The sequence below is a fragment of the Nitrincola sp. genome (genome assembly GCF_048264025.1).
Classification (GTDB): Bacteria; Pseudomonadota; Gammaproteobacteria; order Pseudomonadales; family Balneatricaceae; genus Nitrincola.
On sequence record NZ_JBLXDN010000014.1, the window covers coordinates 1 to 57,671 of the forward strand.

At 50.9% G+C, this 57,671-nt stretch carries 52 protein-coding genes (1 of these 52 running past the window's edge); 37 read left to right on the top strand and 15 right to left on the bottom strand.

All coding sequences use genetic code 11. The annotated features are described in order from the left end of the window. Positions 1–173: 173 nt before the first annotated feature. On the bottom strand, positions 174–2,354 hold the full coding sequence (locus ACN0R1_RS11610) for a penicillin-binding protein 1A (protein WP_417582993.1): 2,181 nt from the start codon (positions 2,352–2,354) through the stop codon (positions 174–176). 332 nt (positions 2,355–2,686) lie between these two features. Between ACN0R1_RS11610 and pilM the strand changes: the two genes are divergently transcribed. The 16 genes from pilM (at position 2,687) to ACN0R1_RS11690 (ending at position 22,838) form a co-directional block, all read left to right on the top strand. After that, positions 2,687–3,742, top strand: coding sequence for a type IV pilus assembly protein PilM (pilM, locus tag ACN0R1_RS11615; RefSeq protein WP_417582995.1), 1,056 nt, complete (start codon positions 2,687–2,689; stop codon positions 3,740–3,742). Positions 3,743–3,753: 11 nt separating this feature from the next. Beyond that, on the top strand, positions 3,754–4,305 hold the full coding sequence (locus tag ACN0R1_RS11620) for a PilN domain-containing protein (protein WP_417582997.1): 552 nt from the start codon (positions 3,754–3,756) through the stop codon (positions 4,303–4,305). Then, positions 4,302–4,904 (top strand): type 4a pilus biogenesis protein PilO, encoded by a 603-nt coding sequence (locus ACN0R1_RS11625; protein ID WP_417582999.1) that lies wholly within the window; start codon positions 4,302–4,304, stop codon positions 4,902–4,904. Before ACN0R1_RS11620 ends, ACN0R1_RS11625 begins: the two co-directional genes overlap by 4 nt. Continuing rightward, positions 4,891–5,460 carry a pilus assembly protein PilP gene (locus ACN0R1_RS11630; RefSeq protein ID WP_417583001.1) on the top strand — a complete coding sequence of 190 codons (570 nt, stop codon included), beginning with the start codon at positions 4,891–4,893 and terminating at the stop codon, positions 5,458–5,460. The genes ACN0R1_RS11625 and ACN0R1_RS11630 overlap by 14 nt, the downstream gene beginning before the upstream one ends. 12 nt (positions 5,461–5,472) lie before the next feature. After that, a complete protein-coding gene (gene pilQ / locus ACN0R1_RS11635; protein ID WP_417583003.1) occupies positions 5,473–7,575 on the top strand; it encodes a type IV pilus secretin PilQ in 2,103 nt (700 codons plus the stop codon). A gap of 9 nt (positions 7,576–7,584) precedes the next feature. Then, positions 7,585–8,106 (top strand): shikimate kinase AroK, encoded by a 522-nt coding sequence (gene aroK, locus ACN0R1_RS11640; protein WP_417583005.1) that lies wholly within the window; start codon positions 7,585–7,587, stop codon positions 8,104–8,106. A 47-nt stretch (positions 8,107–8,153) separates the two neighbouring features. Then, a complete protein-coding gene (gene aroB / locus ACN0R1_RS11645) occupies positions 8,154–9,227 on the top strand; it encodes a 3-dehydroquinate synthase (RefSeq protein WP_417583193.1) in 1,074 nt (357 codons plus the stop codon). 34 nt (positions 9,228–9,261) lie between these two features. Next, the gene (locus ACN0R1_RS11650; protein ID WP_417583007.1) at positions 9,262–10,881 is read left to right on the top strand and encodes an AAA family ATPase; all 1,620 of its coding nucleotides are present in this window, start codon (positions 9,262–9,264) and stop codon (positions 10,879–10,881) included. A 195-nt stretch (positions 10,882–11,076) separates the two neighbouring features. After that, a complete protein-coding gene (gene gltB / locus ACN0R1_RS11655; RefSeq protein ID WP_417583009.1) occupies positions 11,077–15,531 on the top strand; it encodes a glutamate synthase large subunit in 4,455 nt (1,484 codons plus the stop codon). Positions 15,532–15,612: 81 nt separating this feature from the next. Beyond that, complete coding sequence (locus tag ACN0R1_RS11660) at positions 15,613–17,046, top strand: FAD-dependent oxidoreductase (protein ID WP_417583011.1); 1,434 nt, start codon at positions 15,613–15,615, stop codon at positions 17,044–17,046. A 185-nt stretch (positions 17,047–17,231) separates the two neighbouring features. Next, entirely contained in the window at positions 17,232–17,699 is a 468-nt protein-coding gene (locus tag ACN0R1_RS11665) for a GspH/FimT family pseudopilin (RefSeq protein ID WP_417583013.1), read from the top strand. Beyond that, positions 17,696–18,229: a type IV pilus modification protein PilV gene (gene pilV / locus ACN0R1_RS11670; RefSeq protein WP_417583015.1), complete on the top strand. Its 534-nt coding sequence runs from the start codon at positions 17,696–17,698 to the stop codon at positions 18,227–18,229. The genes ACN0R1_RS11665 and pilV overlap by 4 nt, the downstream gene beginning before the upstream one ends. Next, entirely contained in the window at positions 18,229–18,969 is a 741-nt protein-coding gene (locus tag ACN0R1_RS11675; RefSeq protein ID WP_417583017.1) for a PilW family protein, read from the top strand. The genes pilV and ACN0R1_RS11675 overlap by 1 nt, the downstream gene beginning before the upstream one ends. 1 nt (position 18,970) lies before the next feature. Beyond that, positions 18,971–19,504, top strand: a complete 534-nt coding sequence (locus ACN0R1_RS11680; RefSeq protein WP_417583019.1) for a pilus assembly PilX family protein — start codon at positions 18,971–18,973, stop codon at positions 19,502–19,504. Positions 19,505–19,516: 12 nt separating this feature from the next. Beyond that, on the top strand, positions 19,517–22,462 hold the full coding sequence (locus tag ACN0R1_RS11685) for a PilC/PilY family type IV pilus protein (RefSeq protein WP_417583021.1): 2,946 nt from the start codon (positions 19,517–19,519) through the stop codon (positions 22,460–22,462). Continuing rightward, positions 22,455–22,838: a type IV pilin protein gene (locus tag ACN0R1_RS11690; RefSeq protein WP_417583023.1), complete on the top strand. Its 384-nt coding sequence runs from the start codon at positions 22,455–22,457 to the stop codon at positions 22,836–22,838. The genes ACN0R1_RS11685 and ACN0R1_RS11690 overlap by 8 nt, the downstream gene beginning before the upstream one ends. 32 nt (positions 22,839–22,870) lie before the next feature. Here the strand turns inward: ACN0R1_RS11690 and ACN0R1_RS11695 are convergent, their stop codons facing one another. The 5 genes from ACN0R1_RS11695 to putA all read right to left on the bottom strand — a co-directional run bounded on the left by ACN0R1_RS11695 (position 22,871) and on the right by putA (position 28,959). Then, complete coding sequence (locus ACN0R1_RS11695; RefSeq protein ID WP_417583025.1) at positions 22,871–23,578, bottom strand: LytR/AlgR family response regulator transcription factor; 708 nt, start codon at positions 23,576–23,578, stop codon at positions 22,871–22,873. After that, positions 23,559–24,587 carry a sensor histidine kinase gene (locus ACN0R1_RS11700; RefSeq protein WP_417583027.1) on the bottom strand — a complete coding sequence of 343 codons (1,029 nt, stop codon included), beginning with the start codon at positions 24,585–24,587 and terminating at the stop codon, positions 23,559–23,561. Before ACN0R1_RS11700 ends, ACN0R1_RS11695 begins: the two co-directional genes overlap by 20 nt. A 73-nt stretch (positions 24,588–24,660) precedes the next feature. Beyond that, a complete protein-coding gene (locus tag ACN0R1_RS11705) occupies positions 24,661–24,960 on the bottom strand; it encodes a nucleotidyltransferase domain-containing protein (RefSeq protein WP_417583029.1) in 300 nt (99 codons plus the stop codon). A gap of 181 nt (positions 24,961–25,141) precedes the next feature. Then, entirely contained in the window at positions 25,142–25,840 is a 699-nt protein-coding gene (locus tag ACN0R1_RS11710; RefSeq protein WP_417583031.1) for a hypothetical protein, read from the bottom strand. Then, positions 25,840–28,959 carry a bifunctional proline dehydrogenase/L-glutamate gamma-semialdehyde dehydrogenase PutA gene (gene putA / locus ACN0R1_RS11715; protein WP_417583033.1) on the bottom strand — a complete coding sequence of 1,040 codons (3,120 nt, stop codon included), beginning with the start codon at positions 28,957–28,959 and terminating at the stop codon, positions 25,840–25,842. The genes ACN0R1_RS11710 and putA overlap by 1 nt, the downstream gene beginning before the upstream one ends. A 197-nt stretch (positions 28,960–29,156) precedes the next feature. Here putA and proC point away from each other — a divergent pair, with 197 nt between their 5' ends. After that, positions 29,157–29,987 carry a pyrroline-5-carboxylate reductase gene (gene proC / locus ACN0R1_RS11720; RefSeq protein WP_417583035.1) on the top strand — a complete coding sequence of 277 codons (831 nt, stop codon included), beginning with the start codon at positions 29,157–29,159 and terminating at the stop codon, positions 29,985–29,987. 17 nt (positions 29,988–30,004) lie between these two features. Here proC and ACN0R1_RS11725 read toward each other — a convergent pair whose 3' ends face one another. Continuing rightward, positions 30,005–30,934, bottom strand: a complete 930-nt coding sequence (locus tag ACN0R1_RS11725) for an ornithine cyclodeaminase family protein (protein WP_417583037.1) — start codon at positions 30,932–30,934, stop codon at positions 30,005–30,007. Between the two features lie 57 nt (positions 30,935–30,991). Beyond that, positions 30,992–31,777: a helix-turn-helix domain-containing protein gene (locus tag ACN0R1_RS11730; protein WP_417583039.1), complete on the bottom strand. Its 786-nt coding sequence runs from the start codon at positions 31,775–31,777 to the stop codon at positions 30,992–30,994. A gap of 170 nt (positions 31,778–31,947) precedes the next feature. On the opposite strand from ACN0R1_RS11730, the gene hemE reads away from it, so the two are divergent. After that, positions 31,948–33,012, top strand: a complete 1,065-nt coding sequence (hemE, locus tag ACN0R1_RS11735; protein WP_417583041.1) for a uroporphyrinogen decarboxylase — start codon at positions 31,948–31,950, stop codon at positions 33,010–33,012. 10 nt (positions 33,013–33,022) lie between these two features. Next, positions 33,023–33,679, top strand: coding sequence for a carbonate dehydratase (gene can, locus ACN0R1_RS11740; RefSeq protein WP_417583043.1), 657 nt, complete (start codon positions 33,023–33,025; stop codon positions 33,677–33,679). Positions 33,680–33,822: 143 nt separating this feature from the next. On the opposite strand, the gene ACN0R1_RS11745 is transcribed toward can, so the two are convergent. Beyond that, positions 33,823–35,094, bottom strand: a complete 1,272-nt coding sequence (locus ACN0R1_RS11745) for an O-acetylhomoserine aminocarboxypropyltransferase/cysteine synthase family protein (RefSeq protein ID WP_417583045.1) — start codon at positions 35,092–35,094, stop codon at positions 33,823–33,825. A 132-nt stretch (positions 35,095–35,226) separates the two neighbouring features. Between ACN0R1_RS11745 and radA the strand changes: the two genes are divergently transcribed. Beyond that, complete coding sequence (radA, locus tag ACN0R1_RS11750) at positions 35,227–36,612, top strand: DNA repair protein RadA (RefSeq protein ID WP_417583047.1); 1,386 nt, start codon at positions 35,227–35,229, stop codon at positions 36,610–36,612. Between the two features lie 4 nt (positions 36,613–36,616). Here radA and ACN0R1_RS11755 read toward each other — a convergent pair whose 3' ends face one another. Then, positions 36,617–36,985, bottom strand: a complete 369-nt coding sequence (locus ACN0R1_RS11755; protein ID WP_417583049.1) for a PilZ domain-containing protein — start codon at positions 36,983–36,985, stop codon at positions 36,617–36,619. Between the two features lie 200 nt (positions 36,986–37,185). Here ACN0R1_RS11755 and ACN0R1_RS11760 point away from each other — a divergent pair, with 200 nt between their 5' ends. Then, complete coding sequence (locus ACN0R1_RS11760) at positions 37,186–38,274, top strand: GGDEF domain-containing protein (protein ID WP_417583050.1); 1,089 nt, start codon at positions 37,186–37,188, stop codon at positions 38,272–38,274. Here ACN0R1_RS11760 and ettA read toward each other — a convergent pair. Continuing rightward, entirely contained in the window at positions 38,271–39,929 is a 1,659-nt protein-coding gene (ettA, locus tag ACN0R1_RS11765; protein WP_417583052.1) for an energy-dependent translational throttle protein EttA, read from the bottom strand. The two genes, ACN0R1_RS11760 and ettA, sit on opposite strands and share 4 nt — an antisense overlap. Positions 39,930–40,161: 232 nt before the next feature. On the opposite strand from ettA, the gene glyA reads away from it, so the two are divergent. From glyA to ribA, 10 genes are all read left to right on the top strand, one after another. Beyond that, entirely contained in the window at positions 40,162–41,418 is a 1,257-nt protein-coding gene (gene glyA, locus ACN0R1_RS11770) for a serine hydroxymethyltransferase (RefSeq protein ID WP_417583054.1), read from the top strand. Positions 41,419–41,479: 61 nt separating this feature from the next. Next, on the top strand, positions 41,480–41,953 hold the full coding sequence (gene nrdR, locus ACN0R1_RS11775; RefSeq protein WP_417583056.1) for a transcriptional regulator NrdR: 474 nt from the start codon (positions 41,480–41,482) through the stop codon (positions 41,951–41,953). After that, the gene (gene ribD, locus ACN0R1_RS11780) at positions 41,953–43,071 is read left to right on the top strand and encodes a bifunctional diaminohydroxyphosphoribosylaminopyrimidine deaminase/5-amino-6-(5-phosphoribosylamino)uracil reductase RibD (RefSeq protein WP_417583058.1); all 1,119 of its coding nucleotides are present in this window, start codon (positions 41,953–41,955) and stop codon (positions 43,069–43,071) included. Before nrdR ends, ribD begins: the two co-directional genes overlap by 1 nt. Before the next feature lies 1 nt (position 43,072). After that, positions 43,073–43,753, top strand: a complete 681-nt coding sequence (locus ACN0R1_RS11785; protein ID WP_417583060.1) for a riboflavin synthase — start codon at positions 43,073–43,075, stop codon at positions 43,751–43,753. 18 nt (positions 43,754–43,771) lie between these two features. Beyond that, positions 43,772–44,893: a bifunctional 3,4-dihydroxy-2-butanone-4-phosphate synthase/GTP cyclohydrolase II gene (gene ribBA / locus ACN0R1_RS11790; protein ID WP_417583062.1), complete on the top strand. Its 1,122-nt coding sequence runs from the start codon at positions 43,772–43,774 to the stop codon at positions 44,891–44,893. A gap of 13 nt (positions 44,894–44,906) precedes the next feature. Further along, positions 44,907–45,380: a 6,7-dimethyl-8-ribityllumazine synthase gene (gene ribE, locus ACN0R1_RS11795; protein WP_151053333.1), complete on the top strand. Its 474-nt coding sequence runs from the start codon at positions 44,907–44,909 to the stop codon at positions 45,378–45,380. A 5-nt stretch (positions 45,381–45,385) separates the two neighbouring features. Next, positions 45,386–45,862: a transcription antitermination factor NusB gene (gene nusB, locus ACN0R1_RS11800; RefSeq protein ID WP_417583063.1), complete on the top strand. Its 477-nt coding sequence runs from the start codon at positions 45,386–45,388 to the stop codon at positions 45,860–45,862. Further along, positions 45,862–46,845, top strand: a complete 984-nt coding sequence (gene thiL, locus ACN0R1_RS11805) for a thiamine-phosphate kinase (protein WP_417583064.1) — start codon at positions 45,862–45,864, stop codon at positions 46,843–46,845. The genes nusB and thiL overlap by 1 nt, the downstream gene beginning before the upstream one ends. Next, entirely contained in the window at positions 46,838–47,317 is a 480-nt protein-coding gene (locus ACN0R1_RS11810; protein ID WP_417583065.1) for a phosphatidylglycerophosphatase A, read from the top strand. Before thiL ends, ACN0R1_RS11810 begins: the two co-directional genes overlap by 8 nt. Positions 47,318–47,329: 12 nt before the next feature. Next, the gene (gene ribA, locus ACN0R1_RS11815; RefSeq protein WP_417583067.1) at positions 47,330–47,941 is read left to right on the top strand and encodes a GTP cyclohydrolase II; all 612 of its coding nucleotides are present in this window, start codon (positions 47,330–47,332) and stop codon (positions 47,939–47,941) included. Here ribA and ACN0R1_RS11820 read toward each other — a convergent pair. The 3 genes from ACN0R1_RS11820 to ACN0R1_RS11830 are packed head-to-tail and all read right to left on the bottom strand — an operon-like array spanning position 47,932 to position 50,845. Further along, the gene (locus tag ACN0R1_RS11820) at positions 47,932–49,713 is read right to left on the bottom strand and encodes a 1-deoxy-D-xylulose-5-phosphate synthase (protein ID WP_417583069.1); all 1,782 of its coding nucleotides are present in this window, start codon (positions 49,711–49,713) and stop codon (positions 47,932–47,934) included. The genes ribA and ACN0R1_RS11820 overlap by 10 nt on opposite strands. Beyond that, positions 49,713–50,603, bottom strand: coding sequence for a polyprenyl synthetase family protein (locus ACN0R1_RS11825; protein WP_417583071.1), 891 nt, complete (start codon positions 50,601–50,603; stop codon positions 49,713–49,715). The genes ACN0R1_RS11820 and ACN0R1_RS11825 overlap by 1 nt, the downstream gene beginning before the upstream one ends. Then, entirely contained in the window at positions 50,600–50,845 is a 246-nt protein-coding gene (locus tag ACN0R1_RS11830; RefSeq protein WP_417583073.1) for an exodeoxyribonuclease VII small subunit, read from the bottom strand. Before ACN0R1_RS11830 ends, ACN0R1_RS11825 begins: the two co-directional genes overlap by 4 nt. Positions 50,846–51,017: 172 nt before the next feature. On the opposite strand from ACN0R1_RS11830, the gene pomA reads away from it, so the two are divergent. The 5 genes from pomA to arsS all read left to right on the top strand — a co-directional run bounded on the left by pomA (position 51,018) and on the right by arsS (position 55,575). Next, complete coding sequence (pomA, locus tag ACN0R1_RS11835; protein WP_417583075.1) at positions 51,018–51,788, top strand: flagellar motor protein PomA; 771 nt, start codon at positions 51,018–51,020, stop codon at positions 51,786–51,788. Positions 51,789–51,794: 6 nt separating this feature from the next. Continuing rightward, positions 51,795–52,724, top strand: coding sequence for a flagellar motor protein MotB (locus tag ACN0R1_RS11840; RefSeq protein ID WP_417583077.1), 930 nt, complete (start codon positions 51,795–51,797; stop codon positions 52,722–52,724). 68 nt (positions 52,725–52,792) lie between these two features. After that, on the top strand, positions 52,793–54,106 hold the full coding sequence (locus ACN0R1_RS11845; RefSeq protein ID WP_417583079.1) for an ABC1 kinase family protein: 1,314 nt from the start codon (positions 52,793–52,795) through the stop codon (positions 54,104–54,106). Between the two features lie 31 nt (positions 54,107–54,137). Continuing rightward, on the top strand, positions 54,138–54,527 hold the full coding sequence (locus ACN0R1_RS11850; RefSeq protein WP_417583081.1) for an acyl-CoA thioesterase: 390 nt from the start codon (positions 54,138–54,140) through the stop codon (positions 54,525–54,527). An 85-nt stretch (positions 54,528–54,612) separates the two neighbouring features. After that, positions 54,613–55,575 (top strand): arsenosugar biosynthesis radical SAM (seleno)protein ArsS, encoded by a 963-nt coding sequence (arsS, locus tag ACN0R1_RS11855; RefSeq protein WP_417583083.1) that lies wholly within the window; start codon positions 54,613–54,615, stop codon positions 55,573–55,575. 14 nt (positions 55,576–55,589) lie between these two features. Here the strand turns inward: arsS and mtnP are convergent, their stop codons facing one another. Next, positions 55,590–56,456, bottom strand: coding sequence for an S-methyl-5'-thioadenosine phosphorylase (mtnP, locus tag ACN0R1_RS11860; RefSeq protein ID WP_417583085.1), 867 nt, complete (start codon positions 56,454–56,456; stop codon positions 55,590–55,592). 174 nt (positions 56,457–56,630) lie between these two features. On the opposite strand from mtnP, the gene ACN0R1_RS11865 reads away from it, so the two are divergent. Then, positions 56,631–57,671, top strand: the 5' portion of a protein-coding gene (locus ACN0R1_RS11865) for an FAD-dependent oxidoreductase (protein ID WP_417583087.1). Its footprint extends 63 nt past the window's final position; only the first 1,041 of its 1,104 coding nucleotides appear in the window; the start codon lies at positions 56,631–56,633; its stop codon lies beyond the right edge, outside the window.

Below are 57,671 nucleotides of genomic sequence, written 5' to 3' on the forward strand. Positions count from 1 at the left end.
AAGCGTGCAACACATCTGCTCGAGTCAAAAATAGCTTGCAACACGGGCGGGTCCATATAAGCCCGCTCTGCGGGCGATTTTTGTACAGGATGTACGAAACAGAAAACGGTTCCTGCGTTTTCTGCATTCACGCCGTCCGCCGTGGCTACCGCCACGGCCACAGCAGCGGCGTATCAGTCAAACAAAGATTCCAGTACCCGACTACCTGATTCACCTGGCGCTTTGGCGCGTCTGTTTGGTGCTGTATCTTCATCAAAATACTCATTGATAGCGTCGGTCTGGCCTTCATAAGCCAGCAGGCCAGATGCAGGGTCAATGCGGATGCGTACAACACTCTCTGGGCGCTGCGGGGCTGATTCTGGTTTGTCGCGCAGTGCCTCGCGCATAAAATCTATCCAGATAGGGAGTGCTGCGGTGCCGCCGTATTCACTCCGGCCAAGCGGCGCTGGTTGGTCAAATCCAACCCAGGCCGTGGCAACCAGGTCACGATTATAGCCAGTAAACCAGGCATCTTTCTGTTGATTGGTGGTGCCAGTTTTACCGGCCAAATCGTTGCGTTGTAATGCCTGAGCTCGGCGACCGGTGCCGCGTCGGATTACGTCGGCAAGGATGTCATTAATAATAAAGGCCGTAGACTCCTTTAATATGCGGAAATCTTCAGGGTCGCTGTGATTGAGGCGAGCATTGGTATGTTTAAAGGCATCACCGGCATCATCTGGGAGCACTACAGGCTGTCCATTCACATCAATTTCATCAATGAACCAGGGGGTGACCAAGTAGCCACCATTGGCAAAGGCTGCATAGCCTGTATTAATCTGAATGGGGGTGACATCCGCGCTTCCCAAAGATAAAGACAGGTTGGCGGGGGTGCGATCTGGATCGAAACCAAACTTGAGAATCTGTTGGTGTGCTGTGTGAACACCAATATCTCTCATTAGTCGAATCGAAACCAGGTTTTTAGAGCGGTAAAGTGCCTCACGTAGACGAATCGGCCCTTCAAAATCACGTGAACTATTTTCAGGACGCCATTCACCGGCAAGACTTATGTCGTGAATAACAATTGGAGAATCATTGATGACACTGGCCGCACTATAACCATTCTCCAGGCCTATTGCATAGATGAAGGGCTTAAATGTAGAGCCTGGTTGACGAAAAGCTTGAGTGATCCGGTTAAAGTTGTTGTGGTAAAAGCTGAAGCCGCCAGATAAGGCACGAATTGCACCCGTATCAGACTCCATAGCTATAACTCCACCCTGTACACGAGGGAGTTGCGTCAGGTGCCAGGTGTGTTCTTCATGCGGCACAACACGAATGATGTCGCCGCTAGCAAGGATGTCGCTGGTGGTACTCGGGGCTGGTCCCATGGCATTAACTGAGCGATAGGCCCGTGCCCATTTCATGGCATCCCAGGATAAAGTGTGCTCGCTACCGTCCCGGAGTAAAACTGTGGCGTCTTGTTCAGTTGTATCTATCACCAGAGCAGGATGCATATTGGCATACAAAGCGTAGTCAGACAGAATTGAAAGTAGTTCTTCCTTGTCTAGCTCGGCAATCTCGAGCTGAGCTTCAGGGCCGTGATATCCATGGCGCTCATGGTAGGCAATCAAGCCGTTACTCAAGGCTGCATCAGCCGCTGTTTGCATATTGCTATCCAGGGTGGTGGTGACATTAAAGCCATCTGTATAGGCGAGTTCGCCGTACAAACGTACCATCTCAGCACGTACCATTTCAGCCACATAATAGGCTGGCAACTCAATGTCGGCTGTATGATAGCGGGCCACTTCTGCCTCCTGCGTAGCCTCATCATAGTCGGTCTGATTAATGTAGCCCAATGAAAGCATGCGCCCCAAAATCCAGTTACGGCGTGCAGTGGAGCGTTGCGGATTTCGGACAGGGTTGTTGGCGGAAGGTGCTTTTGGGAGGCCGGCGATGGTTGCCATCTGGGCTAGAGACAGCTCGCTGATATCCTTGCCGTAGTAAATGTTGGCAGCGGCTTGTACTCCATACGCGCGCTGACCGAGATAAATTTTATTTACATAGAGTTCCAGTATTTCTTGTTTACTAAGTTCCTGTTCAATTTTTAGCGATAGCAGAATCTCATTAAACTTGCGCTCAAATGTACGATCAGGTGAGAGAAAGAAGTTTTTAGCCACCTGCATAGTTATGGTAGATCCACCTGATTGAATTTCGCCACTGGAAACTAATTGAAAGGCCGCTCTACTTAGTCCTTTAATATCGATACCGGAGTGTTCATAAAAGCGACTATCTTCGGCAGCAAGAATTGCATGGCGTAATGTATCGGGAATTTCATCGTAGCGAATAGGAATGCGTCGCTGTTCGCCGTACTCAGCCATCAGCTTGCCGTCCGCGGAAAAAATCCGTAGGGGAATTTGGAATCTTACGTCACGAAGTTCGTTTACATCTGGAAGATTGGGCTTATATTGATGTAAGGCAAAAAAAACGCCAGCAATTACCAGTACTATTACCAGCAATGCAAGGCCCGAAAATATCTTAAGCAGGGTGAAAAGTTTGCGCATGGTCACCTTTTGGTCTAATTTCGGTCTAAAATGACTATTATATCTGTCGCGGGGCTTTACAGTATAGCTGACAGGCGTTTAAATTACTGAAAAGGTTTATAGCTGTTAACCTACAGCATGTTCCGGTACTAACGGAAAAGGATTGAATTGTGGTCAGCTTATTCAGAAAAAAAACATCAGGCTGGATTGGTATCGATATTGGATCATCTTCAGTCAAGTTAGTTTCCATGTCGACCAACGGAAATCAACACCAGATCGATGCCTATGCAATCGTTCCTTTGCCTTCCAGTGCCGTCATCGATGGAAATGTTGAAGAGGTTAAAGAGGTCACAGCCGCTGTTCAGCGCGGCCTTAAAATATGTGGTGGTAAGTATAATGCGGCAGTTGTGGCTGTACCTTCCTCGGCTGTTATCACTAAGCGTATTCAAATAAGTAATTTGTTTGTCGGTATTGAGCTAGAAGACCAGGTTAAAATTGAAGCTGATCAGTTCATTCCTTATCCACTTGAAGAGGTTGCTTTGGATTTCGAAGTAATCGGTCCCGCTACTAAAGATCCAAATCTGAATGAAATTTTACTGGTGGCTTGCCGGAAGGAAAATGCGGACTCCCGAGAGGATTCTGTTAATGCGGCGGGAGTAAAGTGTGAAGTGGTGGATGTCGATACCTATGCCATGGAGCGTGTTCTGTCACTGGTTGATCATGCGGAAGGCGATCAACTGGTTGCCGTTGTCGATATAGGTGCTTCAACACTCTGTCTGAATGTCTTCATGAAAGGCAAGCTGGCTTATAACCGAGAGCAGGCCTTTGGTGGCAACGACTTATCCCAAGCGATTCATCAGCAACATGGGATGTCGATGGAGGAGGTTGATCTCGCTTTTCGTGAGAATACATTGAACCAAGCGATAGTCGATCAAATGGTTGTGCCATTTACCGATACTGTTATTCAGCAGGTGTCACGTGCGCTGCAGTTTTTCTACTCGTCCGGGGTTCACGGTCAATTGGGCAAAGTCTATATCTGCGGTGGTGTTTCAGGCCTGCCAAATCTGGCCAGTCGTTTAGCTGATGAACTGGAAATTGAAACGCAACTGTTGATGCCATTTAATCATACGGCCGTGAACAGAAAGCTGAATTCCGAGCGCCTCAATCGTGATGCAGCCGTGCTGGCTAAAGCCTGCGGTCTGGCTCTTAGAAGCTCCAATCAATAGGACTTGAGACTATGGCCCGAATAAATTTAAGACCCTGGCGCGAAGAACGGAATGCTTTGCATCAGAAACGCTTTGTTTCAAACCTATTGGGAGCCGCCGTACTGGCTGGCTTGGCGGTATTTGCTATCAGTTACTATTACGATATGCAGATGGATCGCCAGCAAGCGCGAAATAATTATTTGCGTGCCGAGAATACACGCCTGGATAGACAGTTAGCTGAAATTAACGAGTTGAATCGGTTGCGTGATCAACTGCTGGCTCGCCTGCAAGCTATTGAGGATCTTCAGGGAACCCGACCACTTATTGTACGCAACTTTGATGAGATGGTGCGGGTGTTGCCTGATGATCTCTACTACACTTCAGTTAGTCGAAATGGCGATATGATCACAATCGATGGTTTTGCTGAACAGAATCGAGATGTGTCGGCATTGATGCGCCAGTTAAACAGCTCCGAATGGTTTAGTGAGCCTAATCTTAGTCGGGTAGGCACGGCTAACAACCTCAGGCAATTTAATCTCTCGGTGCCTATGCGTCGACCTGCTGACGGGGGGAGTGCAGAATGAGCATGAATGCGCTTCAAAATGCATTTCGCGGTTTTGATATCAACAATCTTGATTTTAAAACAGCTGGAAACTGGCCTGTCGGTGTAAAGTTCATCTGTTATCTACTCGCATTTGCCGTTGTAGTGGGGGCTGGCATCCATTTTCTGATAACCGATAAGCATCAGGCTGTAGAACGAGAAATTACCCGTGAAAATGACCTGAAATCTCAGTTTGAAGACAAGGCATTTCGTGTTGCTAACCTGGATGCCCTGCGTCGTCAGATGGCTGATGTAGAGGTGCGGTTTTCGGAGATACTCAAACAACTGCCAACAGATAAAGAAGTGCCAGGATTGCTTGAAGATATTTCGGATATCGGGCGGCAGGCAGGCCTGACCATTGACACAATTGCACTGCAGCCTGAAACCCGTACTCAATTTTATATTGAGTTACCCATCAATATTCAGGTGAATGGTACTTATCATCAGATGGGGGAGTTTGTGAGTGGTGTCGCGGCTATCGAAAGGATTGTCACCTTGCATGACTATTCAATCCGGACAGTTTCTGATGATCAGCTTTCCATGACCATTAACGCAAAGACCTATCGCTATGAACAGAATTAAACGACATAACGGATCGCGGGCGCTGTCTGGCAGATTCTGTGCTGTAACGCTGCTGGTTTTGTTGATGCAAGGTTGTATTTGGGTGGAGGATACGGCTGACCTGAGAGCGTTCGTTGCTGATCGTTCTTCAAGGCCGGTTGGAGAAATTCCTCCGTTACCTGAATTTCAACCCTATGAAGCCTTTGTGTATGAAGGTTCCAGTCTGCGTAACCCCTTCCGGGTTATGATGCCAGAAGTAACTGAATTACCGGAAGAAATTTCTGAGGTCTACCCCGACCCAGACAGAATCAATGACTATCTTGAGCAGTATGCGGTGGATAACCTGTCAATGGTAGGTACTATCACATCTCCGCTGGAAGTTGAGTTGATGTACGCTCTGGTACGGGATCCTCTTGGCGAGGTGCACCGAGTAAAAATGGGTGATTACCTTGGGCTGGATAACGGCCAAGTGGTTGCATTGGATGAAAGACGGATAGAATTGTCCGAAATTGTTTCAAATGGCCGTGGCGGATGGATGAAGCGACCACGCACCATTGTTCTTCCCGAGTCCAACTAAGGGATACTGACCGTGAAAAAAATACACATGACTCAAAAGAAAACTACGTCGTTGCTGAAATGCTTCGGTAGCTGGCTGGTGATCCCGGTTGTACTGCTGTTCTCTACTACTTTGCTTGCACAAGAAGCCAGGTTGACTAAAACAGAGTTTGTATCCCTGCCAGGGCAGGGTGTTGAGGTAAGGATGGAGTTTGATACGCCTCCTGCAGTACCCAGCAGCTACATGATCGACAGTCCTCCACGCCTGGTTATGGATTTTAATGGTGTGGTCAACGATATAGGCCAGCGGAATATCTCGGTTAATACCGGCATAGTGGATAGTGTCAACTTCGCTCAGGCGCAGGACCGCTTACGGGTTGTTACAAACCTCTACGGCGCTGCTTCGCATGATGTACAGGTTAGCGGTAATGTTCTACTCATGCGCTTTCAGGAGATAGTGGCAGCACCTACAGGCAACAGTCGTCAGCAAGCATCCTCTGCGTCTGTCATGCCATCACAAAGTACAGTGGCTGATAGCCGTACGCGGGTCAACTCCATTGACTTTCAGCGTGTTGAGGGCAATCAGGGGCGTGTCATTATCGCAATGTCAGACGACCGAGCCAGCATGGATGTTATGCGTGAAGGCGGTAACATTGTGCTTAATTTGTCAAATGCTGTGCTCGATCCGGCGTTGTCTAAGCGTCTGGATGTGCAGGATTTCGCAACACCGCTGGAGTTTATTGACAGCATGTCCTCTGGTAGCGGTGCAACCATCTTAATGCGTCCGGGTTCTGATCCCTACGATTACATGGCGTATCAGACCGGTAATCAATTGATTGTTGATTTTAAACCGCTGACTCGACGTGAACTGGATGCTCAGCGTGAAAATCAGTTTCCCTATACAGGTGAGCGTATTGACCTGAATTTCCAGAGTGTTGAAGTTAGGGCTGTATTGCAGATTATTGCTGAAGTGGCCGAGATGAATCTGGTGGTCAGTGAGAATGTCGGTGGAACCACAACGCTGCGTCTGAAGAATGTTCCCTGGGATCAGGCACTGGATATTCTGCTGAAATCCAAGAATCTGGATAAGCGTGAAATCGGCAATGTGCTGATGGTAGGTACATCGACTGAAATCGCTGAGCGTGAACGCGCTGAAATGGAAAGTCAGCAACAAGTCCAGGAGCTTGCTCCACTGATTACTGAGTTTATTCAGGTGGATTTCCGTCGCGCTTCAGATATGCGTACCCGGCTGGAAGAAGCGCGTCTGGTATCTGAGCGAGGTTTTATTCTGGCCGATGACCAGACCAATGTATTGATGGTGCGTGAAACCTCCAGTCAGATGGAAGATATTCGCCGTACGCTGCGCCGTTTTGATATAGAAGTGGCCCAGGTGCTAGTAGAGGCTCGGCTTGTAACGGCGTCCACTGAGTTTGCTAAAGAAATAGGTATCCGCTGGGGGGCTTCCAGTACGTCAACTCACAGAGGTAATCCGGTTGTAATAAATGGTGGCGCCAATGATGAAATGTTCGAAATTGGTGATACCGGTGAGTTTGTTCCGGGTATGGTTGATCTGGGAGTAAGTGATGCTACCTCTGCCATACGTATAGGGTACCTTGGCAGTAGCTTCTTGTTGGCTGCTGAGCTGTCTGCATTGCAGAGTGATAACAAAGTAGAGATAGTTTCTCAGCCTAAGGTTATTACTACCAATGGTCGTCCGGCAGTAATCAAATCAGGTCAGGAAGTGGCCTATCAGACCGTTGAGAACGGCGAAGTTAATCTTGAGTTCAAGGAAGTGGTGCTGAGTCTGGAGGTAACCCCTCAGATCAATCCAGGTGATCGTATCTCCATGGATTTGAAAGTGCTGCAGGACTCGCTTGACCCCAACCGTCTTGGTGGTGAGTTGCTGATCAACACCAACCAGCTTGAGACCTCAGTGGTCGTTAATGATGGTGATACCATTGTACTGGGTGGTGTATTCCGTAATGACATGGAAAATGCAACCAGTAAAACGCCGATCCTGGGTGATCTGCCAGTGTTGGGCCGTTTGTTCCGCTACACGCGTGAAACAGAAACCAAACGAGAGTTGCTGATCTTCATCACACCCACTATGATTCGGGAATCCTTAGCTATTCAGTAGGTTTCTGCGTTGAACGTCTTTCTTGTTGGCCCTATGGGTGCTGGAAAAAGCACCATAGGGCGTCTTCTTTCACATGAGCTTCATTATGATTTTATCGATTCTGATAAGGTCATAGAGGAACGCTCAGGTGCGAATATTCCTTGGATTTTTGATGTTGAAGGTGAGCAGGGGTTTCGTGATCGTGAAGCCGCTGTTATTGATGAGCTTACACAGTTAAGTGATTGTGTACTGGCCACGGGTGGCGGCGTTGTGATGCGATCTGAAAATCGCAGTAACCTTCAGAGTAGAGGGGTGGTCGTTTACTTGCAGACTTCGATTGAGCAGCAGCTTGAGCGTACGGCAAAAGACCGAAATCGCCCCTTATTGCAAACTGATAATCCAGAGGCTGTGTTGCGCAAATTGTTGCAGCAGCGTGATCCCCTTTACAAAAGCTGTGCAGATATTATTATCCGAACAGATAGGCGGCATCCGCGCGCAGTCATTCAGGAAATCCTGCGTCAGCTAAAGCAGCACCAACCGCTTAACGCCTGATTTTATTCTTTTAAATATCCCGATTTTTAAACGCGGAGTTCTACATGATGCAAACCCTGAGCGTTGACCTGGGTGACAGAAGCTACCCGATTTTTATTGGTTCAGGACTGCTGCAGCAGGCTAGGTTGCAGCCCTATATCAAGGGTAACCAGGTGATGCTGGTCAGTAACACCACAGTAGCTCCACTGTATCGGGAGCTGGTCTGTAAAGGTTTGTCTCAGATTGATGTAGATGAGGTGATACTGCCTGATGGTGAGGCATATAAGGATATGCAGCATCTTAACCTGATTTTTGATCAGTTACTGGCGCGTCGTCATAACCGTACCACTACGCTAATTGCATTGGGTGGTGGGGTGATAGGTGATATGACTGGCTTTGCCGCCGCTTGTTATCAACGCGGCGTCAACTTTATCCAGTTGCCGACTACGCTCCTGTCGCAAGTGGATTCCTCCGTAGGCGGCAAGACGGGTGTTAATCACCCGGCGGGCAAAAATATGATTGGTGCCTTTCACCAACCAGTGGCGGTGGTGGCCGATACGGCTGTGTTGCAAACGCTTCCAGATACTGAGTTGTCAGCAGGGCTAGCCGAAGTGATTAAGTATGGCTTGATTTATGATGCTGACTTTTTTGCCTGGCTTGAAAGCAATGTGCAGGCGCTGCGTAATAAGGATGAGCAGGCACTGGCCTACGCTATATATCGTTCTTGCGAAATCAAAGCAGAGCTTGTGGCTCTGGATGAACGAGAATCCGGCGTGCGGGCTCTACTGAATCTTGGACATACCTTTGGCCATGCGATTGAAACACATGCGGGTTACGGCCAATGGTTGCATGGTGAAGCTGTGGCGGCAGGTACGGTGATGGCTGCCGACTTGTCCTGTCGGTTAGGATGGATTAGCCGTGCAGATGTAGATAGAATAGAACGATTGTTTAAGGCCGCTGGATTGCCGGTCAAACCACCCAAAGATATGACACCTGAGCAATTCTGTACGCTGATGTCTGTTGATAAAAAAGTGATGGATGGTCGTTTACGTCTGGTGTTGTTGAAAGCAATTGGCCAGGCTGTTGTCACCGCGGAATTTGAACAAGCAGCGCTAATGCAAACTCTGAATGGGGGCGTTTAGTCCTGTCAGGAAACTAACTAAGCAGGGAATAATTATGCCCATCAGCGAACATGAATATGCCGAACCCGCTTCACGCATGCAGTTGGCCGAAAAACTGAGCCATCTATCCAGTTATTCGGAGTTCATGATTTTGCTACTGGGCGATGCAGGCAGTGGCCGAAGCTTGTTGTTAGATCAGTTGTCTCGCCTGCATGAGCCTCGTACTCAGCGCATTGCACGTATTGATCTAGATGAAAAAACGGATGTCAGTGGCCTACTCCTGTTGCTGATTACCGCCCTGCGTTTGGAGTCAGATGCGCTGATCGATAATCGTAAGCGCCTGGCGGCTATCCACAAACACATACGTGCGCTGGCTGAAGTAGATATTTCACTGCATCTTCATATTGATAATGCAGATTACCTCAGTGATAACGCTCTGGAGTTGCTATTAAGCCTGTTGCAGCTAGGTGATTCAGCACCACACTTGCTGCTAACCGCATTACCCGATTTTGAGCAGCGAGCTGAAGATAAAGGCGTGTTTGAGCGCTTCGAGAGTCGCGTGCATATCCAGCGCCTGGAGCCTTTTACAGAGGTGGAAGCTGAGGACTTTGTGTTGGCATTACTGCCTGCACAAGCTGACCTGAGTCCAAAACAGTTGCGTAAATTAATTGATGCCGGCGATGGTCATCCAGGTAGTCTCAAAGCCGCCGTAGCTGCGCTGGTTCAGCAGGGTGGACTGGAAAGCCAGGTGCGTAGTTTTCCTCTGCCACCTTTGCACATGGGGGCGATTGCACTGGTATTGCTGCTGATTACCGGATTTGCTGTGTGGCACTATTTGCCAAAAACCGAACATGAGCCTCAGGGTATCGCACGTATTCAGGTTGCACCGACGCCGGTGTCTGCTAATACTGAGCCTGTTGTGCGGGTTGATGTCATCGAAGCGCGTGAAGAGCTTGCTCAGCGCCTTGCTGAGCAGGAAGCGTTATTGTCTGCAGCCGAAGAGCCGTCAATTGAGGAGGATGATCAGGTGTCGCCGACAACGGAACAGATCTCCGAGTCGGAGGCTGACCCGGTGGTAGAGGTTAGCGAGACAGCCGAAGTTGATGCTGTGGCTGAGGTTGTCGAGTTGGAAGAAGTTAACCTTGCTGAAGAGACAAGTGCGGTTACAGAGGTAAACACTGTCACAGCAGACGCTGTAGCTGAGGTTGAACCTGAACCTGCCCCTGCCCCTGTCCTTCCGGAAGTGGAGGCTCCAGTTGTAGCAGATACACCCGAACCAATTGAACAGAGTGCGGTGGTTTCAGCCCCTGAGTCTGCTTCAGAGCCTGCGCCAGCCCGTACAGAGCCCGAATTGAGCACTTCGGTTACACCCGGTTCTCAGGCTGAAGTGCTGCTGGAATGGCCCGACAGTGGCTTTACATTGCAGATGCTAGGCGCACGGTCGGAAGAAAGTGTGGTAAAATTCATCCAATCACAGGAGCAGCCTCAGCGTTTTTATCGTTTCAAGGCGCTATTTCAGGGTGCGCCATGGCATGTCGTTGTTTATGGCCAATACCCGACTCGTGCAGCCGCAATGGAAGCTGTACGAAGCCTTCCTGCTGACCTCAGGGATCGAAATCCGTGGGCCAGATCAATATCCAGTGTCAAAGAAGATATTAAAAAAATCGATCAATAATGCGTGATTGATCATATAATACGGCCCCTGAGAGGCTGTGATACTGAAAATATCAGTGCCCACGGAAACGCCAAAATTGTTCTTATCCCATAAGGGGTGTAGCATAAACACCCCTTTTTTGACTCCGGGATAAGGGGTTTTTATATCTTGCGTTAATAGCGCATTGATTTTATTGGTTTTTAGTGAGATTGGCTTATGAGCAATGGTCTGTACCGCCCAGGTGAATTCAAGGACAACTGCGGCTTTGGTCTGATGGCGCACATGCAGGGAACAGCAAGTCATAGCCTCCTGCAGAAAGCGATTCAGGCATTAGCCTGTATGACGCACCGCGGGGGGATTGCAGCAGATGGCAAAACCGGTGACGGTTGTGGTCTGCTGATGCAGAAACCGGACGCATTCATGCGAGCCGTAGCAAAAGAAGCGCTCAAAGCAGATCTGAGTGATCTCTATGCCGTAGGTATGGTGTTTTTATCTCAAGATCCAGCGTTGGCTGAGCAGGCTCGTAATCAGGTTAATTCCGAACTGACTCAGTTGGGATTGCGAGTTAAAGGCTGGCGTGAAGTACCGACGGATGAAGCCTGTCTAGGGCCTATCGCCAAAGATACGCTGCCACGTATTGAACAGGTATTTGTTGATACGGAAGAAAAATCTGAACGTGAATTTGTGATCAGTCTGTTCACCGCCAGACGTAAGGCTGAAATAGCCCTTAGTAATGATCCTGATTTTTATATCTGTAGCTTGTCGGACAAGGTTATCTCCTACAAGGGTCTGATGATGCCGGTGGACCTGCCGGTATTTTATAAAGATCTCAGCGATGAGCGCTTGCAGACAGCGATTTGTACTTATCATCAGCGCTTTTCAACCAATACCGCGCCACGCTGGCCATTGGCGCAGCCGTTTCGTTTTCTGGCACATAATGGTGAAATTAACACCATCGAAGGTAACCGCGCCTGGTCGCGCGCGCGTAGCACCAAGTTTGCTACCCCGCTGCTGCCGAATGTTGATGAATTACAGCCTATCGTGAACACCACCGGTTCTGACTCTTCCAGCATGGATAATATGCTGGAGTTTCTGATGGTGGGTGGCATGGATATCTACCGTACGGTGCGCATGATTGTGCCGCCCGCCTGGCAGAACGTGGAAACCATGGATTCCAATCTGCGTGCATTTTATGAATTCAACTCGATGCACATGGAACCCTGGGATGGTCCCGCCGGTATGGTCATGACCGACGGTCGCTATGCTGTGTGTATGCTTGACCGTAATGGTCTGCGACCTTCACGTTGGGTGATGCTCGATGACGGACTGCTGTGTACCGCATCTGAAATCGGTGTGTTTGATTATGAACCTTCCAGCATCAAGGCACAGGGGCGTGTCGGGCCAGGGCAGATTTTGGTAGTCGATACGTCGACTGGCGAAGTTATGCACACGGCCGATGTTGACAAAATTCTGAAATCCCGTCAGCCCTACCGTAAATGGCTCCGCGAACACTCGATTCCCTTGGAACAGACGATGAACTTCGTCGAAGAGTCCACCTCGTTTCGTGAAATGAGTCCGGAAGAAACCCGCACTCACATGAAAATGTTCCAGGTTACCTTCGAAGAGCGCGACCAGGTACTGCGCCCATTAGGTGAGTCAGGTATGGAAGCGGTGGGCTCTATGGGAGATGATAAGCCCATGGCCGTGCTGTCGGGTCGGGTCAGATCCGTGTATGACTACTTTCGTCAGCAGTTTGCTCAGGTCACTAACCCGCCCATCGATCCACTGCGTGAAGCGATAGTTATGTCGTTGCAGACCTGCATTGGTCGTGAGAAAAATGTATTTGAAGAAACGCCGGCGCACGCGCGGCGTATCGTGCTGAAATCACCCGTACTGTCGGCGAGTAAGTTCAGACGCTTGCGGGACATGAATATTGAAGACTTCGAGTCAGAAACCCTGGATATGCAATACGATCCAGAAGTTGGTCTCAAACAGGCTATTGTCGATCTGTGTCAGCAAGCCGAAGCGGCTGCGCGGCGTGGCAAGGTCATTCTGATTTTGAGTGATGCTTATATTAAGCAAGGTAAGTTACCAATCCATGCGGCTATGGCGACCGGCGCCGTGAACCAGCACCTGGTGTCCAAAGGGCTGCGTACCAGCGCTAACCTGGTCGTAGAAACGGCTACAGCGAGAGATTCTCACCACTTTGCCGTGCTGTTTGGTTTTGGTGCTACGGCGATTTACCCTTACCTGGCATACCGTGTTCTGAATGATCTGTGTCGCACCGGTGAAATTACTGGCGAGCCACTGCAAGCTCACGAGAGCTACCGTAAAGGCATCAACAAAGGCTTGATGAAAATCCTGTCGAAGATGGGTATCTCCACCATTGCCTCTTATCGTTCGGCTCAACTGTTTGAAGCTGTTGGTCTTTCAAGCGAAGTGGTTGATCTCTGTTTCAAAGGGGTGACCAGCCGTATCGAAGGAGCACGTTTCGAACACTTCCAGCAGGAGCAGGCGCTGTTGGCCGCCGAAGCCTGGAGTGCGCGCAAGCCGATTCAGCAGGGTGGTTTGCTCAAGTATATCCATAATGGCGAATATCACGCCTATAACCCCGATGTAGTCACCACCATTCATCAAGCCGTGAGCAGCGGTGATGTGCGTGATTATCAGCGTTATGCCGATCTGGTTAACAAACGCGGTGTGGCCACTCTGCGAGACCTGCTGGGTATCCGTAAGGACATTCAGCCTATTCCGCTGTCTGAGGTTGAACCCGTCGAGAGCTTGTTTACCCGCTTTGACTCCGCGGCCATGTCGCTGGGAGCCCTGTCTCCTGAAGCACATGAAGCTCTGGCTGTAGCCATGAATGAGCTGGGTGGTCGTTCCAACTCCGGTGAGGGTGGTGAAGACCCTGCCCGTCATGGCACTATCAAGCGCTCCAAGATCAAGCAGATCGCCTCGGGTCGTTTCGGGGTCACCCCGGAGTACCTGATGAGTGCCGATGTCATGCAGATCAAGGTGGCTCAGGGTGCCAAACCGGGTGAAGGCGGGCAGTTACCGGGTGGTAAGGTCAATGCGCTGATCGCACGGCTGCGTTACTCAGTACCCGGTGTCACGCTGATTTCACCTCCACCGCATCATGATATCTACTCTATTGAAGATCTGGCGCAGTTGATTTTTGACCTGAAGCAGATCAATCCGGAAGGGCTGGTATCGGTCAAACTGGTATCGCGTCCGGGTGTCGGCACCATCGCCTGTGGTGTCGCCAAGGCCTATGCCGATCTGATCACCATTTCCGGTTACGATGGCGGTACCGCGGCCTCACCGCTGACCTCTATCCATTATGCCGGTTCCCCCTGGGAGCTAGGTCTGGCCGATGCACACCAGTCGTTACGCGGCAACCAGCTGCGCGGCAAAATTCGCCTGCAGACAGACGGTGGTCTGAAAACCGGTCTGGATGTGGTTAAAGCGGCTATGCTCGGCGCCGAAAGCTTTGGCTTCGGTACCATGCCGATGGTGGCCCTGGGTTGTAAATACCTGCGAATCTGTCACCTGAATAACTGCGCCACCGGTGTAGCAACACAGCGTGCTGACCTGCGTGAAGAACACTTCCGTGGCACCGTCGAAATGGTGAAAAATTTCTTCCGCTTCGTGGCTGAAGAAACACGTCAGTGGATGGCAATGCTGGGTGTGCGCACCTTGGAAGAGCTGGTTGGACGCACAGACCTGCTGGAAGTGCTTGAAGGTGAAACCGCTAAACAGAAATGTCTGGATCTGTCGCCCTTGCTGAGTCATGCCAATATACCGGCTGATGCACCGCATACGGTACAGCAGCACCGCAATGAGCCTTATGATCCGGGTTCATTGAATAATGAGATGCTGGCACAATCCAGTGCCGCGATTCATGACAAGAGTGGCGGGGAATTTTTGTTCAAGATTACCAACTGCGATCGCTCAGTAGGTGCTCGCACTTCAGGCCTGATTGCCAAACTACACGGCAACCTGGGCATGTCAGATGAGCCGGTGATTTATAACTTCAAAGGCCATGCCGGCCAGTCATTTGGTGTCTGGAATGCCGGTGGTCAGTACCTCTACCTGGAAGGTGATGCCAACGATTATGTCGGTAAAGGCATGGCCGGCGGTAAGATCGTACTGCGCGCCTTTGATGATGTGACATACAAAACCCATGAAGCCTCCATCATGGGTAACACCTGCCTGTATGGTGCAACTGGCGGTAAGCTGTTTGCAGCCGGTCAGGCCGGTGAGCGTTTCGGTGTACGTAACTCTGGTTGTCATGCGGTAATCGAGGGTGCGGGCGATCATTGTTGTGAATACATGACTGGTGGCATCATCACGGTACTGGGGAAAACCGGCTATAACTTTGGTGCCGGTATGACCGGTGGCTTTGCTTATGTACTGGATCTGGATAACAGTTTCGTGGATAAGTACAACCATGAGCTGGTAGATATCCACCGTATTTCGACTGAGCAGATGGAAGCGCATAAAAACCACCTGCGCTCAACAATCATTGAGTTCACCCGTGAAACGCGTAGCGCCTGGGGTCAGGAAATCCTGGATAACTTCGATGACTTGATCGGGAAGTTCTGGCTGGTCAAACCCTATGCAACAGGGATCAATGACCTGCTGAACAGTATTCGCAAACGCCCTGAATAAGCGCGTTCTGAATAACTCCCCTGACGGGTAATGATTAAAGGTAGCGCCGGCTGCGAGCCGGCCTGCGAATGAGGTGTAAAGATGGCTGACCGTCTGAGTAATGATTTTCAGTTTATAGAAGTGGGCCGTAAAGGTCCGGATAAAATCAATGCAACTGTACGTAAGAAGCAGTTTGCCGAGATCTATGAACCCTTTAAACCGCGTAATGCAGCGAACCAGGCACACCGTTGTCTGGAATGCGGTAACCCTTATTGCGAATGGAAGTGCCCGGTACACAACTTCATCCCCAACTGGTTGAAGCTGGTATCCGAAGGCAACATCATGGAAGCGGTGGAGCTAAGCCATCAAACCAACACCCTGCCAGAAGTCTGTGGCCGCGTGTGCCCGCAAGATCGCTTGTGTGAAGGTGCCTGTACCCTGAATGATGGCTTCGGTGCTGTCACCATCGGCTCGGTAGAGAAATACATCACCGACACGGCTTTCGCTATGGGCTGGAAGCCGGACATGTCCAACGTGGTCTGGACAGACAAAAAGGTGGCGATTATCGGTGCAGGACCTGCCGGTCTGGGCTGTGCGGATGTGCTGGTACGCAACGGCGTTAAACCGGTGGTATTTGATCGTTATCCGGAAATCGGTGGCCTGCTGACCTTCGGGATTCCCGAGTTCAAGCTGGAAAAATCGGTGATGGTGCGTCGTCGTAAAGTCTTCGAAGGTATGGGCATTGAATTCCGCCTGAATACCGAAGTCGGCAAGGATATCACTATCGAAACCCTGCTGAGTGAGTACGATGCTGTATTCATGGGAATGGGCACCTACAGTTATATGAAAGGTGGCTTCCCGGGTGAAGACCTGCAAGGGGTGTTCGAAGCCTTGCCATTCCTGATCTCCAATGTGAACCATTGCCTGGGTTATGATAAAGACGTATCCAACTTCATCAACCTGAAAGGTAAGCGGGTCGTGGTACTCGGTGGTGGCGATACCGCCATGGACTGTAACCGCACCTCAATCCGTCAGGGCGCAAAATCCGTGACCTGCGCCTACCGTCGTGATGAAGCCAACATGCCTGGCTCCAAAAACGAAGTGGTCAACGCCCGTGAAGAAGGGGTTAAGTTTGTCTTTAACCGCCAGCCCGTCGAAATCATTGGTGAAGACGGCAAGGTGACCGGTGTAAAAGTGGTCACCACCCGCATGGGTGAGCCGGATGAAAATGGTCGTCAGCGCGCTGAAGTTGTCGAAGGCTCAGAAGAGATTCTCAAAGCCGATGCGGTACTGGTCGCTTTTGGTTTCCGCCCCAGCCCAGCTCCCTGGTTTGCAGAGCAGAATATCAGCCTGCATCAGGATGGCCGGGTTGATACCACCGCACAGCCCAAAGAAGCCAACCGTTTCGCTTTTCAGACCACGAATGCCAAGGTGTTTGCCGGTGGTGATATGGTCAGAGGTTCAGACCTGGTGGTTACCGCCATCGATGAAGGACGCAAGGCGGCAGAGGGAATCTTGGATTATTTGCAAGTCTGACAATGATCAAGCAAGAAGCCACGCTATGTGGCTTCTTTTCCAATAAATTTACCGCTTGTCGTTAAAATACTAACGCCCATCCACCTGACTGCTGCATTTGTTCTTTGTCCTGTCTATTCTTAAGGTAATGAAAAAATCAACATTGCCTCCGGTTTATATAGGTCTATCTAAAAGGAATGTGCTCTATGCGGCTCCACCAGCAGGGTTTGACCCTGATAGAGTTACTAGTTGCTATGATCGTCGCTGTTGTGCTTTTAACGGTTGCAGTACCTTCATTCCAGCAAATAGCAGCGAATAACGCCCTCAAGTCTACCAGCCGTGATTTGATAGCTGCTCTTAACACTGCGCGTATACAGGCCGTTAATGTTCGAGAGGATGTATCTGTAGAGCCTGAAGCCGGTGGTTGGGCAGATGGTTGGATATTGGCTTCGAGCGCCAGCGCAATTGAAGAGCAGGTAGAAGCGTTTACTCCGCATTCGAATGTCAGCGTACAGCGTCAAGGAGCAGCAGGAGCAATTACATTTTTTGCGCGCGGTGGTGTGGCCAATGGTGGTGCGACATTCTTGGTTTGCCACAATGATTTGACAGATGGTCGAAAAGTTACAGTATCTTTTTTAGGAAAAATTCAAAGTGAAATAGAGGCCTGTGAATGAAATACTGTATACAAAAAAAAGGTCTATCAAAACAAACCGGTGTTGGGATGCTGGAAGTTTTGATCGCTTTAGTTGTATTAGCGGTTGGAGCACTTGGCTTTGCTGGCCTTCAGTTAGTCTCACTGAAAAATTCTAATGAAGCTAATTTTAGAGCTCAAGCGACACTGATTATTCAAGATGCTATAGAAAGGGTTCAATCTAATCCTAAAGAATTAGATCGTTACTTCACTGTTAATAACTGGTCAACTGATCATCAAACAGTCAAGTCTGTGCCGCCAGAACTTTCTAAGTGCATAAGCAACAGCTGTACATCTGCGGAAATGGCGGGCTGGGATATAGCGTATTTACAATGGAAGGCTGCTAATACACTACCTTTAGGACGTGTTATTGGGAGTCCGTGTGGTTTTAACAGTATGGATTGCATGATTGTTAGTTGGAATGAACAAGATATTACTGAATGTATAGATAACAATGGCCTTAACACGGCAGGTGCTGATACTTATTGTGTAGTGATGGAGGTTAGCCGCTGATGAAAAATGAAACAGGCTTCTCCTTGGTAGAGTTAATGATTGCAATGGTGTTAGGGCTAGTTATTACACTGGCTGCGGTGCAATTGTTGTTAACTAACCAGCGTACATTTTCCTTGCAGCAATCACTTTCTGAGGTATACGAAGATGCCTATATGGCAATTCGATATATGAATACAGATTTACGTCAAGCAGGTAGAGGCGCTACAAATGTTGGTACAATAACCCCTGTAATATATGAAGCTACAAACCCTGGTGATCCGGTTTCAGCTAATGGGGTAAGTGATTCTCTTGTCATCACCTATAATGGCACACAAGATTGTGAAGGTGTAGGCAATAATGATGATAAAACAATCGTGAACCACTATTTTATCAGTAATGGTGAATTGCGTTGTCGTGGGAACCAGGCTGCTTCAGCCAATGGAGTGGTGCTGTTAACTCAAGTTCAACGTTTTAAAGTTTTATATGGTATAGATACTGAGAAAGATGATCCTCCTGAAATGAGTGTAACGCAGTTTGTGACTGCAGATGATCTTAGTGATCAAGTAGATAATGGTGCTGTGATTGTTGCGTTACGCTATGGTTTTTTATTAAGTGGTGAAAATAACAATTTACCATTAAATGTTAACAATGAAGACTATTATGTATTGGATGATAAGGTAACGCTTGTACCTAACCGAAGAATTGTCCGAGCATTTACATCTACTGTTCAGTTGCGTAACTATGACTGGGATGGAGTTTAATATGACTTGCTATCCTGAAGTAAAAAAAATTAAGCAGACGGGTTCAGCGCTGATAATTGCACTAATTGTCATGGTTCTTGTGTCAGTTCTCGGTCTGAGTGCAATTCGTTCTAGTAATTTCAGTACTAAAGTTGCCACGGGAATACAAGCTGATGCAATGACATTTGAAGCAGCTGAAACAATAATTGCTGCTACCTATAGCTCATTGTCAGTTTTAGATGATAGTGAATTATATGATGACGTAGAGCCAGGCATGCAGTCCTGTATGACAACGGATGGCCTTGTTGTAGGTGCCTGTGGTGATAATGATTTGATGGATGAGCGAGGTCTTATTAAGGGTGAAAGCCTGGCTTATTTTGATGGCTATCAGGCGATAGAAGGTCATCAGGTTAGTGTAACCGGTAGTGGTGTTTTATTTGTTGACTATAAAACCAATATTTTGTCTACGAGTAAAATGGAATCATTTAATATACAAAATAATCACTTGCAGGAGTCTTTGAAGAAAGGCTTGAAAGCAGGTTCAGAACTTGAATAGTGGAGAAGCAAAATGAAACCTACAAATAATTTTTTATTTGCTGCTCTAATGATTGTAAGTGCCATATTATATCCCACATACGGCTATGCTGATGATACGGAGATTTATTTTGCACAAGCAACGGCCGATGATGATGAAAATCAGGTTGCTGCAAATGTTATGGTGCTAATTGATACTTCAGGCAGTATGTGTGATCCAAGGCCCTCAGGTAGTAGGAACTGTGCAGATAGTCGAACTCCTATGTCTGATTTAAGAATTGCATTTTCAACATTAATCGACGGCTTATCAGATGATATAAAGCTGGGGCTTGCAAAATTCAATGGTGGTTATGATAACTCCGGTTATGGTGGCTATGTTTTTTATCCCGTTTCTGAGATGACTGATACTGCAAAGACAGAAGTTAAATCAATTGTTAATCAGTTAAAAGGAACTTCGAATACACCCATCATGGAAGCTTATTCAGAAGTGGCGCGATACATGTTGGGAATGGCTCCAAGTAATTATGCAAAAAGAGGAGAGGCTATTACCAACACACCTAGACCTGCTGTGAATATGAATGAAAAAGATGTTTATCAATGTATAAGATGGTGGCAGAATGGAAGTTGTCGAGAGTATGGATGGGTAAAAGAATGGGAAAGTGATGCTTTTTATCAATCCCCCATCAATATGAATAATCAATGTGAGACGAATCACGTTGTTGTAATGACTGATGGTGCTCCAACCCAAGATAATGATTATACAAGTGTAAGAACGTTAGCGGGTGGATCTTGTAACAGTAGCTACGCTTGCCAAGGTGATTTAGCTGAGTGGCTTCAAGGTGATTCACCTAATAATATGAAGCCCATTAAAACCTGGCAGATTGCATTTGGGATCAGTGAAGGCACCGATCCAGCAGATAGGATGGGTAATGTAGCTGAAGATGGAGGTACAGAAAATGTCTATTTTGCTGATAATGCCGAAGAGTTAGCTCAGGCTTTTCTTGAAATATTTAATTTAATTGATGCTGAATCAAAATCCATATCAGCCCCTGGTGTGGCTGTAAACACAATGAATAGATTCCAGTACCTTGACCAACTTTTTTATGCCGTGTTTCAGCCTGTTGAAAGTAGCTTTTGGGAAGGTAATTTAAAGCGTTATAAGTTGAGTGGAACTACAATCATCGATTCACTAGATAATAATGCTATTGATGATGATTCGGGGTATTTCAGTGATGATTCAAAAAGCTTCTGGAGTAGTGCGGTAGACGGTCGCGATGTTGAGAAAGGCGGGGCTAGAGAGCAAGTCAGTGGGAGAAATCTATACTTCACTGATACGGTTGGTGGGGCATTAAAAAAATTAAGCTGGAGTAGTACTACAGTGCCCTCAGATGATTTGATAGGCGCAAGTACTGAAATTGAAAGAGAGTTAATCTTTGATGAGTTGGGTGTGATGTGGGGTGATCCACTACATAGTCAGCCTATAATGATCAACTATGGTACCAATGAAAATAATAATTACGTTTTTGTCTCTACCAATGCAGGCATGCTGCATGCAATAGATGCCCAGACAGGGGAAGAGGCATTTTCCTTTATGCCTTATGAAATGCTATCAAAAGCTGATGAATTTACTATCAGGCGTCCAGGTTTAAACCTTGATAATTCTCGTCAGCTGTATGGTCTTGACGGTAGTTGGACTGCTTGGAGAAAGGCTGGAAATACATCAAGTTCAGCACCTGAACATGTATACCTCTATGGTGGAATGAGACGTGGTGGCCAGCATTATTATGCACTGGATGTTACTGACCCTGACGCACCTGAAATGTTGTGGCAAATCAGTAATGCCACTACTGGATTTGAAGATCTTGGGCAGACTTGGTCAACACCAACTCTTACTAAAATTCCGACTGCTGATGGTGCCATTCCTGTATTGGTATTTGGTGGTGGGTACAGTCCAACCGATCATGATAACTACGAGGAGCGAACTGAGAGTGATCAGCAGGGAAATGCAGTTTATTTCGTAAATGCGGTTACGGGTGAGTTAGTATGGTCGATAGGTGGTAGTAGCCATGTTAATCAACAAGTCACTGATATGAAGTGGTCAATACCATCAGGTATTTCTATAGTTGATACAGACTTTGATGGTTTAGCTGACCATTTATATTTTGGTGATTTAGGTGGCCAGGTTTTTAGAATTAGTATTGGTGGTATTGACCCAGATACAAAAAAACCACAGCACACAGTGACTAAGTTAGCGAATCTTGGTGGTACTGGTGCAAACCATAGACGTTTTTATGAAGCCCCTGCAGTAGCAATTTCAAATGGTAATCTTGTAGTTACTATTGTTTCGGGTTATCGCGCACATCCTTTGGATGATAGTACCAATGAAGCTATATTTGTCATTAAAGATCCAGCAGCACTGTATCCTGTAGCGCATGTTGAAGCTAATACAGGAAATATGATTGATGTCACTAATGATACTTCAGGAGTATCTGTCACTTCTTTGTATAGGGGGTGGTATTACTACCTTGAAACAGGTGAAAAAGGTTTATCCTCACCTGTCATTTATCAGAATAAAATACTCTTCACAACCTATGAACCTTCAGTTGACCAAGAGCAGGATAATCCTTGCGTTGTCCGCTATGGTGCTGCGTATTTACATACGGTTTCACTAGCAAATGGTTCGGCGCAAAGTATTTCTGGCAACGAAGATGGTGGCGGGGAAGGAGAGGCACCTCTTTCGAGACGACAGGACCTTAAACAAACTACTCCACCACCAACACCTACACTAATAGTGAACGAAGATGGTGAAGTTGTAGTCGTCGTAGGTACAGAGATTGTTGATGATACAGAGCTTGGTGATAGTCGTATCAGAAAACGCCGGTGGATGCAGTTGTCACCAGATGCGGCGAATACTATTATAGATGATCAGGGTTTTGGCAACGAGGAAGAGAGTGAAGATGAGCAGGGTTCTGATGATTAAAATAGATCGCTTTACTCCAATCAAAGGGTTTTCATTAATAGAATTAATGATTGTCGTGGCGATAGTGGCAATACTTGCTGCTGTTGCCTACCCTGCTTATACACGCCATATTCAAGATACAAGAGAAACAGAGGCGCAGGCCAAAATACTAGAGTTTTCGGGGGAGTTGGAAATGTATCGCGCAAAGAATTTTTCCTATGCCGGTGCTACTATAAATAATGTGATGCCAAGTTTACAAAACGATGATTTTTATAACTATGTATTGGCCTTAGGTGCTAATAATCAGTCTTATACTATAACAGCTACCCCTAGAGGCATGATGGTAGGTAGAGCTAATTTGGTGCTGGATAGTACTGGAAATGCCTCATGGGAGTGATCTTTAGCTCTACTTGTATAGAAAAGTATTATTTACTTTAGTATTTTTTTCACAGTTGCTAACTGCCTTCTGCTAACCTCTAGAAGGCAGTTAGATTCTTTTAAGCGAATATAATTTTTTAAGTGTTTGTTGCAGCCAGATTCAACTCTAGCTGCATTGACTAGAATGCCTCTACGCACTTTTAATACTAGTCCGTCATACTTTTCTTCCAACTGCTTCAGACTCTGCTCAACAATCGCTTCCCCGCCATCAAACACCATCTTCACTATTTTATCCTCAGCCATAAAATACTGTACTTTTTCAAAGCGAATACGGCGCAGGCTATTGCCTATTTGGTAGCTGATCCAGGGGTTCAGTTCTTCATTTCTTTCCAGATGAGCTCGCGTATGCATACCCAGACGGGAGAGGGCAGTGGTTAGTCTTTCTGGATCAACAGGCTTGAGCAGGTAATCAGCCGGGCTGACGCGATAGGCATCCAGTGCATGTTCCGGATGAGCGGTTACAAAAATAATAGCAGGTGGAATTTGTCTGGCATTGAGCTGTTCAGCAACGGACAAACCATCACTGCCGGGCATTTCGATATCCAGCAATACCAGATCAGGCTTGAGTGCTTCAACTTGTGCTATAGCCTCTTCACCATTGCTGGCTTCACCCACACAGACATAATCAGGGTGTGCTAACAGCAAACGCTTTAGCCTTGAGCGGGCGAGGGGTTCATCATCAACGATCAGTGTGCGCATAAGGAATAACCAGTTTAACGCGATAGTGGTTATCGATTGTACCTGTTATCAGCTTAGCTTGTTCACCTGATAAGAGTTCAAGGCGTTTACGAATATTGTCAATCGCCATGCCGTTGCCTTTAAGGCGAGCCGGCTTTTCTCCGGCTGGATTGGTTATCAGCAGTGTGATGTTTTGCTCGCTTTGCAACAGGCAGACAGAAATACTGCCTCCCGTGGTGATGCGTTCAATTCCATGGCCTACAGCATTCTCCAACAAGGGCTGTAGGGTGAGTGCTGGCAGGGGCGTGTCAGGTAGCGGGTCCGGCAGATCCCAGGTGATACTGAGTCGATCTCCCAGGCGCCAGCGTTCCAGGTCGATATAAGCCTTTGCCAGGGCGATTTCAGCCTTTAGTGTCGAGGCTTCGCCAGCATTCAAGGCGGCACGAAACAGGCTGGACAGGTTGAGTAACGCCGCTTCGGCGGCTTCCGGGTCTTCTCGGGTCAGCTCTGCAGCGGTGTTCAGACTATTGAATAGAAAGTGTGGTCGTATGCGTGCTTGCAGCGCGTCCAGCTCAGCGCGTGACTGGGCGGCAATACGTTGATTGCGTTCCAGATGCATCAGGTAAAATTGCAGGCCGATAATACCGACGATCAGTGCAATGGTTAGATTGTGCAGTATAAACCAACTGAGGTTCACCTGGGGTTCCCAGCCTTTTTCCGTAAGCAGGACAAAAGCTGCCAGGCTGACGAGTGTGGTACAGGTGAGGAGTATCGCAAAAGCACAGGCGGCGAGACGTTTTGCGGATATGTTGGGGCGGTACTTTTGTAACTGACAGAGCAATAGCAGGGTAAGTAAGGCCACCCATTGTACGAACAGGGTACTTAATCCCAATCGAAACCAGCGATCTTCCACGGCGCCGGGTGCCAGTGCCAGGAGTATCGCCACAGCTTGCGCCAGCACGGTTGCACGTAAAACCAGCTTGCTGCTGCAAAGCGAGGTGCCAGGGGGGGCAGTGTGCAGGTTCAGCATGGTTTTAGCCTTTATAGCTTAATAACTACATCAAGTTCGGGTGGTAGCTCAGTGGTAACGTCCTTGTTGTAATTCATACAGGTTGGCCGGTTAGTTGTGCTTGTTGGTGTATTGAGTTGATTGCGGTTTCTGGGTCAATAACTAATACATCAATAGGTTGATCACCCAGGTGAACCTGAAGCCTGGCGGTTAACCGAAGTGTTTTTTCGAGCTTGTTTGGAATGATTTCGTGGCTTTCAATCAGCAAGTCAATATCACCACCTCTAAGCGAATCGTGTAGTCGTGAACCAAAAAGTTGGATGGAAATATCCTTACCGAATATTTCATCAGCACATTGACGAATGATGTGGCGCTGGCGTGTTGTGAGTCGCAAAACGCATCCCCTTTCCTTTAATAACTCAAGTAGCTTTAGTATAGAGCTAAGGCCATATCTATACAAAGGGCGCTTCGGAGGCTTCAAGGGGTCAGCTTTCTTGATATTTGCAAGGCTAGTGAGGTAATGCAGGACTGATGAAAAGAAAAGGGGCATTTACCTGCCCCCTTATTACTTGTACTTAAAGCTCGGTACTCCCCAGCTCCAGCAGTGTTGCATTACCACCCACAGCGGTAGTGTTGATGGTGCGCGTACGCTCCGTTACAAAGCGCAACAGGTGATCGGGCTGTAACAGGTGCGTGCAGGCTTGTGGATCGGTTTCACTCACCAGCTGTACCAGTAGACCCTTGCGCTGTGCCAGGTGTCGGTTGATGTCGCGCGCTTGCGCGGCTGTACACACTGGCGCTATCACGGCGATCCCTTCAAGTGCCAGTAAAGGTTCCAGTTCAGCTTCCGACAGGTAATGAATAACCCCCTTGGGTAAACCAAACGTGTGCACTTTTTCCACCAGGCTACGAGCCCAATCCGGCTGTTGCGGCCAATGCAATAGCACGCAGTTACCACAGGCCAGTGCGGTGATTAGTTGCCCGACCAGGGCAACTTCTGTTGCTGTAGCATCGCCAGTGACCAGTACAACACCCCGTCCATTCAGGTAGAGTTCGTTAGATTCTCCTGTTGGCCCTGGCATCACCTGAATAGGTTCCAGCGTGATAGTACGGTCCAGCAGTTGCTTCAGCAGTGTCTGAATTTTGGCATCACGCAGTGCTGGCAGTTCGCTGGCGAGTTTTTTCAGGCGCTCACTGCGCTGGGTGAACCCCAGGTGGTTCCAGGCTTCCCAGGCGGCTTGAGCCTGACTTATGCGAGAAACTGTTGTGCTCATCAGTGAGTCTCCTGAACAGGTGTAAGTTGGGTGTAACGCATCAGGTAGTGTGGACCGCCTGCTTTAGGGCCGGTACCGGAAAGGCCCTGGCCACCGAATGGCTGCACACCTACGGCAGCACCTATCTGGTTACGGTTGATGTAGCAGTTACCCACGCGGATGCGTGATTCAATATGGGATGCAGTACGCTCGTTACGGCTGTGAATGCCCAATGTCAGGCCATAGCCGGTGGCATTGATCTCATTAATGAGTTTGTCCAGCTGGCTGGCTTTGTAGCGCAGCAGATGGATGATCGGGCCAAATTGCTCACGTCCCAGCTCTGAAATAGACTGAATTTCAAATGCCGAGGGTGGGACAAAGGTGCCGTGCTCACAGACGGCGGGCAGTGGCGTTTGTGCAATGAAATTGGTGGACGCTTTCATCTTGTCGATATGCGCAAGGAGCCCGGCTTGGGCATCCTTATCGATCACTGGGCCAACATCGGTGCTGTGTAAACGTGGATCACCTACAACCTGTTCTGCCATGGCTCCCTTGAGCAATTCGATAATGCGATCGGCAATATCTTCCTGGACACACAAAATACGCAGAGCTGAACAGCGTTGACCAGCGGATGCGAAACCTGATAGCACGGCATCGTTAACAACCTGCTCAGGCAGTGCAGTGGAATCCACAATCATGGCGTTCTGGCCACCGGTTTCGGCAATAAACGGAACCGGATCGGTATCGCGTTTGGCCAGTGCCCGGTTAATTAGCTGTGCCGTTTCCGTGGAGCCGGTAAAGGCCACACCGCTAATGCGTGGATCAGAGGTGAGCGGTGCACCGACACCAGCACCATCACCAGGTAACAGGCAGAAAGCATTGCCCGGTATGCCTGCTTCGAAAATCAGCTCGGCGGCGCGGCTGGCAATCAGACTGGTTTGTTCAGCCGGTTTGGCAATGACGCTATTACCAGCGGCAAGAGCCGCGGTGATCTGTCCAAGGAAAATCGCCAGCGGGAAGTTCCAGGGGCTGATGCACACAAACACACCGCGACCCTGACGCTGCCACAGGGCCTGGCCTCCTTCAAGTTGGCTAAGGCTGATGGGACGGCTGCAATGCTGTTCGGCTTGATTGGCGTAATAGCGGCAGAAATCGACCGCTTCACGTACTTCATCTATTGCATCCTGAATGGTTTTTCCAGCTTCCATATGGCAGATGGCACAGAGTTCAGCCAGATTATCTTCTAGCAGGTCTGCCAGTTTACGCAGTGCTTCCGCACGTACCTTAACCGGTGTGTTGCTCCAGCCAGCATAGCCTTCTTGCGCGGCGTTGATGGCTTTATCCACCAGTTCAGCGTTGGCAAACTTGGCTTCACCGACGGTGATGCGGTTGTCATGTGGTGCTGTTACCGCGTGGCCGGGTAGATCAGCAATTGCTTCGCCATTGATAAAAGGCTGTGCCAGCCATTGCTGAGTGGTAAAGCGTTTGACATCCGCGCTGAACGGCAGCCACTGTGATTCAATTTCAATGTTTGGGCTGTAGGAGTTGGCGCGGTCTTCAAAAATACCCACCGGCAGTGGAATCTGCGGATTGCTGAGGGTTTTACGCTTAGTGAGAGTGGTGTAAGGATGCTGAACCAGATCGCTGATTGGGCAGCGGGCATCAACCAGACGGTGTACAAACGAGCTGTTAGCACCATTTTCCAGCAGGCGGCGTACCAGGTAGGGCAGCAGGTCTTTATGGCTGCCGACAGGTGCATAAATACGTACGCTGACACCGGCCTGTTTGACCACGCGGTCATACAGCGCATCACCCATGCCGTGCAGGCGCTGGAATTCAAATTGATCATGCTTTGCCAGTGTCATGATATTGGCAACGGTGTGCGCGTTATGACTGGCAAACTGAGGCCAGATCAGGCCCTTGATCTGTTCGCTCAGCAGGAAGCGGGCACAAGCCAGGTAGGATACGTCGGTGCTTTCTTTACGGGTCCATACTGGGTAGCCATCCAGGCCTTTCTGCTGGCAAAGTTTGATCTCGGTGTCCCAGTAAGCGCCTTTGACCAAGCGTACCGGAATCAGGTCACCCTGTTCATTGGCCAGAGCGGCCAGCCAGGCCAATACGGCGAGGGCGCGTTTGGAATAGGCCTGTACCACCAGACCAAAACCACCCCAGCCCTGACAGGCCGGATCACGGTATAGTTTGGCAAACAGGTGCAGTGATAATTCTAACCGGTCCATCTCTTCCGCATCGATGGTAATGGCAACATTCAGCGAGCGCGCTTTCTTGATCAACTGCAGCACGCTGTCAAACAGCTCGGTCATCACCCGTGATTCCTGCCCGACTTCATAGCGTGGGTGCAGTGCTGACAGTTTGATGGAGATGCTTGGACGTGGACCCTGTACTTTTTTGTCTACGAAATTACCTGTGTACTCGATGGCACTCATGTAGTCATCGAAGTATTTTTTGGCATCTTTGCTGGTCAGCGCCGCTTCGCCGAGCATGTCGAAGGAATAGGTATAGCCTTTCTGGCGGTATTCACTGCCGCGTTTCATCGCTTCATTGATGGTGCGACCCAGCACAAACTGGTGTCCCATCACTTTCATCGCTTGTTGCATCGCCTTGCGAATAACCGGTTCACTCATGCGATTGACCAGGCGGTTAATGATGCCGCTGGCAGAGCCATCTTCCTTCTCATCCATAGTGACAACTTTACCGGTGAGTAATAAGCCCCAAGTGGAGGCGTTCACCAGTAGTGAGTCGGAGTTGCGCAGGTGTTTTTTCCAGTCGGCAACACTCAGTTTGTCACGGATCAGTGCGTCAGCTGTGTCAGCATCGGGTACACGCATCAGCGCTTCGGCCAGACACATCAGTAGAATGCCTTCTTTGGTATCCAGACTGTATTCCAGTAACAACGCATCAATCATGTGGATTGAGTCGCCATCAGCGCGAACCTGTTCAATCAGGCGGGTGGCTTTGTCTTCGGAATCCTTGATTTCATGCTCATCAGGCTTGGCCAGAGGCATTAGCTCACGCAGCCAGGTGTCTTCATCGATAGAGTAAAGTGGAGAAATCGCTTGCCAGAGCTCAGTCGTGGGCTGCTTGATCCAGGCTGGATCCATTACATCTTGCGGTTTGAACATAGTGCAGTCCTCAATTTTGACTTCACGCAGAATTTTTATCATGACACCACTGTAAGTATAAGAGCACATCCACGTCTTGCAGGATTCTCCTGATGTTTTTATGAATACTCCTGTTACGGGGGTAATGCTGCTGTGAATGATGGTGTTGCGTGCGTGCTGGCATTACACTTTAGAAAACTGACTGCGAGGAGGCTGTTATGCCAATGCCCACGAAAAAAATTACATTTATCGGTGCCGGTAATATGGCCGGTGCGATTTTCAAAGGTCTGCTGGCTAACGGCTATCCATCTGATGCCATTACAGCGACCGCGCCTGATGCTGATCACCTGCAGACACTGAAACAAAGTCTTAACATCCACGTGACTACCGATAACCTGGCGGCTGTTGCTGATGCCGAGGTAATCGTGCTGGCAGTGAAGCCTCAGGTAATGCAGGGGGTTTGTCGTGAAATCGCATCTTCGGTGTGTCGTACCCGCCCGTTGATTATTTCCGTAGCCGCTGGTTTACAAGCCGAAACACTCAATGCCTGGTTGGGTGGTGAGCATGCCATTATCCGCTGTATGCCGAACACGCCCTCACTAGTGGGTGCAGGAGCCAGTGGCTTGTATGCACTGCCGAGTGTGCAGCCTGAACAGCGCGATTTTGCTAATCAGTTGCTTAGCGGTGTGGGGCTGGCAGAGTGGGTCGATCAAGAGTCATTGCTGGATGTGGTCACTGCGATTTCTGGCAGTGGACCGGCGTATTTCTTTATGATCTTTGAGGCGATGGAAAAAGCCGCTGTCGAAATGGGCATGCCCGCTGATGCCGCGCGTCGGTTAATCCTGCAGACAGGATTAGGCGCCGTGCGTATGGCTCAAGAAACGGGTGAAGAGCCTGCACAGCTCAAGCGCAATGTGATGTCACCCAACGGCACCACCGAACGTGCCATCCACACCTTTGAGGCGGAAGGTATGGAGGCTATGTTTGTTAAAGCCATGCAGGCTTGTGCGGATCGGGCTGATGAGCTGGCGCGGGAACTGGCGAACTGATGGGTGCCGCCTAGCTACTAACTGGCGGCTGTTTTATCCAAAATATGCTGTGCCGTCATCAAATCCAGATGTGCGCCGCCGCCATTCTTGTACAGGGTGATATCGTCGGGGCTTAAGCGACCGGGGGCATCGCGCACCAGATCATAGAGGTCTGCCAGAACATCGGCTTCGGTGATAGCGCCGGATTCAATCGGTTTGATCAGTTCACCTATCTCTCCGAGGGTGGTTTTACGTGAATCGACAAATACGCGGCTGACCTGCATGGCTTTATCATCCGCTTCGCGCATATCAGCCCGGAAAGCGCCGATCAGATCCAGGTGAGTGCCGGGTTGCAGCCAGGCACCTTGGATGATCGGATCGACACTGACTGTCGCTGAGCTGATGATGTCAGCTTGCATCACGGCGTCTTGCAGTGATTCAACAGCGGTGCCACCCACCTGGGCGGCCAGCTTCTCAGCATTACTGAAGGTGCGGTTCCAGACCAGAATGCGTTTGATCGATGGAAAGAGTTGCGGGTAGGCTTGCGCCAGTGTGGACGCGATGGTGCCTGCGCCGACCAGCAACAGGGTTTCGCTGTCTTTTCGTGCCAGTAAAGAGGCACCTAGCAAGGAGTCGGCCACGGTTTTCCAGCGGGTGATAGTAGCGCCATCGATCAAGGCCTTAACCTGACCATCCTGATCATCAAACAGCACAAACACGCCTTGAACAGTCGGTAGGGGTGTAGGGCGGGATGGATTATCGGGAAAAACAGAGACTGTTTTTAAGCCTACGCCAAAGCCGGGAATCCAGGCGGCACGGTTGAGCATACCTCCCTTATCCATTTTCAGGTGCAGGTCGGCAATGGTGGCTTGCGGTGTCAGGTGGGATTGTTTCAGTGCGGCCACCAGGCCTTCCCAGGTAAGTGCGCTATCGGCATCGGTCGCTGAAATATAGATAGGCGTAGACATCATCGGTTCCTTGTTGTCTTTGAGCTGGATTTGATAGGTGAGTTTGATCTTAGCAGATCAGGACTGGGTCGCAGAAGGGGGCGTTTTACGGTAGCGGGCTGGGGATATGTTCAGGTGTTGGGTGAAGGCGCGTGTCAGGGCGCTCTGGTTGGTAAAGCCGAAGCGTCCGGCTATCTCGATCAAGGGGTCGTCGGTTAAGGTGAGTGCATCTTGTGCACCTTTTAGACGTTTGTTGAGAATGTACTGTTGTGGGGTCATGCCAGTTTGCAGACGAAAGCGATCGAAGAACTGGCTGCTGCTGAGGAATACCAGACCGGCCAGTTCACTGACTCGAATCTTGCGCTCGATATGCAGGGTAATGTAGTTGTCGATAACATCCATATTGATTTTGCCCGGCAGGCGCACTCGGTGATAGCCTGCCAGTTGTTGATCCAGATGGCGTTGCAAGGCGCAGACAATGGCATTGCTACAGGCGCTTTGTAATAGGGCATCATCTGGATTTTTTTGCATTTCACGGCTGAGGGCGGCAATCAGGACTTGCAGCTCGCTGCTGCAGTGGATAAAGCGTGATTGGTTAAACAGGGCATCAATACGCGGTTGCAGCAGCTGATCCGGGTTGATGGGAGCCAGGTTGAGCACCACAATGCTGTTGTCTCCCACACCGCGAAAGGCATGATCAGTGGCGCAGGGGAGCAGGCAGCCGATACCTGAGCCTACCGGTTTGGTATGCCCAGCAATATCAAACTCTGTTGCGCCCTCCAGGCCAAACACCAACTGATGGTGGTTATGGTCATGATGCTCTGCACTTTCTGGAAGGCTGATAACTTCAGCCTGTTTAACCAATTACGCTCACTTTTAGTCAGGATGGTTGTATCTTAATCGTTTTATGCTAGGCCCATCATAGCATAGCTTCAAAAACTAGCCGATATGCTTTCAATCCAGCCAGAAATTTTATCTGAATCCAGTTACAATACGCGCAACAAATTTTCAGTAGACTACAGGACCCTGTTGTTATGGCCGAACTCAAGAATGATCGCTTCCTTCGCGCATTACTGCGTGAACCCGTCGATATGACACCTGTATGGATGATGCGCCAGGCAGGTCGTTATCTGCCAGAGTATAAGGCTACACGTGCACAGGCCGGTGATTTTATGAGTCTGTGCAAGAATGCTGAGCTGGCCTGTGAGGTCACCTTGCAGCCACTGGAACGTTACGACCTGGATGCTGCCATTCTATTCTCTGACATTCTCACCATTCCAGATGCCATGGGCCTGGGTTTGTACTTTGAAACGGGCGAAGGTCCCCGTTTTCGCAAAATCATTCGCACCGCCGCTGATGTGGAGGCCTTGCCGATACCTAAAGCGGCCAGTGATCTCGATTATGTGATGAATGCGGTGAAGACCATTCGCTCAGCCTTGAATGGTCGCGTGCCGTTGATTGGCTTTTCCGGCAGTCCCTGGACGCTGGCAACTTATATGGTTGAAGGCGGTTCCAGTAAAGATTTCCGTCATATCAAGCAGATGATGTATGCCACACCCGAGGTGATGCACCAGTTGCTGGATAAGCTGGCGCAGTCAGTGACCGACTACCTGAATGAACAGATTTGCAGTGGTGCTCAGGCGGTACAGATATTTGATACCTGGGGTGGCGTACTCAGTCCGCAAATGTATATGGAGTTTTCACTGCGTTACATGCGTCAGATCGTCGATGGGCTGATCCGTGAGCATGATGGCCGTAAGGTGCCAGTGATACTCTTTACCAAAAACGGTGGTCAGTGGTTAGAAACCATGGCCGAAACCGGTGCCGATGCGCTGGGTCTGGACTGGACCACCAATATTGATGATGCTCGCCGTCGGGTTGGCGATAAGGTGGCGCTACAGGGCAATATGGACCCGTCAGTGCTGTATGCCTCACCTGAGCGTATTCGTGCTGAAGTGGCGGATATTCTGGAACGTTTTGGGCCAGGTGAAGGGCATGTGTTCAATTTGGGGCATGGCATACACCAGTTTGTTGATCCGGCCAGTGCGGGCGTGTTTGTAGATGCGGTGCATGAGCTGAGTGCCAAGTACCATCAGTGAGGAGTGGGAGATGAAAAAACTGTCACCCTTATTTGACAAGAATAAGATCTGGTCAGAGCGAATCCGCAATGAGTCACCGGATTTTTTTCCGACACTGGCGGCCCAGCAGGCCCCTGAATACCTGTGGATCGGTTGTTCCGATAGCCGTGTGCCAGCTAACGAAATCGTGGACCTGTTACCCGGTGAGCTGTTTGTGCATCGCAATGTATCCAATCTGGTGGTGCATACCGATATGAATTGCTTGTCAGTACTCCAGTATGCGGTGCAGGTGCTCAAGGTCAAACACGTCATGGTGGTGGGCCACTATGGTTGTGGTGGCGTCAAGGCGGCACTGGATGCGCGCTCCAATGGCTTGATTGATAACTGGCTGGGGCATATCCGTGATGTCTACTACAAACACCGCCAACTGGTGGGTGAGTGGCAGGCAAATGAGGTACAGTTTGACCGTATGTGTGAGTTGAATGTCATCGAGCAGGCCGAAAATGTCTGTAACACCACGGTGATGCGCGAAGCCTGGGCGCGGGGGCAGGATGTCACGGTGCATGGCTGGATCTACGGTTTGCAGAATGGTTTGCTCACTGATTTGAACTTCTGTGTCAGCGCTGATGATGACGTTGATGCAGAGTATGAGCGTGCTGTGGGGCGGGTTCGGCGGCTGGCTGAATAAGGTTTGGCTATACCGGTGTTGGGCGGGCGTATAAGGTCGGGTTGGCTGGATAAGGTCGAGCCAGGCTCGACCTTATCCACCCTCTGTGAGATCGGTAGTAGCATGTAGGCCGCTTGTTTGCGGTTTATATGCTACTGATGTTGTCAGACTTTGCTCAATGCCTGTTCCAGATCCGCGAGCAGATCATCGATATGTTCGATACCAATCGACAGGCGCACCATTTCCGGAGAGACGCCTGCTGATTTGAGCTCTTCATCGTTCAGCTGACGGTGGGTGGTTTCGGCGGGTATGGAGGCCAGTGACTTGCAGTCGCCGATATTGACCAGCCGCAGGAAGATTTCCAGTGCATCATAGAAGCGGCGAGTGGCTTCACGTCCGGCTTTCAGACCGAAGCTAAGAATGCCTGAGGCCTGACCCTGCATATATTTCTGTGCCAGTGCATGATCCTTGTGTTCAGGCAGACCAGCATAATTCACCCAGGCAACCGCATCATGCTGCTGCAGGAAAGCAGCGACCTTGGCGGTGTTTTCACAGATACGCTCCATGCGCAGACTGAGGGTTTCCAGGCCTTGCAGCAGCAGGAACGCATTCATGGGAGACAGGGCAGCACCCATATTGCGCAGTGGTACGACGCGGCAGCGCCCGATAAAGGCAGCTGGTCCGAAAGCGTCGGTATACACCACGCCGTGGTAAGACACATCAGGCGTGTTCAGCAGCGGGAAGCGCTCCTTGTGTTCCGCCCAAGGGAATTTACCTGAATCGACAATCACGCCACCGATGGAGTTGCCATGCCCGCCAATATATTTGGTCGCCGCGGTGACGATAATGTCGGCACCCTGTTCAATGGGGCGCCAGAGGGCCGGGCTGGGTACGGTGTTGTCGACCACTAACGGAATGCCGTGGCGGTGGGCAATTTCAGCCAGGGTTTCTATGTCAGAGATGCCACCCGACGGGTTCCCTACGGATTCACAGTAGAGCATTTTGGTACGTGAATCGATCTGCGCTTCGATAGCGGCAAAGTCATCTTTATTGACAAAGCGTACATTGATGCCCTGACGTGGCAGAGTGTGGGCGAAAAGATTGTAAGTCCCACCATACAGCTCACAGGTAGAAACAATATTATCACCGGTTTCTGCCAGGGTTTGGATAGTATAGGTAATCGCGGCCATGCCGGAGGCAACAGCCAGACCGGCAATACCGCCCTCGAGTGCGGCAACACGTTGTTCCAGCACGTCGTTGGTCGGGTTCATGATGCGAGTGTAGATATTGCCGGGTACTTTGAGGTCAAACAGATCGGCACCGTGCTGCGCATCATCAAAAGCGTAAGAAGTGGTCTGATAAATGGGAACTGCGGCGGCTTTGGTGGTTGGATCGGGGCTATAACCGGCGTGCAGCGCTAGAGTTTCAAGTTTCATTGGAATATCTCTGTTTTGTTAGTGTTATGTCAGCCAGTGGCTGGAGGTGGTATGTAAAGTAGCAGATTTTGGCTTTGTCTGGCCATCACGTTACAATCCTGCCAGTTAATTTTCTTCGGTCCGGGAGTGGACATGGCTAAAGCAAAATCCGCGTATGTCTGTAATGACTGTGGGGCTGATTATAGCAAGTGGCAGGGGCAATGTAGTGCTTGTGGTGCCTGGAATACCCTGACCGAGGTGCGGCTCAGTAGCGTCTCGTCTGCTGGTTCTGCCCGGGGTGCCCGATTTGATGGCTATGCCGGGGACGCTGGCCTGAGTGCGCATAAGCGCGTTGTCAGCCTGGGCGAGGTGAATCTTGAGGCCATGCCTCGCATTCCAACCGGTACGGGTGAGTTGGATCGTGTGCTCGGCGGTGGTCTGGTGCCGGGTTCTGCCGTGTTGATTGGCGGGCATCCGGGGGCCGGTAAAAGCACCCTGTTATTACAAACCTTGTGCCATCTCGCTGGACAGTATCCCGCGCTTTATGTCACCGGTGAGGAATCTTTGCAGCAGGTGGCTCTGCGTGCGTCCCGCTTGGGGCTGAAAGCGGATCATCTAAAAATGCTGTCGGAAACTTCCGTAGAGACTATCTGTGATGTGGCGCAGGAGCTCAAGCCGAAGGTGATCGTTATCGATTCGATTCAGGTGATGCATGTAGCGGATGTGCAGTCAGCCCCTGGCTCTGTATCCCAGGTGCGTGAGTCGGCCGCTTATCTGACGCGCTTTGCCAAGCAAACCGGTACGGTGTTGTTTTTGGTGGGTCATGTGACCAAAGATGGCTCATTAGCTGGCCCTAAAGTATTGGAGCATATGATTGACTGTTCTCTGCAGTTGGAAGGCTCGTCTGACAGCCGTTTCCGCACCCTGCGCAGTCACAAAAACCGCTTTGGCGCTGTGAATGAGCTGGGCGTGTTTGCGATGCTGGAAACGGGTTTAAAAGAGGTGCGTAATCCCAGCTCTATTTTCCTGACCCGGGGGGATGAGCCCAGTGCGGGTAGTGTGGTGATGGTGGTCTGGGAAGGCACGCGCCCCTTGCTGGTTGAGCTGCAGGCATTGGTGGATGAGTCGCATTTATCTAATCCGCGCCGTGTGGCGGTGGGGTTGGATCAGAATCGTCTGGCGATGTTGTTGGCGGTATTGAATCGTCATGGCGGGTTGATGACCGGTGATCAGGATGTGTTTGTCAATGTGGTGGGGGGCGTTCGTGTGCTGGAAACCAGTGCCGACCTGGCGCTGTTGTTGGCCATTGTTTCCAGTTTTCGTGATCAGGCTCTACCGCATGAACTGATCGTGTTTGGCGAGGTAGGCTTGTCGGGTGAAATTCGCCCTGTACCGAATGGTCAGGAGCGTATTCGTGAAGCGGCCAAGCACGGGTTCAAAAGAGCGATAGTGCCTAAGGCCAATGTGCCCAAGGAGCCCGTGCCGGGAATTCAGGTGATCGGTGTCAGTATTCTGGCTGATGCGCTTGATCAGATTTAGGCGCTTAATCTAGCACCATCTGTTCCAGTTCCCGTTCCAGCAGAGCCTCATCACCCAGGTTCAGTTCGAGCAGGCGGCGCAGGTGGGACATACTATCCAGATCTATTTCTTTGACAAAAAAACCGTAATTTGGAGGCTCAGCGTAATTCAGCTGGGTTTTCATGCGGATCAGTACGTCATTGGCGAGGTAAATGTTAATTTCTGCTTCGCCGCCAATATCCAGTGCCAGAGGGTGGTTGAACTGCAATAACACACCGCGCAGTGAAATATCGATCAGCTGCATTACAATAGCGCCACCGCTGTAATGCACTTCGCATTCGGCATCAAAGTTGATGCGGGTGAAGCGGCGGCGGTCTTGTTCGTTAGTGTTCACTGTGTTTTTCCTCATTAAATATCTCTCGCCTCTAACTGAATCAGGCAGGAGATTGATTCCATTTTAGCAAAACTTGCACAACAGCGTTAATCACTTGCTTTGTTTATGGAGTCTGACTTAAGAGTCAGTTATCCTTCTGATAAATTAACACATACTATCTGGCGCTGTCTGCTGCCACTGGATGGGAAAGGGGTGAATTGATGTATCCGATTCTTGAGTTGTTTTCAGCTCGGGGCCATACGCACTATTTTCAACATACGCGTAGCTTCTATACCTATCGCCGCGTGCGGGTTATTGCACTGATTCTGGCAGTTCTTCAAAGTGCCTGGATTCTGGTTGATCACTATTTATTACCGGCTGATGTGCAACTGCCGATCGCCATAGCGCGCGTGCTGAGCAGCCTATTCTTTCTTGGATTATTCTGTTGGGGACAGCGCCCCTACAGTCCTCGCTTGGCATTACTGCGTCAATTGCTGTTGTTTCTGGTGCTGACAGCGTTTCACACCTTCAGTACGGCGTTGTTGATTATTCACGGTCATGAGCAGAGTGTGGCCGGTTATCAGTTTTTCCCGTTCATGATTATCAGCATGATGGCAATTTTCCCCTTGGCTATCGTGGAAGTGCTGGGGTTGACCTTGTTGCTGCTGCTGGTCGAGCTGGTGACACAGCTTTCCAGGGGCAATTTGGGTGATGTGTCTGCAATCAATAATCTTTGGTTGTTGTTGGTGCTGGCGGTGGTTGCCGGTTGGGCCGCGGTGAATCAGTTGAATATGCTGTTGGTACTCTATCGGCAGGCTACCCGTGATGCGCTGACCGGGCTGGCTAACCGGCGCCTGATTCTTGAACAGTTGGATACCGATATGGCCTTATCAAAGGATGCCGGGAAACCGCTGGCTGTTCTGCTGTTCGATCTGGATAAGTTTAAGGGCTTTAACGATACCTACGGTCATGCCGCCGGTGATATCGTGCTTAAATATTTTGCCGGTATCTTGAAAAAGCATACGCGCAAAAAACTGGATCTGGCCGGTCGTTTTGGCGGTGAGGAATTCTTGATGGTGTTGCCGGGGATGAGTGCCGCTGAGGCTTCGGTTGTAGCTGAATCTATCGGCAAAACGTGCCGTGAGGTCAGTGTCCAGGTACCCAGTGGTGAGAAGGTCGGCTTTACCACCAGTATAGGGATTGCTGTATTGAAAAAAGGTGAGACTCAGTCTGAGTTGATCCGGCGCGCCGACGAGGCTCTGTATAAAGCCAAGGACAGCGGCCGGGATCAGTTTAAACTGGCGGATTAATGCATCCGCTTGTACTTGATGCGCTCCGGCTGGTGATCCTTGCCGTGGCGCTTGCGGTAGTCTTCAGCATACTCCGTGTAGTTGCCTTCAAAGAAGGCCACGGTAGAGTCCCCTTCGTAGGCGATCATGTGCGTACACACGCGATCGAGGAACCAGCGGTCATGCGAGATCACCACGGCTGAGCCGGGGAAAGCCAGAATGGCTTCTTCCAGGGCGCGCAGGGTTTCCACGTCCAGATCGTTGGTGGGCTCATCCAGTAGCAGCACGTTGCCGCCCTCTTTCAGCAGCTTGGCCATATGCAGGCGGTTTCGCTCACCACCGGACAGATCCTTGACGAACTTCTGCTGATCAGCGCCCTTAAAGTTAAAGCGACCACAATAGGCTCGCGCCGGAGTCTGATAGGTGCCAACCGTAATAATATCCTGTCCGCCGGAGATCTCTTCAAACACGGTTTTGTTGCCTTCCAGTTCACGTGACTGGTTAACATAGGACAGCTTCACCGTGCTGCCGATTTCAATCTCACCAGAATCAGGTTGTTCCTCGCCACTGATCATGCGGAACAGCGTGGATTTACCCGCACCGTTCGGTCCGATGATGCCAACGATGGCACCCGGTGGAATCGACAGGCTGACGTTTTCAAATAACAGCTTGTCATCATAGGATTTGGTGACGTTGTGTAGCTCAATGACTTTGTCGCCCAGGCGCGGTCCAGGTGGAATGTAGATTTCCTGGGTTTCATTGCGCTGCTGGAACTCGCGGGAGTTCATCTCTTCAAACTGCTTGATGCGCGATTTGGACTTGGCCTGTCGCCCTTTGGCACCCTGGCGTACCCATTCCAGCTCAGCCTGAATCGCTTTGCGATGTGAGGCTTCCTGCTTGGCTTCGGCGGCAAGGCGTTGGTCTTTCTGTTCGAGCCAGGAGGAGTAGTTGCCCTCGTAAGGGATACCACGGCCACGGTCCAGCTCCAGAATCCAGCCAGCGGCGTTATCCAGGAAGTAGCGGTCATGGGTGATGGCTACCACTGTGCCGGGATATTCCTGCAGGAAGCGTTCGATCCAGGCGATAGATTCAGCATCCAGATGGTTAGTAGGCTCGTCCAGCAGCAGCATGTCCGGGTGATCCAGCAGCAGACGGCACAGGGCCACGCGGCGGCGCTCACCACCGGAGAGTACCGCAACTTGTGTATCCCAGGGGGGCAGGCGCAGGGCGTCGGCGGCGCGCTCCAGGGCGTTGTCGAGGTTGTGACCGTCTTTGGCCTGAATCAGGTTTTCCAGTTCGGCCTGTTTTTTGGCCAGTTCATCAAAGTCAGCATCAGGATCCGCGTAGGCCGCATAGACGGCATCCAGCCCAGCCAGTGCATCTTTGACATCGGCGACGGCTTCTTCAACCACTTCACGCACGGTCTTGCTGTCATCCAGCTCAGGTTCCTGTGGCAGGTAACCCACCTTAATGCCGGGCATAGGCTGGGCTTCGCCGATATATTCCTGATCAAGGCCGGCCATGATTTTCAGCAGTGAGGATTTACCGGAACCATTCAGGCCGAGTACGCCGATCTTGGCACCAGGGAAAAACGACAGTGAAATATCTTTTAGAATTTCGCGTTTGGGTGGCACGATTTTGCCAACGCGGTTCATGCTGTATACGTATTGAGCCATGCAATGCATCCGTCGAAAAATGAGATACGGGAAATGATAGCTAAATTCTACCCGTGTGAGTCAACGAATGCGAATGACAAACAGCAACTCGGTGGCTGAGCGACAATAAGGAAATTCAACTAGGCATGATGCGCTTTCATGTGCGTTATGGGGTGGCTTTGTACTATAATGTGCTCCTTTTTTCGAGGTGTCCGGATTTCCGCGCCTGCTCGGTTAAATACAGAGGAAAGTCATGTTCAGCAAAACTATGTCTATTGCCGGTTTTGATCCGGAACTGTGGTCTGCCATGCAGTCAGAAGCGACTCGTCAGGAGGAGCATATCGAACTGATCGCATCAGAAAACTATACCAGTCCGCGTGTCATGCAGGCACAAGGCTCTGAACTGACCAACAAGTATGCTGAAGGCTATCCTTCCAAGCGTTATTACGGTGGTTGTGAGTACGTTGATATCGTTGAAGATCTGGCGATCGATCGGGCTAAAGCTTTGTTTGGTGCCAGCTATGCTAACGTACAGCCGCATTCCGGTTCACAGGCAAACGCCGCCGTGTTTATGGCACTGTGCAAGCCGGGTGATACCATCCTGGGTATGAGTCTGGCACACGGTGGCCACCTGACTCACGGTGCCTCTGTGTCCTTTTCTGGTCGCATCTACAATGCCGTACAGTATGGCCTGAACGAAGCCACTGGCGAGATCGACTATGATCAGGTTGAAGCGCTGGCGCTTGAGCACAAGCCACGCATGATTATTGCAGGCTTCTCTGCCTATTCACGCATTGTTGATTGGCAGCGCTTCCGTGATATCGCCGACAAGGTCGGTGCCTATTTGTTTGTTGATATGGCACACATTGCTGGCCTGGTAGCGGCCGGTGTTTATCCGTCTCCAATAGAATTGGCCGATGTTGTTACCACCACTACCCACAAAACCCTGGGTGGCCCGCGTGGCGGTTTGATTTTGTCAGCGCGTGCTGATGAAGAGTTGCAGAAAAAGCTTAACTTTGCGGTCTTCCCCGAATCTCAGGGCGGTCCGTTGATGCATGTTATTGCTGCCAAGGCTGTTTGCTTCAAAGAAGCCATGGAGCCTGAGTGGAAAGCGTATCAGGCGCAGGTGGTCAAAAATGCCCAGGCGATGGTCAAAGTCTTCCTGGATCGCGGTATAGATATCGTTTCCGGTGGCACCGAAGATCACCTGTTCCTGGTGGATCTGATCCGTAAGGACATTACCGGTAAGGATGCGGATGCCGCCCTGGGTCGCGCGTATATTACTGTGAACAAAAACTCGGTACCGAATGATCCGCGCTCTCCGTTTGTCACCTCAGGTCTGCGTATCGGTACACCGGCCGTGACCCGTCGTGGTTTTAAAGAAGCCGAAGTGGAGCAACTGGCTGGCTGGATCTGTGATATTCTTGACGATATCAATAACGAAGCCGTTATCGAGCAGGTGAAGGCACAGGTTAAAGCCATTTGTGCCCGTTTCCCTGTTTATAAGTAATCAACTCTGGCTCCGCAATGCGGGAGCCAGGCTTAACGCTCTTTAGGTTCCGAGGCAACTGATGCATTGTCCATTTTGTGGCGAACATGAAACCAAGGTTGTTGACTCCCGGCTTGTAGCCGAGGGGCAGCAGATACGGCGTCGACGTGAATGCATCAGTTGCCATGAGCGTTTCTCCACCTTTGAAGTGGCCGAGCTGCTGATGCCCAAGGTGGTCAAGAATGATGGCACCCGCCAACCTTTCGATGAAGACAAACTGCGTGCCGGTATTCAGCGAGCGCTGGAAAAGCGGCCGGTCAGTGTAGAAGAGTTCGAAGCCTGTCTGACCCGTATCAAACATCGCCTGCGTGCAACGGGTGAGCGCGAGCTCCCCTCTCGTGAAGTCGGTGAAGCGGTCATGGAAGCCCTGCATCAACTGGATCAGGTGGCCTATGTTCGCTTTGCCTCCGTCTATCGCAGTTTTCAGGATATCAATGAATTCCGCCAGGAAATCGACCGGTTGTCTTTAACTAAAAACCCCGGTGGGGACGAGTAATGGCGTCTGCTGACGATCATCAGTTTATGGCGCGTGCCCTGCAATTGGCTGCTCGTGGTCTGTACAGCACTCATCCCAACCCGCGTGTCGGTTGTGTGTTGGTGCGTGATGGTCAAATTGTTGGTGAAGCCTGGCATCAGCGTGCCGGTCAGCCGCATGCTGAACCCTTGGCGCTACTCCAGGCTGGCAGTCAGGCGCAAGGGGCAACGGCTTATGTCACTCTGGAGCCCTGTAGTCACTTTGGCCGTACACCACCCTGTGCTGATGCGCTGATCGCCGCCGGTGTAAGTCGTGTCGTCGTTGCCATGCAGGATCCGAACCCGCTGGTGGCGGGGCAGGGCTTGCAGCGGTTGCAGCAAGCGGGCATCGACGTTACCAGTGGCCTGATGGAAGCTCAGGCCCAACTGATCAATCCGGGCTTTATTACCCGTATGCAGTCAGGCCTGCCCTTTGTGCGGATAAAGTTGGCGATGAGTCTGGATGGCCGTACCGCCATGCAAAGTGGTGAGTCTCAGTGGATCACCGGGCCTGAGGCGCGTGCTGATGTACAGCGCTTGCGTGCACGTAGTTCCGCTATTATCAGTGGTATCGAGTCGGTACTGCTGGATGATCCGCAACTGACTGTGCGTGATCTCAGCCTGCTGGGCGAAGAGGGTCTGCTATGCCAGCCGTTACGTGTGGTATTGGACTCGCAATTGCGTATACCCTTGTCAGCCAAACTTCTGGCTACAGAGGGTCCGGTGATGATCGTAACGACTGAAATGGCTGACACCAGTAAGCTCAAAGCACTGCAGGATTTAGGTGTCGAGCTACTGCCCTTGTCACTGCGTGACGGGCAACTTGATCTTGAAGCGCTGCTGAGGCATCTGGCGCAGGCACATCAGTGTAATGAAGTATTGGTAGAAACGGGTGCCCGACTGGCTGGCAGCTTTGTGGCGCAGCAACGGGTCGATGAAATGGTAATTTATATGGCGCCGACCTTGCTTGGCAGTGATGCTCGCCCATTGATTGACCTGCCGTTAACCCAGATGTCACAACAGCGGCGTCTGCACATGACCGATCTGCGCCAGTTTGGACAGGATATACGTATGACTCTGCAGCCAGTAACGGAGAGCTGAAATGTTTACAGGTATAATTGAAGCCGTCGGTGAAGTCGCTGATATCCACATGAAAGATGGCGATATGCAGTTGACCTTGCGCACCGGGAAACTCGCGCTCAGTGATGTTAAACTGGGCGATAGTATTGCGGTCAATGGTGTGTGTCTGACAGCGGTACAGTTACCCGGTGATGGTTTTGTCGCCGATGTGTCACGCGAAACCCTGGCGCATACCCGCTTTGAGTCGTTGAAAGTTGGCGAGCCGGTGAATCTGGAAAAAGCGCTGATGCCGACCAGTCGTCTGGGTGGGCATCTGGTCAGTGGTCATGTAGATGGCCTGGGTGAAGTGGTTGAGCGTCATGATGATGCCCGCTCGATACGTTTCACCTTGAAGGCACCGGCTGAGCTGAGCCGTTACATTGCCCATAAGGGCTCCATTACTGTTGATGGTGTCAGCCTGACAGTGAATGCGGTGAAGGGCGATAGCTTTGAGCTGAATATCGTCCCGCACACCGCGCAGGAAACCATTATGGAACACTACCAGAGCGGCCGACAGGTACATCTGGAAGTGGATTTAATTGCGCGCTATCTGGAGCGCTTACTCACCGGTTCAGTAACCAGTGAGGGTTATGCACAGCCCAGCATCAGCGAAGGTGTCAGCCTGGAAAAGTTGGCAGAATACGGTTTTATGAGTCGCAGATAAGTATCCGGAGAGTAAACCATGGAGCTGAATAGCCCCGAAGAACTGATTGAAGATATCCGCCAGGGTAAAATGGTTATCCTGATGGATGATGAAGACCGTGAGAACGAAGGTGATCTGGTTATCGCGGCGGAAAAAGTCCGTGCTGAAGATATCAACTTTATGGCTACCCATGCCCGCGGTTTGATCTGTCTGACGCTGACGCGTGAGCACTGTGAACAACTTAAGCTGCCATTGATGGTCAGAAGTAATGGTGCCCAGTTTTCTACCAACTTCACCCTGTCTATCGAAGCGGCCAGTGGTGTAACGACTGGTATTTCAGCGGCTGATCGTGCCCATACCGTGCGTACCGCCGTCAAAGCCGATGCCAGGCCTGAAGATATCGTTCAACCTGGGCATATTTTTCCATTGATGGCGCAGCCCGGTGGTGTGCTAAGTCGAGCGGGTCATACGGAAGCGGGTTGTGACCTGCCGCGTTTGGCTGGACTGATTCCGGCATCAGCCATCGTTGAGGTGATGAATGATGATGGCAGTATGGCGCGTCGTGCGGATCTGGAAAAGTTTGCGGCCCGCCATGGACTTAAAATCGGTACTATTGCCGATCTGATCCATTACCGCACACTGAACGAACATACCATCAGCCGTGAAGCGGAAGGTGAGTTGCCTACTGAATACGGTACCTTCCGCTATGTTACCTACCGGGACGAGATCAAAAACTGTACGCACCTGGCTTTGATTAAAGGTGATATTCAGGCTGACGATCCAACCCTGGTACGTGTGCATATCCGTTCCGAAGTGTTGCGCGATGTGGTGGGCGCGATCACCAGTGAAGAGAAAAAGTGGACCATGCGTCGTGCCTTACGTCGTGTGTCCGAAGAAGATAAGGGCGTAGTCTTGTTACTTGATGGTGGCCACCGTATCGATCTGGGTGATGCCGTCGATCAGATACTCAACGGCAGTCAAGCGCGCTCTAAAGTCAATGTCAGTGCGTCAGGTGCTTATCTGACGGTTGGCACCGGTTCACAGATTCTGCGGGATCTGGGTGTCGGAAAAATGCGCTTGATGAGTGCACCGATGAAATTTAATGCGATTTCTGGCTTTGATCTGGAAATTGAAGAATATATTCCCTACCAGGACGAATAACGGAAACTTACTTATGTCAGTAAAAACCTATGAAGGCGACTTTGTCAGCGCCGATGGAAAATATGCGATCGTTGTCGGTCGCTTCAATGCGTTTGTTGTTGAAAGCCTGCTTGAGGGCGCGCTGGATACCCTGAAACGCCATGGTGTCAGTGACGATAACATTCGTATTATTCGTGTACCTGGTGCCTTTGAGATCCCTCTGGCGGTGAAGAAAATTGCCGGTCAGAAGTGTGATGACGCCATTATCGCACTGGGTGCGGTCATTCGTGGCGGTACACCCCATTTTGAATATGTGTCTGCCGAAAGCTCCAAAGGCATAGCACAGGTGATGATGGACTTCGATCTTCCGGTTGCCAATGGCATTCTGACGGTCAATAGTATTGAACAGGCGGTCGAGCGTTCCGGTACCAAAGCGGGCAACAAGGGTGCGGAAGCAGCCATGTCAGCGCTGGAAATGGTCAGCCTGATGCGTCGCCTAGAGGCTTGATAGAAATGACTGATACACCCGGCCCAGAAAAAAAACGTAAGCTGTCGCGCACCGAAATGCGCCGCAATGCGCGGAGTTATACCCTGCAAGCGCTGTATCAATGGCAGATGGCGGCGCAGCCAGTGAATGAAATTGAAGCGCAGTTTCGCGTCAATAATGACATGGCGGATACCGATGTTGCCCTGTTCGGTGAGCTGTTGCGTGGCGTAACGGCCAGAGCCAGAGCCCTGGATGATGCCTATTCGCTGTTCCTGGATCGTTCAGTGGACGACCTGGACCCGGTGGAACTGGCAGTGCTCAGAATCGGCGCTTATGAATTGATTGAACGCCTTGAAGTACCCTATCGGGTGGCCATCAATGAAAGTGTTGAGCTGGCAAAAATCTTTGGCGCCACAGAAAGCCACCGTTACGTGAATGGTGTGCTGGACAAGCTGGCACATAAAGTACGTGCCGCTGAAGTTATGGCAAAACGTGGGCGTTAATGGGCGAATTTGAGCTGATCCAGCGTTACTTCGCTCGTAATCAACCAACCTCCAGTGCGGTGAGGCTGGGGATCGGTGACGATGCCGCCTTGCTGCAACTGCCGCTGGGCGAGTTGCTGGTGGTGTCGGTGGATACCATGGTAGCGGGCACCCACTTTCTCGCTGATACCCCGGCGGACCTGATTGCGCAGCGGGCGCTAGGTGCGGCGGTGAGTGATCTGGCGGCTATGGGTGCCAGACCGCTTTGGTATACCCTGGCACTAACTCTGCCCGATGTATCAGAAAGCTGGATGGAAGCCTTTGCCCTGGCGTTGGCGCAGCGTTCTGCTGAGTTGGGCATCATTCTGGTAGGCGGCGACACAACCCGTGGACCCCTGTCACTGACGCTAACTGTGCAGGGGTCGGTTCAGCCGGACCTGGCCTTGCAGCGCAAGGGCGCACAGGTTGATGACATTATTGCCGTCACCGGCACACTGGGTGATAGTCGGGCTGGGTTAGAAAGCTTGTTACATCCACAAAAAGCGGCGATGGCTGATCTTGACTGGTTGAGACAACGTTTCTATCGTCCTGAACCGCGTTTGCAGTTAGCGCAGCAACTGGCGCCCCTGGCGCACTGTGCTATCGATATCTCGGATGGCCTGATGGCTGATCTGGGGCATCTTCTGCAAGCCAGTCAGTTGGGCGCGGAGCTGGAGCTCACAGCACTGCCGTTATCAGCGGCATTGAAAAATTTCAGTCAGGATCAGCAGCGCTTGCGCGACTGGGCTTTGACTGGTGGTGAAGATTTTGAGTTATGCCTGACTTTACCAGCGGCTCACTGGGCACAGGCGCAGTCACTGGCGGCCAATCTAGACATTCCACTCACCGCTATCGGTCGCATTATTGCAGCGCCAACCCTGTGTCTGCTGGAGGATGGCCAGCCAGTACCTGCCAACCAAGTACGTCAGGGTGGTTATGATCATTTCAGGAGAACGCATGACTGAAAAAACGCCTGCTTCTGTTTGGAGCAATCCGGTACACTTTGCTGCTTTTGGCTTCGGCAGTGGTGCCGCGCCCGTGGCTCCAGGAACGTTTGGAACCCTGGCCGCAGTTCCGTTATGGCTGTTTCTGGCCCCCTTGTCGACCGATGCTTATTTGCTGGCACTGATCGTAGCCTTTGTCATCGGTGTCTGGTTGTGTGATCAGACCTCAGCCGATATCGGCGTGCATGATCACGGTGGTATTGTCTGGGATGAGTTTGTCGGTCTCTGGATTGCTTTGTTTGCTGTACCGCTACACTGGTTCTGGGTGTTGCTGGGTTTTGCCCTGTTCCGTCTGTTTGATATCTGGAAGCCTTGGCCGATTGGCTGGGTGGATAGGCGTGTCAGTGGCGGTATGGGCATTATGCTGGACGATGTGATTGCTGGCGTTTATGCGCTGGTGATCATTCAGTGTTTACTTTATTTTTTCTACTAACAGGTACTGATCTTGTCTGTTGAGTTTGTTGCGGATTCCAAGCTACCGACCCCTTGGGGCACTTTTACCATGGTGGGGTTTGAAGATACGGCTACCGGTAAAGAGCATGTTGCTCTGGTGTGTGGCGATGTTAGCGGTGATACGCCGGTGCTGGCGCGCATGCACTCTGAGTGTCTGACCGGTGACTCCTTGTTCAGTCTGCGCTGTGACTGTGGTTTTCAGCTACAGGAAGCCTTGCGCCGTATCTCTGAAGAAGGTCGTGGTGTACTACTGTATTTACGTCAGGAAGGTCGGGGTATTGGCCTGCTGAACAAAATCAAGGCGTATCATTTGCAGGATCAGGGTGCCGATACCGTTGAAGCGAATGAGCAACTGGGGTTTGCTGCCGATATGCGCGATTACAGTATCTGCTTGCCGATGCTGAAACACTTGGGCATCAACACGGTGCGTCTGATGACCAATAACCCGCGCAAAGTGAAGGCCCTGGAAGCCGCTGGTGTTACTGTGGCTGAGCGAGTGCCGCTACAGGTGGGCAAAAACTTTCATAATGAAGGTTATTTGCAGACCAAGATGGGCAAGCTCGGGCACATGATGCAGGATGAGCACTTCCGCGATCAGGACTGATGCGTTAAACGTTTCTCTATCGCCGCCTGTATCCCTTCACTATCTAATCCACACAGAGCCAGTTGTTCATCACGGCTGGCATGCTCTATCCAACGATCCGGGATGCCCAGCATCAGCAAAGGATTATTGCGCCTCTCGGTATGTAACCACTCACTGACCGCCGTTCCCGCTCCGCCTGCAATGGCGTGATCTTCCAGTGTGACAATTAACTGATGAGTGTCTGCCAGACTGGCCAGTTGCTGGGTATCCAGCGGTTTGACGCAGCGCATATCGACCAGTGTCAGGTTGAGCGTTTCGGCAACACGCAGGGCGTGATTCAGCAGTGGGCCAAAATTAAGCAGCAGAGTTTGCTTGCCCTGTCGCAGTAGCTGGGCTCTCGGTAAGGCTACTGGCGCGGCCAGGTCATTGAGCTGGACCGTTTCACTGCCTCTGGGGTAGCGCACGGCTACCGGGCCGGGCGTGTCGTAGGCATAGTCCAGCATGCGTTGCAGTTCGGCATGACAAGAGGGCGTCAGTATCTGTAATCCGGGTAAACAGCGTAAAAAGGCGATATCAAAGCAACCGGCATGGGTAGCGCCATCTTCACCGACTAGCCCGGCGCGGTCGATAGCCAATACAACATCCAGTTTTTGTATGGCAATATCGTGTATCAGTTGATCATAGCCACGTTGAAGAAAAGTAGAATAAATAGCGACCACCGGTTTCATGCCACCTATGGCCAGACCGCCAGCCAGGGTCAGCGCATGCTGTTCGGCGATGGCAACATCGAAGTAACGGTCCGGATGCTGCTGCGAAAAAGCGATCAGATCAGAGCCTTCGCGCATGGCTGGTGTAATGGCACAGAGGCGGTTATCTACGGCGGCTTTGTCGACCAGCCATTGTCCGAACACGTTGCAATAACGCAGACGCCGACCAGTCGGTGGCTGATGCAAGGGTTCAATTTTAGTGATGGCATGAAATCCGACCGGGTCGGCTTCAGCTGGCGCATAGCCCTTGCCCTTGCGAGTGATGATATGCAAAAACTGCGGCCCTGACCGATTCAGTGCTTGTTGAAGTGCTGGCAGTAGTTGCTCAAAATCGTGACCATCAACAGGTCCTGTGTATTCAAAGGCCAGCGCTTCAAACAGCGCGGCAGTTGTGGCTCCAGCCAGACGGTTGCGCAGGTTATTGGCCAGGTAGGTTGCCAACCCGCCTTCGTTGCGGGAGATCGACATGTCATTGTCATTTAGAATAACCAGTAGATCAGCACCTGTGTGTCCGGCATGATTCAGCGCTTCAAAGGCCATGCCAGCTGTCATCGCACCATCACCTATAACCGCTACACTTTTATGCGGCTGTTGTTGCAGTCGAGCGGCTAAGGCCATTCCCAGAGCGGCACTGATGGAGGTGCTTGAATGTCCGGTACCAAAACAGTCGTAAAGGCTTTCATCGCGTTTGGGAAAGGGTGCCAGGCCAGCTTGCTGGCGCATGCTCAGCATTTGCTGTTTGCGACCGGTAAGGATTTTATGTGGGTAGCATTGATGCCCCACATCCCAGATCAAGCTGTCTTCCGGGGTGTTGAGCAGGTAGTGCAGTGCGATAGTCAGTTCGGTGACCCCTAAGCCTGCACCAAAATGTCCGCCAGTTTGCCCCACACTGTAAAGTAGCCAGTGACGTAATTCTTCTGCCAATACCGGCAGTTGTTCACTAGACAAGCGGCGCAGATCAGCCGGTGACTGAATCTGGTCCAGTAAAGGGGTCGTGGGTGGCGTATCGGGCAGTTTATCCAGCATTAGTAGCTACGTCGTACAATATAATCAGCCAGTTGCAGCAACGGCCTGGCCCTGTCAGCACCAAGTGGCTTTAGGGCGGCTTCTGCCTGATGTAACAACTGCTCTAAGAGCGCTTTACAGGGTTCCAGTCCGAGTAGGGCCGGATAGGTAGGCTTGTTGCGTGCCAGGTCAGAGCCACTGGGCTTGCCGAGGGTGTCAGTATCGGCTTCGATATCCAACAGGTCGTCTTTAACTTGAAAAGCCAAGCCTATATGCTGACCAAACTGTCGTAGAGCAGTGAGTTGTTCGGGTTTTTTGCTATTTGCGGCCAGTGCCCCGAGTTCCAGTGCTGCGGTAATCAGTGCACCGGTTTTTAGCGCATGCATCTGTTGCAGGGCTTCCAGGGATAAGGGTTTGCCGACATGGCTGAGGTCGAAGGCTTGCCCTTGCACCATGCCACGCTCGCCAGCGGCACGGCTCAAACACTGTATCATTGCCAGTTGCTGTGCCGGTTGATATCTGTCTCCTGGCTGGCTGAGGAGTTCGAAGGCGCTGGTCAGCAGCGCATCACCAGCGAGTATGGCCGTGGCTTCATCGAAGGCAATATGGCAAGTAGGTTTGCCCCGGCGCAATTCATCGTTATCCATGGCCGGCAGGTCGTCATGCACCAGTGAATAGCTGTGCACCATCTCTATAGCTGCTGCAGGCAAGTCAGCCTGCTCGGCGCTACCGCCACAGAAGTCGCAGGCCAGATACACCAGTACCGGTCGGATGCGTTTACCGCCATTAAGCAGACTGTAGAGCATCGCTTGTTGTAGTGGTGGGTGAATGCTGTCCTGATGTGCCAGGCAGTCTTGCAGCACCTGCTGGTTACGTAATGCCAGCGCTTTCAGTTGTTGCTCAAGCTTCAAGAGTTACTCTCATGGGATTCAAAAGGAACTGCTTTAATCTCACCGGCTTCTTCAGTCAGCAATTTTACTTTCTGTTCGGCCTGTTCAAGTGTCTGTTGGCACTGGCGGGTCAGGCGTATACCTTCTTCAAAGGCCTGCAAGGATTCTTCAATGCTGAGTTTGCCTTCTTCCATCTGGCTGACCAGGGCTTCCAGGCGTTGCATTGAAGTTTCAAAACTGTGCTTGTCGTCGGTATCAGACATGGGAGTCAACCTTTGTGAAATAACGCTGCAACTTACCCAACCTGGGTCATCGGGTCAATCCGAGTTTAACAGGAAATACTGAAATATCGGGTGAACAAGTGTATAAATCTGCTATTATCAGCACGAAAAGCAGTGAGATAAAGGCTTAGCTGCCGTACTTTGAGGTCTGTTCGTGGATATAGCAACAATCGTAGGTATTATCGGCGCCTTCGCGATCGTCATCATGGCGATGGTCTTGGGAGGGGATTTAGGGATCTTTATTAACCCACCTTCTATGTTGATTGTATTTGGTGGTAGTTTGTTTGTGGTACTGATCAAGTTTACCCTGGCGCAATTTCTGGCGGCAGGTAAAGTCGCCGCTAAGGCATTCATGTTCAAGGCTGTTAATCCTGAAGATATTATCGCTGAAACAGTCGACATGGCTGATGCCGCACGTAAAGGTGGGCTCTTGTCACTGGAGGATAAGCAGGTTTCCAGTGATTTTATGCAGCGTGGTATTCAACTGCTGGTGGATGGGCATGATCCTGAGGTGGTAAAGCAGTTGCTCAATAAAGAAGCCAGACTGACCTATGATCGCCATGATTTTGGTGCCAGAATCTTTGCCGCGTTGGGGGATGTGGGTCCCGCTATGGGGATGATTGGAACCTTGATCGGCCTGGTGGCGATGCTATCCAATATGGATGACCCTAAAGCCATAGGTCCGGCAATGGCCGTTGCGTTGCTGACCACGCTGTACGGTGCAGTGATGGCTAATATGCTTTGTATCCCAATATCTGACAAACTGAATCTGCGTCGCGATCAGGAGGCACTTAATAACTCACTGATCATCGATGGTCTGCTGGCTATTCAAGCTGGACAAAACCCACGGGTCATTGATCAGATGCTGCGTAATTACCTACCGGAGAAAAAACGTTTTGCCAATGCTGAGAAAGCTGAAGGATAAGCGTTTATGAGTGCCGAGGAAGAATGCAACTGTAAACCCTGTAAGCCTGGTTTGCCTGCCTGGTTGGCTACCTTTGGCGACCTGATGTCGCTGCTGATGTGTTTCTTTGTACTCTTGCTGTCCTTTTCAGAAATGGATGTGCTGCGGTTTAAGCAGTTGGCCGGATCTATGCGTGAAGCCTTTGGCGTGCAAGCGCAGATTAAGGTTGAGGATATTCCCAAAGGTACGTCAATCATTGCGCAGGAGTTCAGCCCAGGCCGTCCTGAACCGACCCCATTGAATGAAGTGCGTCAGATGACCACTGTTGTCGAGTTGCATACCTTGGATGTGCGCTCAATGGAAGGCGAAGCTGTGGTGCATGATCGCGAGTCTGCGGTAGATCAACAGCAGCAACAAGAACAGCTAGAGCAAGCACGGCAGGATGCTATAACCTTCTCCATGGCGCTCACCACCGAGATAGGCGAAGGTGCCGTTGAGATCGAAACAGATGGCACTAAAGTGATTATCCGCCTGAGAGAGCAGGGCTCGTTTGCGCGGGGTTCAGCTTATGTCGAGGATGACTATATTCCAGTATTGGCAAAAATCAGGGACGTATTGATCACCATACCGGGAGCCGTGGCAATAGAAGGCCATACCGATTCCATCCCTTATACAGGACAGGAGTTCGCTTCGAACTGGGATCTTTCAGCCGCGCGTGCGCTGGCTGTTGCCCACGAGCTGTTTGCCGACCGGCGCGTGAATGAATCCCGCTTTACTGTTTCAGGTCATGCTTCAAGCAGGGCGCGTGTACCGAATGACTCTGAGGCAAACCGTGCCCGAAATCGTCGCGTGGAAATCATCATTGAGCGCGGTCAGGACGAGCAAGCGGTGCCTATCCAGACTCGACCTGAGGGTGATACCGAAGGCGAGCGGCTGACCCCTAACGATATTTTCTAATCACTCTTCGCTTCGAAATGTGAGCTGAAACGCCCTGTTGCACGTACCGCAGTGAAAAGGAGCAGGCCGTGACAAAAACACACCAACGAGCGGTACCGGCAGGGCGAATCTCACGCATGGCACACATGGGCGGTCTGGCAACGCGCCTGGCGGGCGGTATGTTGGCAGAGGGCGCCCGCCAGATGGCCTCGGGTAAACGTCCATCTTCCCGTGATTTGCTGATGACACCGGCTAATGTTCGCCGAGTAGCCGATAAGCTTTCACACCTGCGTGGTGCAGCGATGAAAATTGGGCAACTGTTGTCAATGGATGCCGGTGACCTGCTTCCTCCTGAACTGTCTGAGCTGTTATCGGTATTGCGTGCTGGCGCAAACCCCATGCCCATGCTGCAACTGGCGACAATCATGGAAACCTCTATGGGTGAGGATTGGCAGTCACATTTCAGTCAGTTTGGCTTCACTCCGGTTGCGGCGGCATCTATCGGGCAGGTACATAAAGCGCTGGATCATCAGGGTCAGGCCCTGGCGCTGAAAATACAGTATCCTGGCATACGTCAGAGCATCGATTCAGATGTGGATAATGTCATTACCCTGCTGAAAATGTCCCGGCTGCTACCCGCTGGCGTCATTGCGGATGAGTTGATTGACGAAGCCAAAGCTCAGTTGCATGCGGAGGCAGACTATCATCTGGAAGCACAACACCTGCAGGCCTATAAAGCGCTGCTGGCGGATGATCCTAGTTTCCGAGTACCGCAATGCTATACGGAACTTTGCAGTGAAAACCTGCTGGTGATGTCATTTGAGCAGGGTGTTGCAGTTGAGTCTCTGACGGCTTATTCACTAGCGGAGCGTAATCGCTGTGCCGGGCTGTTATTGCAGCTGCTGTTTCGTGAGCTGTTCGAGTTCGGTCGCGTTCAGACAGATCCCAATTTTGCCAACTTCCTCTATGACCCTGATAACGGCCAACTGGTATTGCTGGATTTTGGTGCTACACGTCTTTATTCCCCTGCACTTGTAATGGCCTACCGTCAGCTTTTTCATGCCGGGCTAAACCAGGATCGTCAGCAGTTATTGGAGGCAGCTACGCAGATCGGCTATTTTAGTGAGCAGGTCACTGCTTCGCAGCAACAAGCGGTGCTGGCACTCTTCGAGTTAGCCTTGGAGCCCTTGCGTTCGGATAGGTATGACTTTGCAGCCACAGATCTGGCGCGGCGCATAAAAGATCAGGGTATGGCGTTGAGTATGCGTGAAGGCTACTGGCATTCTCCTCCCGTCGATGCGCTATTTTTGCATCGTAAGTTGGCCGGGCTGTATCTGTTATTTGCCCGTCTCGGTGTTTCTTTAGCATGTCGTGATATACTCCGACCTTGGTTAACAAACTGATTATTCAAGGCACCTATTTAAGGAATTATCCATGTTTACACAGACAATCACGCCCGCTTTTTACGATACCGATGGTCTGGGGCATATCAATAACACCCGTGTGCCGCAGTGGTTTGAAGGGGCCAGGAACGAACTCTTTCGAATTTTCACTCCCGATCTGGATATGAAAAAATGGCAACTGATACTGGCACGCATTGAGGTGGATTTTGTGGGTGAACTGTTTTATGGCAAGGATGTCGAAATTCGTACTACAGTCAGCCGCATCGGTAGCAGCTCCTTCAGCGTACATCAGGAAGCCTGGCAGCAGGGTGTGCTTGGTGCCAAAGGTGAAGCTGTGATGGTACGCTATGATTTTGCCGCTGCTAAAGCGTTACCCCTTAGTGATGAGCAAAAAACCGCCCTGGAACTTCATCAGGCATAAATCAGTGGGCAGAGTGTAAGGAATCCAATCCTGTTACGACTAGGGGGTTAACCAGTCACTGCAACACACGATTCAGGATAAGGTTATGAAAGATACTCTGCCACTATTGATAGCAACAGATTTTCGTCCGCTAGAGCGTGAAGGATTGGCTGTACTGCAGGCGAATATTACCCTCAAGTGCAACCAATCCTGCTTTCACTGTCATGTTGCCTCCAGTCCCAAACGCACTGAAATGATGAGCGATGAGGCATTGGAGCTGCTACTGCAAATGCTCGATCAACACCCGGAGATACATACGCTGGATATTACTGGCGGTGCACCTGAACTGCATCCACGGTTTCAGTGGCTGGTCAGACAGGCGCGTCAGCGCGGTGTAACGGTGATTGATCGTTGTAATCTCACTATCTTGTCCGAACCTGGTTTTGAGAGCATGGCGGCCTTTTTGGCTGAGCAGCAGGTCGATATTGTCGCCTCCTTGCCCTGCTATTCAGCCGACAATGTTAACGCGCAGCGCGGAGATGGGGTCTTCGATGCCAGTATTGCCGGGCTAAAGCAGCTAAATGCATTGGGCTATGGCGTAGACGGCACCGGCCTGACGTTGAATCTGGTGTATAACCCTTTGGGTCCGGCTTTGCCGCCCTCGCAGGTTGATCTGCAAGCGGCTTATAAGCGCGAGTTGAAGGTGCATTTCGGCATAGAGTTTAATCAGCTGTTTACCCTGGCGAATATGCCGATTCAGCGCTTTGGCAGTACCCTGATCAGTAAGGGTCAGTTCGACAGCTATATGCAGCTATTGAAGGATAACTTCAACGCCGCAACGCTACCTGATCTGATGTGTCGCAATACCCTGTCAATGGATTACTTAGGGCAGGTGTATGATTGCGATTTTAACCAGCAGCTTAAATTGCATGCCGGCAGCTCAGTTGAGCCCCGGCATTTACGTGATTACCTGGATCTGGACCTGAAAGGCCTGCCAATCAAAGTGGCAGACCATTGTTATGGCTGTACCGCCGGACAGGGTAGCAGTTGCGGTGGTGCGCTATCCTAACAGTTGGATGGCGGTTATTTTAACAACAGGCTGATCCGCTCACAGGTTGCACTATCCATCGCCTCCAGCGGTGTCACCAGACCGCTGGCCAATGCACTGTGGGCAATAGATTCCGGCCAGGTTTGTGCCAGCTGTTTAATCGCGGCCAGGGCAATTTTTTGTGCTGTCTGTGCATTTTTCATCAGATTGCCGATGGCATAATCAGCACTGACATGGGGCTCTTTAGGGTGCCAGCAGTCATAGTCTGTCACCATACCCAAGGAGGCATAGGCTATTTGTGCTTCCCGCGCCAGACGCGCTTCCGGCATGTTGGTCATACCGATAATCCCCGCCCCCATACTTCGGTACCAGTGAGATTCTGCCTGGGTAGAGAACTGTGGCCCTTCTATACAGATATAGGTTTTATGCTGGTGCAGTTTGACCGCATCGTCGCCTTGCAGTTGCTGCACGGCATCGGCGAGCAGGCTGGTCAGGGCGGGGCAGACGGGTTGAGACAGGGCGACATGGGCCACGGCTCCGGCGCCAAAAAAACTATTCGGTCGTTGCCGGGTCATATCGATATATTGATCCGGCAGTACCATATCCAGCGGTGCAATCTCCTCACTCAGGGAGCCTACTGCTGAAAAGGAGATCAGGTAGCGCACGCCCAGCTGTTTCATCGCATAAATATTGGCCTGATAGGGGACTTCGCCCGGCAGTAGCCGGTGCCCTCGTCCGTGGCGTGCCAGAAAAACCACCGGGATGCCCTGTATCCGGCCACTCACTAGGCTGTCTGAAGGAGCACCATACGGGGTGCTGAGCTGGTGTTCCTGACGATCTTCAAGGTCTGGCATATCGTACAAGCCACTACCGCCAAGAATGCCGATTTTTATGTCTGTCATACTGTTATCCTAATACACTGCGTGCGTCATCAAGTCTGCACAAGGGGTTTGAGGCAGATACTTAGACTGAGTCGAAGCCAAGTGTTAAAACTTACACCAGCTGTGTAAGGAAACCCAGTTGAATCCGACTTAAGTGTAAATAGAATCAACGAAAACAGGGCCATAGGAGTTGCCGTGCCAAAACGCCTTATCCTACTCGGGGGTGGTCATGCTCATTTGCGGGTACTTAAACATTTAATTGAGCATAAGCCCGCTGAATTAGAAGTGCTGTTGGTGTCGCCATCTCCCTGGCAATACTATTCAGGCATGCTGCCTGGGTTGCTGGCCGGTGATTATGCGTTGCAGGATTGCCGTGTGGATTTGGCCAGTATAGCCCGACGTGCCGGTGTGTCACTGATTATAGCCGCCGTAGAGCACTGGGATGCGCCGCAGCGCTTGCTGGACCTTAGCGATGGCCGATCACTGAGTTATGACTTGCTGTCGGTCAATACCGGCAGTGAAACACAGCTTGGCGAACTGCAGGCGGTAGGCGATGTGTTGTTACCCATCAAGCCGCTGGACCACTTTTATCAACGCTGTCAGCAGCTGTTTGATGCCTATGCTCCAGGTGATACAGCGACAGTGGCTGTGGTGGGCGGTGGTGCGGCGGGTGCTGAAATCGCCATGGCGGTGCAGCAGGCATTGCAAACGCGCAGTTTGTGTGCAGATACTCTATTAATCACTGGGAAGTGTGGCGTATTAGCCGGGCATGCAAACGCGGTGAAGCGTCGACTGCGGCAGTTGCTCCAGCATAAGGGTATTGAGGTGATCGCCTCGCGTGCCCGTGCGATCGAGCCGGGCAGGCTAGAGGTGGGCGACAAACAACTGAGGGTGGATCTGCTGATTGCTACAACGGGTGCACGCGCCCCCGACTGGTTAAAGCCAGCAGGTGTGTCTCTGGCCAAAGATGGTTTTATTGCGGTGAATGCCTGCCAGCAAAGCCTGTCACACCCTGAAGTGTTTGCCGTTGGTGATGTCGCCAGTCGCGTGGACAAACCGCTGGACAAATCCGGTGTCCATGCCGTTAAAGCGGGTGGGGTGTTGTGCCATAATCTGCTGGCCGCCGCTAAGGCACAAACACTGAAACCCTATAAGCCCCGTCCGGTCAGTCTGTACCTGCTAAATACCGCTGATGGCAAGGCGCTGCTTTCCTGGGGGCCTTTAACGGCTCAGGGG

Bases quoted from the DNA above. Each gene is read 5' to 3' on its own strand.
- ACN0R1_RS11610 (WP_417582993.1), bottom strand. From the start codon at position 2,354: ATGGCTGAGTACGGCGAACAGCGACGCATTCCTATTCGCTACGATGAA.
- ACN0R1_RS11620 (WP_417582997.1), top strand. From the start codon at position 3,754: ATGGCCCGAATAAATTTAAGACCCTGGCGCGAAGAACGGAATGCTTTG.
- ACN0R1_RS11625 (WP_417582999.1), top strand. From the start codon at position 4,302: ATGAGCATGAATGCGCTTCAAAATGCATTTCGCGGTTTTGATATCAAC.
- ACN0R1_RS11630 (WP_417583001.1), top strand. From the start codon at position 4,891: ATGAACAGAATTAAACGACATAACGGATCGCGGGCGCTGTCTGGCAGA.
- aroB (WP_417583193.1), top strand. From the start codon at position 8,154: ATGCAAACCCTGAGCGTTGACCTGGGTGACAGAAGCTACCCGATTTTT.
- ACN0R1_RS11650 (WP_417583007.1), top strand. From the start codon at position 9,262: ATGCCCATCAGCGAACATGAATATGCCGAACCCGCTTCACGCATGCAG.
- gltB (WP_417583009.1), top strand. From the start codon at position 11,077: ATGAGCAATGGTCTGTACCGCCCAGGTGAATTCAAGGACAACTGCGGC.
- ACN0R1_RS11660 (WP_417583011.1), top strand. From the start codon at position 15,613: ATGGCTGACCGTCTGAGTAATGATTTTCAGTTTATAGAAGTGGGCCGT.
- ACN0R1_RS11665 (WP_417583013.1), top strand. From the start codon at position 17,232: ATGCGGCTCCACCAGCAGGGTTTGACCCTGATAGAGTTACTAGTTGCT.
- pilV (WP_417583015.1), top strand. From the start codon at position 17,696: ATGAAATACTGTATACAAAAAAAAGGTCTATCAAAACAAACCGGTGTT.
- ACN0R1_RS11675 (WP_417583017.1), top strand. From the start codon at position 18,229: ATGAAAAATGAAACAGGCTTCTCCTTGGTAGAGTTAATGATTGCAATG.
- ACN0R1_RS11680 (WP_417583019.1), top strand. From the start codon at position 18,971: ATGACTTGCTATCCTGAAGTAAAAAAAATTAAGCAGACGGGTTCAGCG.
- ACN0R1_RS11685 (WP_417583021.1), top strand. From the start codon at position 19,517: ATGAAACCTACAAATAATTTTTTATTTGCTGCTCTAATGATTGTAAGT.
- ACN0R1_RS11690 (WP_417583023.1), top strand. From the start codon at position 22,455: ATGATTAAAATAGATCGCTTTACTCCAATCAAAGGGTTTTCATTAATA.
- ACN0R1_RS11695 (WP_417583025.1), bottom strand. From the start codon at position 23,578: ATGCGCACACTGATCGTTGATGATGAACCCCTCGCCCGCTCAAGGCTA.
- ACN0R1_RS11700 (WP_417583027.1), bottom strand. From the start codon at position 24,587: ATGCTGAACCTGCACACTGCCCCCCCTGGCACCTCGCTTTGCAGCAGC.
- ACN0R1_RS11710 (WP_417583031.1), bottom strand. From the start codon at position 25,840: ATGAGCACAACAGTTTCTCGCATAAGTCAGGCTCAAGCCGCCTGGGAA.
- putA (WP_417583033.1), bottom strand. From the start codon at position 28,959: ATGTTCAAACCGCAAGATGTAATGGATCCAGCCTGGATCAAGCAGCCC.
- proC (WP_417583035.1), top strand. From the start codon at position 29,157: ATGCCAATGCCCACGAAAAAAATTACATTTATCGGTGCCGGTAATATG.
- ACN0R1_RS11725 (WP_417583037.1), bottom strand. From the start codon at position 30,934: ATGTCTACGCCTATCTATATTTCAGCGACCGATGCCGATAGCGCACTT.
- hemE (WP_417583041.1), top strand. From the start codon at position 31,948: ATGGCCGAACTCAAGAATGATCGCTTCCTTCGCGCATTACTGCGTGAA.
- can (WP_417583043.1), top strand. From the start codon at position 33,023: ATGAAAAAACTGTCACCCTTATTTGACAAGAATAAGATCTGGTCAGAG.
- ACN0R1_RS11745 (WP_417583045.1), bottom strand. From the start codon at position 35,094: ATGAAACTTGAAACTCTAGCGCTGCACGCCGGTTATAGCCCCGATCCA.
- radA (WP_417583047.1), top strand. From the start codon at position 35,227: ATGGCTAAAGCAAAATCCGCGTATGTCTGTAATGACTGTGGGGCTGAT.
- ACN0R1_RS11760 (WP_417583050.1), top strand. From the start codon at position 37,186: ATGTATCCGATTCTTGAGTTGTTTTCAGCTCGGGGCCATACGCACTAT.
- ettA (WP_417583052.1), bottom strand. From the start codon at position 39,929: ATGGCTCAATACGTATACAGCATGAACCGCGTTGGCAAAATCGTGCCA.
- glyA (WP_417583054.1), top strand. From the start codon at position 40,162: ATGTTCAGCAAAACTATGTCTATTGCCGGTTTTGATCCGGAACTGTGG.
- nrdR (WP_417583056.1), top strand. From the start codon at position 41,480: ATGCATTGTCCATTTTGTGGCGAACATGAAACCAAGGTTGTTGACTCC.
- ribD (WP_417583058.1), top strand. From the start codon at position 41,953: ATGGCGTCTGCTGACGATCATCAGTTTATGGCGCGTGCCCTGCAATTG.
- ACN0R1_RS11785 (WP_417583060.1), top strand. From the start codon at position 43,073: ATGTTTACAGGTATAATTGAAGCCGTCGGTGAAGTCGCTGATATCCAC.
- ribBA (WP_417583062.1), top strand. From the start codon at position 43,772: ATGGAGCTGAATAGCCCCGAAGAACTGATTGAAGATATCCGCCAGGGT.
- ribE (WP_151053333.1), top strand. From the start codon at position 44,907: ATGTCAGTAAAAACCTATGAAGGCGACTTTGTCAGCGCCGATGGAAAA.
- nusB (WP_417583063.1), top strand. From the start codon at position 45,386: ATGACTGATACACCCGGCCCAGAAAAAAAACGTAAGCTGTCGCGCACC.
- thiL (WP_417583064.1), top strand. From the start codon at position 45,862: ATGGGCGAATTTGAGCTGATCCAGCGTTACTTCGCTCGTAATCAACCA.
- ACN0R1_RS11810 (WP_417583065.1), top strand. From the start codon at position 46,838: ATGACTGAAAAAACGCCTGCTTCTGTTTGGAGCAATCCGGTACACTTT.
- ACN0R1_RS11820 (WP_417583069.1), bottom strand. From the start codon at position 49,713: ATGCTGGATAAACTGCCCGATACGCCACCCACGACCCCTTTACTGGAC.
- ACN0R1_RS11830 (WP_417583073.1), bottom strand. From the start codon at position 50,845: ATGTCTGATACCGACGACAAGCACAGTTTTGAAACTTCAATGCAACGC.
- ACN0R1_RS11840 (WP_417583077.1), top strand. From the start codon at position 51,795: ATGAGTGCCGAGGAAGAATGCAACTGTAAACCCTGTAAGCCTGGTTTG.
- ACN0R1_RS11850 (WP_417583081.1), top strand. From the start codon at position 54,138: ATGTTTACACAGACAATCACGCCCGCTTTTTACGATACCGATGGTCTG.
- arsS (WP_417583083.1), top strand. From the start codon at position 54,613: ATGAAAGATACTCTGCCACTATTGATAGCAACAGATTTTCGTCCGCTA.
- mtnP (WP_417583085.1), bottom strand. From the start codon at position 56,456: ATGACAGACATAAAAATCGGCATTCTTGGCGGTAGTGGCTTGTACGAT.